The organism is Pseudomonas sp. 5Vm1k (genome assembly GCF_056161485.1).
The window spans coordinates 205,104-261,216 of the sequence record NZ_JBSPCZ010000008.1; the positions used below are offsets into that span (position 1 = coordinate 205,104).

The 56,113-nt window shown below is 59.4% G+C and carries 55 protein-coding genes, 1 tRNA gene, 1 pseudogene and 1 riboswitch; of the genes and pseudogenes, 33 read left to right on the plus strand and 24 right to left on the minus strand.

What is annotated here, in order from left to right; translation table 11 throughout:
* A partial coding sequence (locus ACWIKB_RS17820) for a calcium-binding protein (RefSeq protein ID WP_475268483.1) occupies positions 1–922 on the plus strand: 922 nt, incomplete at its 5' end.
* Between the two features lie 105 nt (positions 923–1,027).
* Here the strand turns inward: ACWIKB_RS17820 and ACWIKB_RS17825 are convergent.
* From ACWIKB_RS17825 to ACWIKB_RS17845, 5 genes are all read right to left on the minus strand, one after another.
* Entirely contained in the window at positions 1,028–3,766 is a 2,739-nt protein-coding gene (locus ACWIKB_RS17825; protein WP_475268486.1) for a winged helix-turn-helix domain-containing protein, read from the minus strand.
* 334 nt (positions 3,767–4,100) lie between these two features.
* On the minus strand, positions 4,101–5,465 hold the full coding sequence (locus tag ACWIKB_RS17830; RefSeq protein ID WP_475268489.1) for a DUF1329 domain-containing protein: 1,365 nt from the start codon (positions 5,463–5,465) through the stop codon (positions 4,101–4,103).
* 28 nt (positions 5,466–5,493) lie between these two features.
* Entirely contained in the window at positions 5,494–7,383 is a 1,890-nt protein-coding gene (locus ACWIKB_RS17835; protein ID WP_475268490.1) for a DUF1302 domain-containing protein, read from the minus strand.
* 346 nt (positions 7,384–7,729) lie between these two features.
* Positions 7,730–9,412 carry a fatty acid--CoA ligase gene (locus ACWIKB_RS17840; RefSeq protein WP_475268492.1) on the minus strand — a complete coding sequence of 561 codons (1,683 nt, stop codon included), beginning with the start codon at positions 9,410–9,412 and terminating at the stop codon, positions 7,730–7,732.
* A gap of 147 nt (positions 9,413–9,559) precedes the next feature.
* On the minus strand, positions 9,560–10,744 hold the full coding sequence (locus ACWIKB_RS17845) for an MFS transporter (protein ID WP_475268493.1): 1,185 nt from the start codon (positions 10,742–10,744) through the stop codon (positions 9,560–9,562).
* An 85-nt stretch (positions 10,745–10,829) separates the two neighbouring features.
* On the opposite strand from ACWIKB_RS17845, the gene ACWIKB_RS17850 reads away from it, so the two are divergent.
* Complete coding sequence (locus tag ACWIKB_RS17850; RefSeq protein ID WP_475268495.1) at positions 10,830–11,603, plus strand: AraC family transcriptional regulator; 774 nt, start codon at positions 10,830–10,832, stop codon at positions 11,601–11,603.
* A 76-nt stretch (positions 11,604–11,679) separates the two neighbouring features.
* Here ACWIKB_RS17850 and ACWIKB_RS17855 read toward each other — a convergent pair whose 3' ends face one another.
* Positions 11,680–12,309 (minus strand): LysE family translocator, encoded by a 630-nt coding sequence (locus ACWIKB_RS17855; protein ID WP_475268497.1) that lies wholly within the window; start codon positions 12,307–12,309, stop codon positions 11,680–11,682.
* Positions 12,310–12,552: 243 nt separating this feature from the next.
* On the opposite strand from ACWIKB_RS17855, the gene ACWIKB_RS17860 reads away from it, so the two are divergent.
* The 3 genes from ACWIKB_RS17860 (at position 12,553) to ACWIKB_RS17870 (ending at position 15,398) form a co-directional block, all read left to right on the plus strand.
* On the plus strand, positions 12,553–13,518 hold the full coding sequence (locus ACWIKB_RS17860) for a 2-hydroxyacid dehydrogenase (protein ID WP_475268498.1): 966 nt from the start codon (positions 12,553–12,555) through the stop codon (positions 13,516–13,518).
* Between the two features lie 33 nt (positions 13,519–13,551).
* Positions 13,552–14,550: a methyltransferase gene (locus ACWIKB_RS17865; RefSeq protein WP_475268499.1), complete on the plus strand. Its 999-nt coding sequence runs from the start codon at positions 13,552–13,554 to the stop codon at positions 14,548–14,550.
* A 50-nt stretch (positions 14,551–14,600) separates the two neighbouring features.
* A riboswitch (yybP-ykoY riboswitch) is annotated at positions 14,601–14,725 on the plus strand.
* A gap of 88 nt (positions 14,726–14,813) precedes the next feature.
* A complete protein-coding gene (locus ACWIKB_RS17870; RefSeq protein ID WP_054045620.1) occupies positions 14,814–15,398 on the plus strand; it encodes a TMEM165/GDT1 family protein in 585 nt (194 codons plus the stop codon).
* A 151-nt stretch (positions 15,399–15,549) separates the two neighbouring features.
* On the opposite strand, the gene ACWIKB_RS17875 is transcribed toward ACWIKB_RS17870, so the two are convergent.
* Entirely contained in the window at positions 15,550–16,368 is an 819-nt protein-coding gene (locus ACWIKB_RS17875) for a M48 family metallopeptidase (protein WP_475268500.1), read from the minus strand.
* A gap of 1,352 nt (positions 16,369–17,720) precedes the next feature.
* Here ACWIKB_RS17875 and ACWIKB_RS17880 point away from each other — a divergent pair.
* Positions 17,721–17,915, plus strand: a pseudogene (locus tag ACWIKB_RS17880) (HAMP domain-containing protein); the annotation flags it as partial.
* A 114-nt stretch (positions 17,916–18,029) separates the two neighbouring features.
* Positions 18,030–18,773 carry a methyl-accepting chemotaxis protein gene (locus tag ACWIKB_RS17885; protein WP_475268630.1) on the plus strand — a complete coding sequence of 248 codons (744 nt, stop codon included), beginning with the start codon at positions 18,030–18,032 and terminating at the stop codon, positions 18,771–18,773.
* Between the two features lie 100 nt (positions 18,774–18,873).
* Here ACWIKB_RS17885 and ACWIKB_RS17890 read toward each other — a convergent pair whose 3' ends face one another.
* From ACWIKB_RS17890 to ACWIKB_RS17900, 3 genes are read right to left on the minus strand one after another with little or no spacing between them, the layout of a single operon-like run.
* Entirely contained in the window at positions 18,874–19,497 is a 624-nt protein-coding gene (locus ACWIKB_RS17890; RefSeq protein ID WP_475268501.1) for an SOS response-associated peptidase, read from the minus strand.
* A 35-nt stretch (positions 19,498–19,532) separates the two neighbouring features.
* Positions 19,533–19,793 (minus strand): putative signal transducing protein, encoded by a 261-nt coding sequence (locus ACWIKB_RS17895; protein WP_123509219.1) that lies wholly within the window; start codon positions 19,791–19,793, stop codon positions 19,533–19,535.
* Positions 19,794–19,805: 12 nt separating this feature from the next.
* Positions 19,806–19,988, minus strand: coding sequence for a CPXCG motif-containing cysteine-rich protein (locus tag ACWIKB_RS17900; RefSeq protein ID WP_475268503.1), 183 nt, complete (start codon positions 19,986–19,988; stop codon positions 19,806–19,808).
* A 142-nt stretch (positions 19,989–20,130) separates the two neighbouring features.
* Between ACWIKB_RS17900 and ACWIKB_RS17905 the strand changes: the two genes are divergently transcribed.
* On the plus strand, positions 20,131–21,294 hold the full coding sequence (locus ACWIKB_RS17905; RefSeq protein WP_475268504.1) for a 1-acyl-sn-glycerol-3-phosphate acyltransferase: 1,164 nt from the start codon (positions 20,131–20,133) through the stop codon (positions 21,292–21,294).
* A gap of 109 nt (positions 21,295–21,403) precedes the next feature.
* Here ACWIKB_RS17905 and ACWIKB_RS17910 read toward each other — a convergent pair whose 3' ends face one another.
* Positions 21,404–21,688, minus strand: coding sequence for a hypothetical protein (locus ACWIKB_RS17910; protein WP_475268505.1), 285 nt, complete (start codon positions 21,686–21,688; stop codon positions 21,404–21,406).
* Between the two features lie 194 nt (positions 21,689–21,882).
* Between ACWIKB_RS17910 and ACWIKB_RS17915 the strand changes: the two genes are divergently transcribed.
* Positions 21,883–22,089, plus strand: coding sequence for a hypothetical protein (locus tag ACWIKB_RS17915; protein ID WP_054045634.1), 207 nt, complete (start codon positions 21,883–21,885; stop codon positions 22,087–22,089).
* 181 nt (positions 22,090–22,270) lie between these two features.
* On the opposite strand, the gene ACWIKB_RS17920 is transcribed toward ACWIKB_RS17915, so the two are convergent.
* Positions 22,271–22,855, minus strand: coding sequence for a YajG family lipoprotein (locus ACWIKB_RS17920; RefSeq protein WP_054045636.1), 585 nt, complete (start codon positions 22,853–22,855; stop codon positions 22,271–22,273).
* 205 nt (positions 22,856–23,060) lie between these two features.
* On the opposite strand from ACWIKB_RS17920, the gene ACWIKB_RS17925 reads away from it, so the two are divergent.
* Together ACWIKB_RS17925 and mqo are read left to right on the plus strand one after the other, a co-directional pair.
* Positions 23,061–23,294 carry a hypothetical protein gene (locus ACWIKB_RS17925; protein ID WP_475268506.1) on the plus strand — a complete coding sequence of 78 codons (234 nt, stop codon included), beginning with the start codon at positions 23,061–23,063 and terminating at the stop codon, positions 23,292–23,294.
* A gap of 737 nt (positions 23,295–24,031) precedes the next feature.
* Positions 24,032–25,540, plus strand: coding sequence for a malate dehydrogenase (quinone) (mqo, locus tag ACWIKB_RS17930; RefSeq protein ID WP_475268507.1), 1,509 nt, complete (start codon positions 24,032–24,034; stop codon positions 25,538–25,540).
* Between the two features lie 200 nt (positions 25,541–25,740).
* Here the strand turns inward: mqo and ACWIKB_RS17935 are convergent, their stop codons facing one another.
* The 3 genes from ACWIKB_RS17935 to ACWIKB_RS17945 form a co-directional block, all read right to left on the minus strand.
* Positions 25,741–26,028, minus strand: a complete 288-nt coding sequence (locus ACWIKB_RS17935; protein WP_429512428.1) for a PA4642 family protein — start codon at positions 26,026–26,028, stop codon at positions 25,741–25,743.
* 63 nt (positions 26,029–26,091) lie between these two features.
* Positions 26,092–26,577, minus strand: a complete 486-nt coding sequence (locus ACWIKB_RS17940) for a hypothetical protein (RefSeq protein ID WP_475268508.1) — start codon at positions 26,575–26,577, stop codon at positions 26,092–26,094.
* Positions 26,578–26,757: 180 nt separating this feature from the next.
* Positions 26,758–27,315, minus strand: a complete 558-nt coding sequence (locus ACWIKB_RS17945) for a hypoxanthine-guanine phosphoribosyltransferase (RefSeq protein WP_054045644.1) — start codon at positions 27,313–27,315, stop codon at positions 26,758–26,760.
* Positions 27,316–27,479: 164 nt separating this feature from the next.
* Here ACWIKB_RS17945 and upp point away from each other — a divergent pair, with 164 nt between their 5' ends.
* Together upp and ACWIKB_RS17955 are read left to right on the plus strand one after the other, a co-directional pair.
* Positions 27,480–28,118, plus strand: a complete 639-nt coding sequence (gene upp / locus ACWIKB_RS17950) for a uracil phosphoribosyltransferase (RefSeq protein ID WP_475268509.1) — start codon at positions 27,480–27,482, stop codon at positions 28,116–28,118.
* Between the two features lie 2 nt (positions 28,119–28,120).
* Positions 28,121–29,395 (plus strand): uracil-xanthine permease family protein, encoded by a 1,275-nt coding sequence (locus tag ACWIKB_RS17955; RefSeq protein ID WP_133840270.1) that lies wholly within the window; start codon positions 28,121–28,123, stop codon positions 29,393–29,395.
* Between the two features lie 210 nt (positions 29,396–29,605).
* On the opposite strand, the gene hemH is transcribed toward ACWIKB_RS17955, so the two are convergent.
* Together hemH and ACWIKB_RS17965 are read right to left on the minus strand one after the other, a co-directional pair.
* Positions 29,606–30,631 carry a ferrochelatase gene (gene hemH / locus ACWIKB_RS17960; RefSeq protein ID WP_475268510.1) on the minus strand — a complete coding sequence of 342 codons (1,026 nt, stop codon included), beginning with the start codon at positions 30,629–30,631 and terminating at the stop codon, positions 29,606–29,608.
* A 13-nt stretch (positions 30,632–30,644) separates the two neighbouring features.
* Positions 30,645–31,547 (minus strand): TIGR01777 family oxidoreductase, encoded by a 903-nt coding sequence (locus ACWIKB_RS17965; protein WP_475268511.1) that lies wholly within the window; start codon positions 31,545–31,547, stop codon positions 30,645–30,647.
* A gap of 196 nt (positions 31,548–31,743) precedes the next feature.
* On the opposite strand from ACWIKB_RS17965, the gene ACWIKB_RS17970 reads away from it, so the two are divergent.
* From ACWIKB_RS17970 to ACWIKB_RS18025, 12 genes are all read left to right on the plus strand, one after another.
* Positions 31,744–32,730 (plus strand): NAD(P)/FAD-dependent oxidoreductase, encoded by a 987-nt coding sequence (locus tag ACWIKB_RS17970; RefSeq protein ID WP_475268512.1) that lies wholly within the window; start codon positions 31,744–31,746, stop codon positions 32,728–32,730.
* Positions 32,727–32,942 carry a TIGR02450 family Trp-rich protein gene (locus ACWIKB_RS17975; RefSeq protein ID WP_475268513.1) on the plus strand — a complete coding sequence of 72 codons (216 nt, stop codon included), beginning with the start codon at positions 32,727–32,729 and terminating at the stop codon, positions 32,940–32,942. The genes ACWIKB_RS17970 and ACWIKB_RS17975 overlap by 4 nt, the downstream gene beginning before the upstream one ends.
* A gap of 208 nt (positions 32,943–33,150) precedes the next feature.
* A complete protein-coding gene (locus ACWIKB_RS17980) occupies positions 33,151–34,110 on the plus strand; it encodes a YbgA family protein (RefSeq protein WP_475268514.1) in 960 nt (319 codons plus the stop codon).
* Entirely contained in the window at positions 34,111–35,052 is a 942-nt protein-coding gene (locus ACWIKB_RS17985) for a MerR family transcriptional regulator (protein ID WP_475268515.1), read from the plus strand. It begins immediately after the preceding gene.
* 21 nt (positions 35,053–35,073) lie between these two features.
* On the plus strand, positions 35,074–36,519 hold the full coding sequence (gene phrB, locus ACWIKB_RS17990) for a deoxyribodipyrimidine photo-lyase (protein WP_475268516.1): 1,446 nt from the start codon (positions 35,074–35,076) through the stop codon (positions 36,517–36,519).
* Complete coding sequence (locus ACWIKB_RS17995; RefSeq protein ID WP_475268517.1) at positions 36,512–36,934, plus strand: nuclear transport factor 2 family protein; 423 nt, start codon at positions 36,512–36,514, stop codon at positions 36,932–36,934. Before phrB ends, ACWIKB_RS17995 begins: the two co-directional genes overlap by 8 nt.
* Entirely contained in the window at positions 36,931–37,713 is a 783-nt protein-coding gene (locus ACWIKB_RS18000) for an SDR family NAD(P)-dependent oxidoreductase (RefSeq protein WP_475268518.1), read from the plus strand. The genes ACWIKB_RS17995 and ACWIKB_RS18000 overlap by 4 nt, the downstream gene beginning before the upstream one ends.
* Positions 37,710–38,957: an NAD(P)/FAD-dependent oxidoreductase gene (locus ACWIKB_RS18005; RefSeq protein ID WP_475268520.1), complete on the plus strand. Its 1,248-nt coding sequence runs from the start codon at positions 37,710–37,712 to the stop codon at positions 38,955–38,957. The genes ACWIKB_RS18000 and ACWIKB_RS18005 overlap by 4 nt, the downstream gene beginning before the upstream one ends.
* Positions 38,954–39,769 (plus strand): DUF1365 domain-containing protein, encoded by an 816-nt coding sequence (locus tag ACWIKB_RS18010; RefSeq protein WP_475268521.1) that lies wholly within the window; start codon positions 38,954–38,956, stop codon positions 39,767–39,769. The genes ACWIKB_RS18005 and ACWIKB_RS18010 overlap by 4 nt, the downstream gene beginning before the upstream one ends.
* Entirely contained in the window at positions 39,756–41,027 is a 1,272-nt protein-coding gene (locus ACWIKB_RS18015; protein WP_475268522.1) for a class I SAM-dependent methyltransferase, read from the plus strand. Before ACWIKB_RS18010 ends, ACWIKB_RS18015 begins: the two co-directional genes overlap by 14 nt.
* Entirely contained in the window at positions 41,020–41,523 is a 504-nt protein-coding gene (locus ACWIKB_RS18020) for a DUF2878 domain-containing protein (RefSeq protein ID WP_475268524.1), read from the plus strand. Before ACWIKB_RS18015 ends, ACWIKB_RS18020 begins: the two co-directional genes overlap by 8 nt.
* Before the next feature lie 53 nt (positions 41,524–41,576).
* On the plus strand, positions 41,577–41,882 hold the full coding sequence (locus ACWIKB_RS18025; protein ID WP_475268525.1) for a YkgJ family cysteine cluster protein: 306 nt from the start codon (positions 41,577–41,579) through the stop codon (positions 41,880–41,882).
* A gap of 127 nt (positions 41,883–42,009) precedes the next feature.
* Here ACWIKB_RS18025 and ACWIKB_RS18030 read toward each other — a convergent pair whose 3' ends face one another.
* From ACWIKB_RS18030 to hemA, 6 genes are all read right to left on the minus strand, one after another.
* Positions 42,010–42,528 carry an acyloxyacyl hydrolase gene (locus ACWIKB_RS18030; RefSeq protein ID WP_475268527.1) on the minus strand — a complete coding sequence of 173 codons (519 nt, stop codon included), beginning with the start codon at positions 42,526–42,528 and terminating at the stop codon, positions 42,010–42,012.
* Between the two features lie 123 nt (positions 42,529–42,651).
* Complete coding sequence (murI, locus tag ACWIKB_RS18035; protein ID WP_475268529.1) at positions 42,652–43,443, minus strand: glutamate racemase; 792 nt, start codon at positions 43,441–43,443, stop codon at positions 42,652–42,654.
* Positions 43,436–44,191, minus strand: coding sequence for a molybdopterin-synthase adenylyltransferase MoeB (locus ACWIKB_RS18040; RefSeq protein WP_475268531.1), 756 nt, complete (start codon positions 44,189–44,191; stop codon positions 43,436–43,438). Before ACWIKB_RS18040 ends, murI begins: the two co-directional genes overlap by 8 nt.
* Positions 44,185–45,015 (minus strand): peptide chain release factor N(5)-glutamine methyltransferase, encoded by an 831-nt coding sequence (gene prmC / locus ACWIKB_RS18045; protein WP_475268533.1) that lies wholly within the window; start codon positions 45,013–45,015, stop codon positions 44,185–44,187. The genes ACWIKB_RS18040 and prmC overlap by 7 nt, the downstream gene beginning before the upstream one ends.
* Positions 45,016–46,098: a peptide chain release factor 1 gene (prfA, locus tag ACWIKB_RS18050; RefSeq protein WP_475268534.1), complete on the minus strand. Its 1,083-nt coding sequence runs from the start codon at positions 46,096–46,098 to the stop codon at positions 45,016–45,018.
* Positions 46,095–47,381 (minus strand): glutamyl-tRNA reductase, encoded by a 1,287-nt coding sequence (hemA, locus tag ACWIKB_RS18055; RefSeq protein WP_123410098.1) that lies wholly within the window; start codon positions 47,379–47,381, stop codon positions 46,095–46,097. The genes prfA and hemA overlap by 4 nt, the downstream gene beginning before the upstream one ends.
* 312 nt (positions 47,382–47,693) lie before the next feature.
* Between hemA and ACWIKB_RS18060 the strand changes: the two genes are divergently transcribed.
* From ACWIKB_RS18060 to ychF, 8 genes are all read left to right on the plus strand, one after another.
* Positions 47,694–49,418, plus strand: coding sequence for a tetratricopeptide repeat protein (locus ACWIKB_RS18060; protein ID WP_475268536.1), 1,725 nt, complete (start codon positions 47,694–47,696; stop codon positions 49,416–49,418).
* Positions 49,419–49,422: 4 nt separating this feature from the next.
* Positions 49,423–50,040, plus strand: a complete 618-nt coding sequence (gene lolB / locus ACWIKB_RS18065; protein WP_475268537.1) for a lipoprotein insertase outer membrane protein LolB — start codon at positions 49,423–49,425, stop codon at positions 50,038–50,040.
* 2 nt (positions 50,041–50,042) lie between these two features.
* Complete coding sequence (gene ispE / locus ACWIKB_RS18070) at positions 50,043–50,894, plus strand: 4-(cytidine 5'-diphospho)-2-C-methyl-D-erythritol kinase (RefSeq protein ID WP_475268632.1); 852 nt, start codon at positions 50,043–50,045, stop codon at positions 50,892–50,894.
* 36 nt (positions 50,895–50,930) lie between these two features.
* Positions 50,931–51,005: transfer RNA gene (locus ACWIKB_RS18075), tRNA-Gln, on the plus strand.
* 46 nt (positions 51,006–51,051) lie between these two features.
* The gene (locus ACWIKB_RS18080) at positions 51,052–51,993 is read left to right on the plus strand and encodes a ribose-phosphate pyrophosphokinase (protein ID WP_003208392.1); all 942 of its coding nucleotides are present in this window, start codon (positions 51,052–51,054) and stop codon (positions 51,991–51,993) included.
* Between the two features lie 141 nt (positions 51,994–52,134).
* Positions 52,135–52,737: a 50S ribosomal protein L25/general stress protein Ctc gene (locus tag ACWIKB_RS18085; protein WP_475268635.1), complete on the plus strand. Its 603-nt coding sequence runs from the start codon at positions 52,135–52,137 to the stop codon at positions 52,735–52,737.
* Between the two features lie 169 nt (positions 52,738–52,906).
* A complete protein-coding gene (gene pth / locus ACWIKB_RS18090) occupies positions 52,907–53,491 on the plus strand; it encodes an aminoacyl-tRNA hydrolase (protein ID WP_475268538.1) in 585 nt (194 codons plus the stop codon).
* A gap of 22 nt (positions 53,492–53,513) precedes the next feature.
* The gene (gene ychF, locus ACWIKB_RS18095; RefSeq protein ID WP_475268539.1) at positions 53,514–54,614 is read left to right on the plus strand and encodes a redox-regulated ATPase YchF; all 1,101 of its coding nucleotides are present in this window, start codon (positions 53,514–53,516) and stop codon (positions 54,612–54,614) included.
* A 187-nt stretch (positions 54,615–54,801) separates the two neighbouring features.
* Here ychF and ACWIKB_RS18100 read toward each other — a convergent pair whose 3' ends face one another.
* Positions 54,802–56,019, minus strand: a complete 1,218-nt coding sequence (locus ACWIKB_RS18100) for an MFS transporter (RefSeq protein WP_475268540.1) — start codon at positions 56,017–56,019, stop codon at positions 54,802–54,804.
* Positions 56,020–56,113 lie beyond the last annotated feature (94 nt).

Sequence of the window (56,113 nt, forward strand, 5' to 3'; positions counted from 1 at the left end):
TACGGTCCTGGGCAACGACCTGAACAACACCTTGCTTGGCAATGGCTTGGCCAACAACCTCCAGGGCGGTGCCGGCAACGACATTCTCAATGGCGGCGCCGGTGCAGACACCCTCAGCGGCGGCACTGGTGATGACACCTACATCGTCGACAACGCCAACGACATCATCGTCGAAGCGGCCAACGAAGGCGTCGATCTGGTCCAGACCACCGTCAGCTACGTCTTGTCTGCCAATGTCGAAGCGGGTCAGCTGCTGGGCTCCGACAGCCTCTATCTGGTCGGCAACGACCTGAGCAACACCCTGACCGGCAACAGCGCCGACAACATCCTGGATGGCAAGGCCGGGGCCGACACCATGTCCGGCGGCGCCGGCAACGATACCTATGTGGTCGACAACATCGGCGATACCGTCCTTGAGTTTGGTAACTCCCTGAGCGAAATCGATACCATTGTGTCCTCCGTGAGCTACACCCTGGGGAACAACGTCGAGATCCTGACATTGCGCGGCGGCGATAACCTCAACGGTACCGGCAACGCCCTCAACAACACCATTACCGGCAACACCGGCAACAACATCCTCGATGGTGGCGCCGGTATCGATACCCTGATCGGCGGAACAGGTGCTGATACCTTCGTGTTCGGTGCAGTCAATGAAATGGGGGTAGGTGCTAACCGCGACGTCATCACCGATTTCAACAGCCAGCAGGGCGATAAGATCGATCTGACGAAGTTCGACGCCAACCTCCTGACCGCCGGTTTCAATGGCTTCAGTTTCATTGGTGCGAATGACTTCACGGGCGCAGGCCAAGTGCGCTTCGTCGACCACGTGCTGTCGGGCAACGTCACTGGCAATACCGGTGCGGACTTCGAAATTCAGCTGGTCGGTGTGAATACATTCAGCGCCAACGATCTGGTGGCCTGACGGTCATCGCAACAACCGCTCCCGGCCTGTGACCCAGACCGGGGTCAAAAAAAAACGCCCTGACATGTTCGGGGCGTTTTTTTGTGCCGGCTGCCGATTTGCCGGCTAGGCCAACAAGCCCAATTCTTTCGCCCGCGCCACTGCTTGCGTGCGCCGCTCAACCCCAAGCTTGCTATTGATATGACTAGCATGGGTTTTCACCGTATGCAGCGAAATGAACAATTGATCGCTGATTTCCTGATTAGAACAACCTTGAGCAATCAGCCGCAGCACAGCCAGTTCACGAGTGCTGAGGGTTTCCGAGCCTGGGGATAACTCCAACGCCGGACGTGAGGCGGCGGCAGGCAGTTTTTCTACAAGATTTTGTGAAACAGAGGTTGGGGCACAGAGTTGCAGTTGTCCCCGCAACCAGTCCGAATGCTCGGCAAACAACCCGTCGAACGGTTGCAGCACACCACCGGCCGCCGCTTCCAGTGCCTGCGCCAATGCCTTGCGGGCTTCGGGTTCACGTCCACCCGCCAGCAGCAACGCAATTTTCTGCGTCAGCGCCATCACGCTGAGCATTTGTCGTCCCGTCTGTTGACCATGTTCCAACAGCGCATTCAACCGCCCTTCGGCCAGCATTGGTTGGCCCTGAATCACATCAAGTAGCGCTTGCTGCAATTCGATGTGCAGCGGCAGTTGTGGATGGAATTCCGGCGGTGCCGCAGCGCGTTCGCCGTTGTAGGTCTGGCCCAGTCGGGCGAGCCAGGCTTCGGCCAGGTCGGTACGGCCCTGGGCCAGCCAGAGCTCGCATTTGACCAGGGTGATCATCGCCAGGTAGTAGATCGGTGGAACGTCCCAGATGTGCATCAACCGTTCGGCTTCGGCCAGTTCGGCGAAGGCTTTGGCGAACTCGCCGCTGTTGCCCTCGAGCCTGGCGATGACGCAATGGCCGATCAAGACGCTAATGTCGCGGCAGGCCCGCGCCTCGCTCAAACCGGCCTGCAATCGTAATCGTGCGGCCTGTGGTTGCAAGCGCAGGGCCAGCAGAAAGCCCTCGTACAACGTCAGTCGAGCCCGCACGGCATAGAGCCGTTGCGGCGACAAGCCGTGCAGGCGTTGCAGGCCCTGGCGGACTTCATCCAGCGAGCGCAGAATTTCTCCGCGCGCCTGCAACACCCGGGCGCGGTCGTAATGGGCCAGGGCCTCGAACAAGGGATTGCCGACCCGCTGCGCCAATTCCAGGGATTCACGGTTCAAGCCCCGGGCACGCCACAAGTCGCCATCGGCAATCGCCAGGTTGGACAAGGTCGACAGGCACATCAGGCGCTGGCCGTAACGCTTGGCCGGCAGGCTCTCCAGCGCTTCGCTGCAATAGAGCAGCGTCAGTTCGCGATTACCGCGCCCCCGGGCGATGATGCCGCTCAGCGCCAGCCATTGGGCCAGCATGGATTTCTGTGCTGTGGCCGATGGCGCCGGCAGGAAGCGGCTCAAATGACTGGCCAGCTCCTCGGCAGCGTCCAGCTGACAGGCCAGCCCCAACGCCCAGCTGTAGAGCACGATCAGCCTTGGCGTGCTGATCAGCAAGCTGTCGGGCAAGTCCATTTTCCAGCGCAGCAGCATGCCGACGTTTTGCTCCGCCAGCAGTTGTTCTTCCGACAGGTTTTGCACCAGGTTCGCCGCGACATCCAGGTGGCCGGCGCGCAAGGCCTGCTCCACCGCCTCATCAAGCAATCCTTGGGCATTGAACCAGCGGCAGGCACGTAAATGCAGGCTGGCCGCCGGCACCAGAGCCTGGGTCTTGGGCCGGGTGCGCAGCAAGTCGGAAAACAGGTGGTGATAACGGTACCAGTGACCATGCTCGTCCAGCGGCACCAGGAAAACCTGATGGGCCAGCAGGAAGCGCAGGATTTCCGCGCTGTCGTGGGCCTCGCGCACGGCGTCACACAGCTCGCTGCAAAAACGCTCCTGAGGCGCAGTGTCATACAGGAATGCCTGCACTTCGGCAGGCAAACAATCGATGACTTCTTCCAGCAGGTAATCGCGGATCAGCCCTTCCCCGCCGTGCAACGACTGCGGCAACGCACCGTCGCTGCCGGCTTCGGAAGCCGCCAGCAGCCAGAAACGCAGGCCGGCCACCCAGCCTTCGCTGCGCTGGATCAGGTTTTCCAGCGCCTCGCCACGCAACGAGCTGCTATGGCGATCAAGCAGGGTCAGGGCTTCGTCATGGGTCAGGCGCAGGTCTTGCTCGTGCAGTTCGAGCAACTGCCGCGACAGTCGCAGGCGCGCCAGGTGCCAGTCAGGACGTTGCCGACTGGTGACCATAACCAACAGGCCATCGGGCAGATGATTGAGGAAGAATTGCAGGCAGCGATCGAGCACCGGGCCCTGGGCCAAATGGTAGTCATCCAGCACCAGCAACAGGGGCGTACTCGACGATAAGTGCACGGCCAGTTCATCGAGCAAACCGTCCAGCCATTCTTCGAAGGCAAACGGTTGATGGCGTTGGCGCATTTTCAGCAATCCGAGTGCCTTGCTGCCCAGTTGCGGAAAATAGTCCTGAAGGCCTTCGAGCAAACGCTCCAGGAAACGCCCCGGATCATTGTCCCGCGGGCTCAACCCCAGCCAGAGGCTTTGCCAGTGCGCCGGCAAGCTTTGGCAGAACTCCACCGCCAACGAACTCTTGCCGAACCCCGCCGGGGCGCTGACCAGCAGCAATCGCCCCCCCAGCCCCGCGCTCAGGCGTTCGCACAAGCGAGGCCGCAGCACATGGCCGTCAGGCAACGGAGGTCGGAAGAAACGCCCGTCCAGTGCCGCGACGGCAACGCTTGCAGGACCCGGAAGTGGGGACAGATCAGTCATGGCCGGCTCTTGTTTGAAATGCTGTTGGCGGCGTTGCAGATGTCCGCAGACTAGCGGTAAACGAAGAGGTATTGAAGGTTGTTGCTACAAATGGCTACAAAAAGACTACATGCAAAGATGTCAGCGGTTTTCCTGAGAGACCGTGTCGCGCCCTTCGCGAGCAAGCCCGCTTCCACAGGGAGCGCGTTCCTCCATGGGAATGCGATCAATTGTGGGAGCGGGCTTGCTCGCGAAGAGGCCATCAGCATCACCACACCTTTCGCAGCGCCCCAAAAAAAAACGCCCCGAACCAGTCGGGGCGTTTTTCGAGGATGCGGCCTCTGTCTACAGCGTGTTAGCGAACGCCATCCTGACGCAGTGCGGCCGGGGTGAAGTCGCTGGTGGTGGCGGTGAAGCCGAAGTCATACGCCTGTTTCTCTTCGTTCTTCATGCCCAGTGCCAGGTAGCGACCCGATTGCAGGTCATACAGGGTTTCCAGGGCGTACCACGGCACTTGCTTGTCGTAGTAGTTCTCGGCGTGAGCTTCTGCAACGCGCCACAGTTGATTACGACCGTCGTAGTGATCGATCACCGCAGCCTGCCAGGTGTCTTCGTCGATGTAGAAGTCACGTTTGGCGTAGATGTGGCGCTGACCTTCCTTCAGGGTTGCAACCACATGCCAGACCCGGCGCAACTCGTAACGAGCCAGGTCCTGGTTGATGTGGCCGGCCTTGATGATGTCGGTGTATTTCAACTTCGGATCATCGAGCTTGTAGCTGTCGGAGGCGATGTACATCTCTTTCTTGCCTTCGAGTTTCCAGTCGTAACGGTCTGGTGCACCGTTGTACATGTCCAGGTTGTCGGAGGTACGCAAGCCATCGGCGGCAGTACCCGGCCCGTCATAGGACACCTGCGGGGCACGACGCACACGGCGCTGACCGGCGTTGTAGACCCACGCCGAACGCGGCTCTTTCACTTGGTCGAGGGTTTCGTGCACCAGCAGCACGCCACCCGCCAGACGTGCCGGCGCGGTTACTTTCTGCTTGAAGTAGAACAGGATATTGCCCGGGTTTTTCGGGTCGTAGTCCTTCATCTTGTCGCGGAACACGAACTGATCCTGGAAATACACCAGGCTGAACGAGCCGTTCGGCTGTGGCGTGGCCTGGGTTACCAGACGGGTCACGCTGCCGCCGCGATAGCGGGTGATGTGGTTCCAGATGACTTCTACGCCGCTTTTTGGAATCGGGAACGGAACGGCGGTTTCGAAGTTTTCCAGACCGTTACCGCCGGACACCAGATTGGTGGCGGTGGCGTTTTTCTTGATGGCGGCAAACACGTCATCCGGCACGGTGGCACCGCGATGGGACGGGTAGACCGGCATCTTGAAGGTTTCCGGGTAACGCTTGAACATCGCGTACTGGCCCGGGGCAAGCTTCTCTTTGTACTGGTCAACGTTCTGCGCGGTGATAGTGAACAGCGGCTTTTCACTGGCGTACGGGTCGGACAGGAAGCCCTTGCTGTCGACGGAGCCGGCATTTTTGGCCAGTGGTTTCCAGGCCGGGATCGAACCGTCGGCATTGCCCGCCATCTCGGCGCCCATCGGCGTCAGGCTCTTGCCCAGCTTGTCCGCTTCAGCGGCAGGCACCGCTGCCATGACGCTTGTCGCCAACAGCGAAAGCCCCAGAACACCGGCGTGGAACAGACTCTTTGTTATTTTCATATGTGTGTTCGTCCTGAAAAAACAGTGCTTAGAAGTTCACGCCGACGCTGAGCGCAACAAAGTCGCGGTCATCCACGGTGGTGTACTTGCCATCAAAGAAGTTGGTGTAGGCCAGGCTCGCGGTGTAGGTGTTCTGGTATTCGGCATCGACGCCCAGGCTAACGGCTTTGCGACCTTCCTCGAAGTTACCGCCAGGGCCTGGCGAATAACCGCTGACGTCATGGGACCAAGCCACGTTCGGCTTGAGGTTCACACCGGCGAATACATCGTTGTATTCCCAGATGGCCCGACCGCGATAACCCCACGAGGTGGCTGTGGTGAAGCCATCGTTGTTGCAGTTGCGACTGCGGTTGTTCTGCGGAGAACCAGCACCGGCGCCATTGATGGTGCTGGCGTTGAGGATGTTGGCGCAGGTATCGATGCCGCCAGTGGCTGGCAACTCACCCGGGCCGTAGACCGGGTCACGGCCGTAACGCACGTCGGAAGTGCTTTCCAGGCCGCCGACGTGGGTCACGCCCACCTCACCCACCAGGGTCAGACGGCTGGCGCCCATGACCTGATCGAAGAAGTGCGTCAGGGTGGTCTGGAACTGGGTGACTTCCTTGCGGCGATAACCGTGCAGGTCCTGGCCTGGTGTGCCGGTCAGCAGCGAAGCGTTGGACAGCGCGCCACCGATAGGACGTACGCCGGCGAACAGGATGTCGGTGGAGTTCAGTTGCACCGGCGCGTTCGGACGGTAGCTGATCTCACCGCTCCACGCCGTACCGGTAGGCAGGGTGGTGGAGAAGCTCAAACCGTAGAGACGGATGTCTTCAGGGTACTCGACGAAGTACTCCGAGTTACCGGCCACCAGCAGGGGGGCAAGTGCAGCGAACGGCCCTGGCAGCGCCCGTGCGGTGTTGTAGACCGACTGCGGAGCACCGGTGGCGCTGAAGATCGGCGCGCGGCTGTGGTAGTTCATGAAGTAGGCGCCGAACTCGGTGTCCAGCGGGTCGAACATGTACTTGAGGGACGCGCCCCACTGGCCGCTGTCACGGGCGTCGCGATCGCCACCGCGCTTGACCAGCACACCTTCTTCGTTGACGTCGACGCCATTGGCGGCCAATGGGCCCAACGCAATGGCCGGGATCTGCGAACGCTTGTTCAGCACGCGCAGGTTGTTGTCGCAACCGTCGGCAATGATGTCTGGCTGAGAGAAGAATGTGCCGCAGTTATCGACGACAGTCTGGTCCCACTCAAGCTGGTAGAAGGCTTCGGCCGAGAGGCTTTCGGTCAGGCTTTGGGACACGTAGAACATGTTGACCGGGATCAGGCCTTCCTTGATCTCGGCACCCGGGCGACGGAACGCCGACACATCTATCGGGTTGATCGAGTTGATGCCGCCACCGATGAAGGTACTTTCACCCCAGCTCACAACCTGCTTGCCCAGACGTACGGAACCCGGCTCATCGGCAATGGAGTAGTTGTGGTAGATAAAGGCGTCGAGGATCTCCCCGCCGGAAGACTTGGCGCCTTCCTTGCGGTTGTCGTTGCTGACGTTCTTGAATTCCAGGTCTTCGTTTTGCAGCGCGAAGTCATACCAGTATTTACCGCGTACGAAGACGCCGGTATCGCCGTATTTCAACTCAAGGTCATGGATGCCCTTGAAGATCTTCGAAAAGGCCTGGCCGCTCTTGAAGTTCAAGTGACCATCATCGGAAGTCTGCGACAGGCCATGCCCGCCGTTGTTCACGCCGATCAGGTTCTTGTTGGGCTGCTGGGTTGAAACACTCATGCCCAGGGAGAGCGACGAGTCGAACTGACCTTCGATTTCACCGACATTGAAACTGACGCCGAATGCGGGCCCGGCGAGCGTAGAGGCAAGACTGACCGCCAGGGGTAATTTCGCCCGGCGCCAGAACTGGTTTACTGATGTCATCGACGCTACTCCATGTGCATTATTGTTATGGCAGTGAGTACTTTTAAAAACGTTGTGGAAGACCGGAAGCCAAGGCGTCCCGAATTCATTCCCAAGGTGCATCGCCCCGTTTGTGCGTTTGCTCCGTTCTTAAAAATCCTTGAGCGGACTATAGCCAGCAGGTAGTACTGCTTGATCCCTCTAAAGTGTGATTTGCAGCTGCCGGCCACTCTGGAACAGTCCTTTCGCCAGTCCGACACATGTCGGCACGGCAAGGATGGCTGAAAATTCGGATTTAACAAGCCAAGCGCTTGCTTGGTGGGGCTGGCGTGCCTTTTCGGGCACGCCAGCGAACAGCGGAAAACGCTTAAAGCGTCGAGAGGAAGGTGCTGTTGTTGGCCTGCCATTCAGTGATGTCGAGGCGGATACGCTTTTTGTCGAGCTTGCCGACGCTGGTCTTGGGAATTTCAGTAACAAGGGCGATCTGGCTCGGGATCGCCCACTTGCTCAGGTGCCCCAGCTCAACGAACGGCTTGAGGTGTTCCTTGAGTTCACGAGCCCCGATCTCATGCCCTTCGCGGATCACCAGCAGCGCAAACGGCCGCTCGCCCCACTGCGGATCGGCGATGCCCACCACTGCTACTTCGCGTACCGCTGCGTGACGACTGATCAGGTCTTCAAGGTCCAGGGAGGAGATCCATTCGCCACCGGTCTTGATCACGTCCTTGATCCGGTCGCGAATGTCGATCACGCCCATGCTGTCCAGGGTCGCCACGTCGCCAGTGTGCAGCCAGCCGCCGGCCCAGAGCTCGGCGCCCTTCTGCGGCTCGTTGAAATAACCCTCGGTGAGCCACGGCGCACGCAGCACCAGTTCGCCCTGGGTCTCGCCGTCGGCGGGCAGGAAGTTGCCCTCGGTGTCGACAATGGCTGCCTCCACCAATGGCCCCGGCACGCCGGCCTTGATTCGGTACGTGGTGCGTTCGTCTTCGGTGCCGGCCATCAACTCGTCATTGAGGTGGGCGCAGGAAACCAATGGCCCGGTTTCCGACATGCCGTACGCAGCCGTCAACTGAATGCCCTTGGCCTTGGCGGCTTCGTACAACGTACGGTTGAGCGCGCTGCCGCCGATGACGATTTTCCAGCCGCCGAAATCGGTGCCCTGGGCGCCTTTGGCATTGAGGACCATTTGCAGGATGGTCGGCACACAGTGAGAAAAGGTGACCTTCTCCTTGCGCCACAACTCCACCAGGTATTCCGGGTCGTAGCGACCGGGATAAACCTGCTTGAGCCCGAGCATTGTCGCCACGTACGGCAAGCCCCAGGCGTGCACGTGGAACATCGGCGTAATCGGCATATAGACGTCGTTGGTGCCTAACAGCCGCACGCTGTCGATGGCACCCATGATCGTCGACACACCCATGGTGTGCAGCACCAGTTGCCGATGGGTGAAGTACACGCCTTTAGGGTTGCCGGTGGTGCCGGTGGTGTAGAAGGTGGTCGCGACCGAGTTTTCGTCGAAATCCTGGAAGTCGTACTGCGTGCTCGCGGCGGCCAGCAATTGCTCGTACTCACCGACGAGGTTCGGCAAGTCGGCGGTTTTCTCTGGCAGGTCGGTCAGCAGCAGGGTTTTCTCGACCGTCGTCAGGCGCCCGGCGATGGCCTGGTACAAGCCCACGAACTCACTGTTGACCAGCACGAAGCGGTCCTCGGCATGGTTCATGGTGTAGAGGATCTGTTCCGGTGACAGGCGTACGTTGATGGTGTGGATCACCGCGCCGATCATCGGGATGGCGAACATGCATTCCAGGTAACGATGGCTGTCCCAGTCCATCACCGCCACGGTATCGCCGGCCTTGACCCCGGCCGCCGTCAGCACATTGGCCAACCGTGCGACCCGTTCGATCAGGGTCGGATAGCTGTAGCGCAACTGGTCGCGGTACACGATCTCGCGGGTTTTCTCGTAACGAGCGCCGGACATCAGCAGTCGTTTAATCAGCAACGGATACTGGTAGGCGCCTTCGGCTGGCGGGATAACGCGAGTCTGCAACATAAGAATCCCTTTTCTGACTGCACGGTCGTGGCTTTGAAGATAACTACTCTAGAGCCCTTATACGCCAACCAAATCAGCCAAAGGTATGATTTGCAAAGCCGTACAAATGCTAGCTTTGCGCCAGCATTTGCAGGATGTCGCCACCGGTTACGCCGTTTGTCCTACGGCAGCCTCAGACGGTGTGCGTGGGAAAACCAGTGCAGCCACGAAGGTCAACGCCGCAAAACCCGCCAATATCAGGTAAAGCCCTACAAATCCCTGGCGCGGTTCGACGAACGAAATCAGCGGAATCGCCGTCGCGCTGGCGCCGAAGGATAAACAGTAACGCAGCGCAAACACCCGAGATTGCCATTGCGGTGCGACGAAGTTGGCAACCATCGCGTCATTCACCGTGACCTGGCCAAACACCACGAACATAAACGCCGCGCCCAGCGCAATCACGGCCCAGCCGTCGACGTAGGCCAACCCGAACAACAGCGGCGCCTGGCACAGCGTCAACACCATGAACGGCCATTTCAGACTGAACCGATGCAAGATCCGGCCGATGCTCAGTTGCGCCACGGCGCCGAAGGCATACGCCAGGCTGACCACGACGCCCAGGGTTTGTGGCGACGCAAACAGATCATGCAGGCGTTCCTGGAACAGTTTTGGATACGTCATGGTCGTGGCGTTGAATACCACACCGCCAGTGGCCGTGGCCAAGGCAAGTACGCCGAACACCATGAGCATGGAAATCCGCTGGCCTGCCGCGCCTTTGAGCGGTGAGTGGGGACGCTTGGGGATCGGCTCCTCACGCACCTGCAAGGCAAAACCGATACCCAGGGCAATCGCCACCACACCCGGCAGAATGAATGCCGAACGCCAGCCAAACTGCGCCACCAGCAACCCGGTGATCAGCGCCGAAAACGCCACACCAAGGTTGCCCCACATGCCGTTGATGCCGATTTCCCGGCCACGGTTCTGCGCATACGCCACCAGCATCGCGGTGCCGACGGGGTGATAGATCGCGGCAAAAATCCCGATCAACGTCAGGCCAAGCACCAGCATCGGTGCGCTGCTGCTCAACCCGGTGAAGATCGCCGAAACGCCAATGCCGAAGAAAAACACCAACATCATTTGCCGCCGACTCCAGTGATCCCCCAGCCAACCGGCCGGTAGCGAACAGGCGCCGAACGCAATGAAGCCACCGAGTGACAAGCCGATCAGCGCGGCGTAGTCCAGCGCGAAGGCCTGGGTCATGCCAAGGATGGCGGCGGGAAAAATCAGCATGAACATGTGGTCGATCACATGGGCTGCGTTGATGTAGCGGATGACATTTCTGGACTGGTTCATCGCGGCACGCTTTACGTTGTAGTGAGCGGCTTATGCTAAGTTGGCGAAAAAGCGTATTCCTGACAACAAAGTCATCGGATCTGACATGTTAATCAGCCATTTCCTGCACGGCCCGGTCAGTGCCTATCCACGGGATTACGTGGACGGCGCTCATCAAGAGCTGCATCAACACCGCGAAGCGCAATTGCTCTACGCGGTTTGCGGCACCATGCGGGTGGTCACCGCGCACGGTGCGTGGGTCATTCCGCCGACCCGGGCGGTATGGATTCCGCCGTTGGTGGCGCATGAGATTTTCATGTCGGGTCAGGTGCGCATGCGCTCGCTGTTCATCGCCGCTGAATTGTCACCGTCCAGTCTGCAACAGTGCTGTGTGCTGGCGGTTACGCCGTTGCTGCGTGAACTGATCCTGCGCGCGGTTCAAGGTCCGCAATACGCGGAAAATCCGTTGATTCAGAGCCTGATGCTCGAAGAAATCGCCGGCCTGGAAAACCTTCCCCTGCACATCCCGATGCCCGAAGACCGGCGCCTGCAAGGCATCTGCCTGGCACTGCTGCGCGCACCCGACCACCCCAACACCCTGGAAGACTGGGCACAGCAAGTCGGCGCCAGTTCACGAACCCTGGCGCGGTTGTTCCAGCAACAACTGAAAATGAATTTCAATGCCTGGCGCCAGCAACTACGCCTGATGGAAGCCCTGCCCCGCCTGCTCGCCGGAGAAAGCGTGCAGAGCGTGGCGCGGGATCTGGGTTACGGCAGCGCTCGGGCGTTCAGCGCGATGTTTCGCCGTTTGCTTGGGGAGAATCCCCGGGAGTACTTGAACACGTTGAACAAATTGAGCGAACTCAATCCGGTTCTGTAGGAGCACGGCTTGCCGGCGATGGCGATCTCAAGGACGCCTTCGCCGGCAAGCCGTGCTCCTACGGGAGCGCGTTCTATCAATGCATCTCGGTGAACGCGAGTTTCACGCCGATGCCGATCAGCACCGCGCCCATGGTTCGGTCGAACCAGTGGCCCATGCGGGCGAAACCGGCGCGTACCCGTTGTTGGCTGAACAGCCTGGCTACCAGGCAAAACCACAGCGCCGTCGCAAAGGCGAGGTAAATCCCATAACCGGCCTGCACGGCGAGCGGTGTGTGCGGGTTGATCACCACGGTGAACAGCGACAGGAAAAACAGCGTGGCTTTCGGGTTCAGGCCATTGGTCACAAAGCCGGATGTGAAGGCGCCACGGGCAGTGCGCTCCCCGACTTCCTTGTGCAGGTCGTCCGTCACCGGTTTGGCCGGTTGCGCGCGCAGGGCCTTGAAGCCGATGTACAGCAGGTACGCGGCGGCGGCCCATTTCAAGGCGTTGAACAGCACGATCGACTGGGACACGATCAGGCCGATGCCGAGCAGCGAATAACCGACGTGCAGGAAAATCGCCGTGCCCACACCCAGCGCAGTCCAGGTCCCGGCACGCCGACCGTGGGTCACGCTTTCGCGCACCACCACGGCAAAGTCCGGGCCGGGGCTGGCGACGGCCAGCAGGTGAATCAGGGCAACGGTCAAGAATTCTGTCCAGTACATGGGAGCTCCTCTGGGGGCAGATCGGTCGAAATGAAACTCACAGGCTTGCCATCATCCCTGTGGGAGCGGGCTTGCTCGCGAAGGCGGTGTATCAGTCAACATTTGCATCGACTGATACGACCTCTTCGCGAGCAAGCCCGCTCCCACAGGATTCAGCATCCGGCCGGGTAGGCGTAACCATTTGTTTCATCTGTTAGGCTCGGCAGATTACGCCTTCAGTTCATTGCACAAAAGGTACAGTTGATGACGAACTCTCGCCGCGCCGTTTTCCTCGACCACCCGTCCCTGGATCTGGGTGACCTCGATCTGACGCCTTTGCGCGACTGTTTCAGCGACTTGCAATTGTTCGCCCAGACCACGCCGGACCAAGTGATCGAGCGTCTCAAGGGCGCCACTGTTGCCATCAGCAACAAGATCCTGATCGATGCCGCCGCCATCGCCGCCAGCCCTGACCTCAAGCTGATCCTGATCACCGCCACCGGCACCAACAACGTCGATCTGGCCGCCGCCCGCGCCCACGGGATTACCGTGTGCAACTGCCAGGGCTACGGCACGCCGTCGGTGGCCCAGCACACGATCATGCTGTTGCTGAACCTGGCGACACGCCTGGCGGATTATCAAAAAGCCGTCGGCGAAGGTCGCTGGCAGCAAGCCAAACAGTTCTGCCTGCTGGATTACCCGATCGTCGAACTTGAAGGCAAAACCCTCGGCCTGCTGGGCCACGGCGAGCTGGGTGGTGCCGTCGCGAGACTGGCCGAAGCCTTCGGCATGCGTGTGTTGCTGGGGCAGATTCCCGGCCGCCCTGCCCGCCCGGATCGCTTGCCACTGAATGAACTGCTGCCACAAATCGACGCCTTGACCCTGCATTGCCCGCTCAACGAACACACCCGTCACTTTATCGGCGCCCCTGAACTGGCCTCGATGAAACCCGGTGCCTTCGTGGTCAACACTGCTCGCGGTGGCTTGATCGACGAACAGGCGCTGGCCGATGCGCTGCGCAACGGTCACCTCGGTGGCGCGGCCACCGATGTGCTGAGCGTCGAGCCACCGACCGCCGGCAATCCGCTGCTGGCCCATGACATTCCACGGCTGATTGTCACCCCGCACAACGCTTGGGGCAGTCGCGAAGCGCGGCAGCGGATCGTTGGCCAATTGACTGAAAACGCCCAGGCGTTCTTCAGCGGTACAGCGCTGCGGGTCGTCAGTTGATAAACTGCCGCACTTTTTTTCAAGGAGCAGAGTATGGATCCGCGCAGTGAAGTACTGCTTCGTCAGGCCGAGTTATTTCAGGGTTCGGTGTTGCTGGCCGGTTTGCCCGCCGACGATTTGCTCGGTCGCCTGCCCGATGCCCACGGCTGGTGCTGGCATGCCGGCGATCAAGCGGCGCTGGACGCACGCTTTGCCGAGCGCAGCCAGTTTGGCGTGAATGCGCCCGAGCGCGAGTTCGAAACCGCCGTGGTGTTCCTGCCCAAGTCCAAGGACCTGACCGACTACATCCTCAACGCCCTCGCCTCACGGCTGGCCGGTCGCGAGTTGTACCTGGTGGGTGAAAAACGCAGCGGCATCGAAGGCGCGGCCAAGCAACTGAACCCGTTTGGCAAATCACGCAAACTCGACAGCGCACGGCATTGCCAGTTGTGGCTGGTCACCGTGGCCAACGCGCCAGAAGCCAAGTCGCTGGAAAGCCTGGCCCAGGAATACGAGCTGCCATTGGCCGAAGGGCCACTGAAAGTTATCAGCCTGCCCGGCGTCTTCAGCCATGGTCGCCTGGACCGTGGCAGCGCCCTGTTGCTGGAACATCTGGACAAATTGCCAAGTGGCCACTTGCTGGACTTCGGTTGTGGTGCCGGTGTGCTGGGCGCGGCGGTCAAGCGTCGTTATCCACACAATCAGGTGACGTTGCTCGACGTGGATGCGTTTGCTGCCGCCAGCAGTCGCCTGACATTGGCTGCCAATGGTCTGGAAGCCGAGGTGATTACCGGTGACGGTATCGATGCGGCGCCGATGGGTTTGAGTGCGATTTTGAGCAACCCACCGTTCCATGTCGGCGTGCACACCGACTATTTCGCTACCGAGAACTTGCTGCGAAAAGCGGCCAAACATCTGAAAAACGGCGGCGAACTGCGCCTGGTCGCCAACAGCTTCCTGAAGTATCAGCCGCTGATCGAAGAGCACCTTGGGGTGTGCGCGATCAAGGCCGAAGGACAGGGTTTCAGAATCTACCGGGCTAAACGCGGCTGAAACTTCTTTTAAAAAAGAGGCTTGCCCAATCGGTTTTGCCTAGGCAGAATCCGCTCCGTCCTAGGGGAGTAGTCTCCCACGAGCGCCATGCTCGTCCGGCATACGTCAACATACTTGGTCAACAGACCATGGCGTATGCGACCTAAGCGTCCGCACAGACGGATCGCCAGGGTTTGACAAGACCTATGACACGAACACCTTACCCGGGGCGGGAAGGCTGTACGTGTCATAGCCGTGTCGACCCGCCCCTTAGGAAAACCCTGATGCTGGATTCACTTCTCGTTCCCACCGCAATCGTTGCCTTGGCCGAAATCGGCGACAAGACGCAACTGCTCGCGCTCATTCTCGCCGCTCGCTTTCGCAAACCCTGGCCGATCATCGCCGGTATCGTTGCCGCGACCCTGGCCAATCACGCGGCAGCCGGTGCGGTAGGCGCCTGGTTTGGCAGTTTCTTCTCGAATGCGACGCTGCACTGGATCCTTGCCGCGAGCTTTACCGCGACCGCGCTCTGGACTCTGGTGCCGGACAAGATGGACGACGACGAAGCCAGCACCGCCCGCAAGTTCGGACCGTTCCTGACCACGCTGATTGCGTTCTTCCTCGCCGAGATGGGCGACAAGACCCAAGTCGCCACGGTGATGCTCGCCGCGCAATACCCGGACCTGTGGCTGGTGATCATCGGCACCACCGCCGGGATGTTGATTGCCAACGTGCCGGTGGTACTGGCGGGTAACTTTGCGGCGGACAAACTGCCACTGACGTTGATCCGTCGACTGGCCGCGTCGGCGTTCTTCGTATTGGCGATTGTTGCGGTGTACAAGGCGATGCAGAGCAGTGGGTGGGTTTGACGGCATAGGTCGGTAGACCGCGTAATCGTTCTTCGCGAGCAAGCCCGCTCCCACATTGGATCTCCAGTGTTCACAAATAGTGTGGTCACAAAAAATCCCCTGTGGGAGCGGGCTTGCTCGCGAAGGCGTCAGCAGCCTCGCTACATCTCTATCAGGATTTCGCGGCTTTCTCGTACAACGGCATCACTTTAGGAATCGCCGCCTGCAACGAGGAAATACGACTGGCCGACGCCGGGTGAGTGCTCATGAACTCCGGCGGCGAACCTTCCGAAGCCTTGCTCATCTTGTTCCACAAAGTGATTGCGGCGTTCGGGTTGTAGCCGGCGCGAGCCGCCAGTTCCAGGCCAATCAGGTCGGCCTCGTTTTCATTGGCGCGGCTGTTGGGCAAGGTCATGCCGTAGTTGGCCACGGTGTCGGCCAGGGCCAGGCTGTCCTGACCCAGACCGAACAAGGCACCGGCGCCCTGCTTGGCCATCTCGATGCCATAGGCCTTGGACATCGCTTCACGACCATGCTCGCGCAGGGCGTGGGCGATTTCATGACCCATGACCGCAGCGATTTCATCGTCGGTAAGTTTCAGACTGTCGATCAATCCGGTGTAGAAAATGATCTTGCCGCCAGGACCGCAATTGGCGTTGAGCTCATCGCTCTTGATCAAATTGACTTCCCACTTCCACTGGGCCGAATCCGGACGGAAGTTCGGTGCCTGGGCAATCAGCCGGTTGGCAATCGCCTGGATACGCTTGGCGTCGGTGCTGGTCTTGTCCAGCACGCCTTGGGTGGTCGCCTCTCCTACTGTCTTCTGATAGGACTGGGCATACATCTGGTTGACCTCATCCGAGGACAACATGCTGAACATGTACTGTTTACGCTCAACGCCAACGGCTCCGCCGCTGGTGGTGTTGACCGACTGACAACCGGCCAGCAGTAACGCTGCGCTCAGTGCACTTACAACCAATGTCTTGTTCATCAAAAAGCTCCCTGAAAACATGCCGCGTATCCTAGGCGGCGAATTGTATCGGCGCCAGATACAACAGACGTGTAACACGCACTTTTTGAACAAGATTGTTGTTGATGCAGGAAAAAATTCACATAAGCCCACACGCCACGCCCGCAACGCTCTGATTGCGACATCCAGCACTCCAAAACAGCCATTTCGCCATCACCCGCTCATGCTCCCCGATTGACCTGCCGATACAACAGCGCAGACGTCCTCTTGCGTGCGGAGCACCCATGAAATTCAAGTCGATCCAGTTTTCCGTTGCGGCCCTTGCCGGCGCCATCGTCCTCAGTGTCGTGGCGGCCCTGGTGCTGTATGCGCTGTTTTCCGGTGCGCGCACGCAAGACATGGTCCAGGAACGGACCCAGGCACAGTTCGAGCAAGTCATCGAACAACGCCTGACCTCTCTGGCACAAACCCAGGTCAGCCAGATTCAGCGCGAACTCGAAGCGCCGCTGCTGATTGCCGGCGGACTGGTTCGGGTCAACGAACTGATCGGCACACCGGGGGCCGACGGTCAGCCGCAACTGAACCTCAGCCGTGAGCAGTTGATCAGCCTGATCAAGGAAAACGTCACCAAGAACCCGAAAATTCTCGGCACCTACATCGGCTGGGAAAAAAACGCACTGGACCACAACGATGCGGCCTACGTTGACACCAAGGTGGTCGGCATCGACGCGGCCAACGGGCGCTTCCTGCCATGGTGGTTCCGCAACGAAGACGGCAGCCTCGGCCTGGACAAACTGGTGGACGTCGACGACCAGAAAACCCTGTCCACCGGCGTACGCGCCAGCGAGTACTACCTGTGCTCGAAAGAAACCAAGAAATCCTGCGTGATCGATCCGGCGCCCTACAAGGTCGGCGACAAAATCGTCATGCTCGCCTCCTTTATTGAACCGATCATGCTCAACGGCGCCTTCCAGGGCATCGTCGGCGCTGACCTGTCGGTGAACTTCATCCAGGAAATGCTCCTGGGCGCCAACCAGAAACTCTACGGCGGCTCCGGCGTGATGGCGCTGATTGGCGGCAATGGGCGGATCGTCGCCTACACCAAGGACCCGAGCAAATTCGGTGAAAAGGTCAGCGACATCCTCGATAGCCAGCAGATTGCCAATATGTCCAATCTCAAGCGCGGCGAAGTGACCTACACCGTTGACAAGGCCCAGGGCCGGATCGAGTTGTACCTGCCGTTCGGCATCGGCCAGACCGACGCCCGCTGGACGCTGATGCTGCAACTGCCGCTGAACGCGGTCATGGCGGACCTGCAAAAACTACAGGGCGACCTGGATAAACAGCGCAAATCCGACACCTTCGGCATGGCCATGGTTGGCCTGTTGATCGCCGGTATCGGCTTACTGGTGATCTGGCTGGTAGGCCACGGGATTGCCCGTCCGCTCAAGCAAATGGTGGCCATGCTCGACGACATCGCCCAGGGCGAAGGCGACCTCACGCGCCGCCTGACCAGTGATCGCGCCGACGAATTGGGCTCGATCGCCAAAGGCTTCAACACGTTCCTGGCCAAGTTGCAGGTAATGATCACGCAGGTGGTGACGTCGGTGCAGAGCGTCAGTGATTCGTCGGAACACACGGCCGACATCGCTATCCGCACCAACATTGGCGTGCATAAACAGATGGCCGAGATCGATCAAGTGGCCACGGCGGTGCATGAAATGACTGCTACTGCCCAGGACGTGGCACGCAACGCGACGTCGGCGGCGCAAGCTGCCAGCCATGCGGATAAAGCCGCGGCGCAAGGCATGCAGATCGTGCGCGATACGTCGAATTCGATTGGCGTGCTGGCCGTGGAAATCGGCAAGGCCGTCAGCGTGGTGCAAACCCTGGCCAAGGACAGCGAGAACATCAACGCGATCCTTACCGCGATTCGCGGGATCGCCGAGCAAACTAACTTGCTGGCCTTGAACGCGGCGATTGAAGCGGCGCGCGCTGGTGAACAGGGCCGTGGGTTTGCCGTAGTGGCCGACGAAGTGCGCAACCTGGCGCAGAAAACCCAGAAGGCCACTGAAGAAATTCAGACCATGATCCAGCAACTGCAACAAGGCACCCGCGATGTGGTGCGGGTCATGGAAGACAGCCAGAACCGCACCGACGAAAGCGTGCAACATGCGGCGAAAGCGGCCGAAGCGCTGGAGACGATTACTCAGGCAGTGTCGGTGATCAACGACATGAATACGCAAATTGCCAGTGCGGCCGAGGAACAGAGCGCGGTGGCGGATGACATCAACCGTAACGTGATCAACATCGGGCAAGTAGCCAATGAAGTGGCCGGTGGCGCGGATGAATCGAGCGCAGCCAGTGCGGATCTGACCAAATTGGCGGAACAGCAGCGGCGGTTGATCAATCAGTTCAAGGTTTGATTCGAGGGCCTCTTCGCGGGCAAGCCTCGCTCCTACAGGAGATCACCGTCCCCCTGTAGGAGCGAGGCTTGCCCGCGAAGGCGTCAGCCCAGGCACCGAATCAACCCGGGGTCAAACACTCCGGCCCATTCAACTTCGGATCATTCACCAGATTGGCCAACACCCGCTCGCGCAACGCCGCGGGCTCACTGGCCAGCAACCCCTGCAATACATGCAACGGCGTCTCGGGATCAAGCCACGCTTCTTGCCCCGCCGCATCCAGAATCAATGGCCGACGCTGACTCGCTGCCGGTTGGGTGATCACCGCAGTACTCAGCCACACCTGCTCCTGCACCGGATACGCTTCCCATATCGCCGCGAAAAACAGCGCCGAGCCCTCGCCCGGCGTCAGCCAATACGGACGCTTGCGCGTGGTGCCGCGCCATTCGTAGAAACCATTGGCCGGCAGCAGGCAGCGGCGCTCGCGCAGGGCCTGGCGAAACATTGGTTGTTCGGCCACGGTTTCGGCCCGGGCATGGGCCGGCGTGCGCGACAGATCGGTCAACCACGGCGGCGTCAGGCCCCAGCGGGCACGGGCCAACTCGCGCTGACCGTCCGTGCCGGCACGCAGCATCAACACCGAATCGTTGGGGGAAATATTCCACTGGGCCTGCTGATCGGCAGGAAAGCCAGGCAGGGCCGCGAAGGCGGGGTTCCAGCGAAACAGGGCATAACGTCCACACATGGGGCAACACGACTCTTGATAAAACGAACGTCAGCCTAACAGACCAGGGTGCCGGGGAAACTTTCCGGTTCATCGCCGGGCATCGGCAGCGCGGCATTGTAGGCAGTGATCAGCTCCCGGGCGTATTCGGCCTGGTCGTTATCCACCGACAATCCCAGCAAACCGTAGATCGGCAACTCACCGGTGCCGCCGAGCAAATCGCGCCCCACCAGATGCGCCTCGATGCCCTCGCTGGCCAGCATTCCTTGCAGCAACTCGCCTTCCATCAGGTTTTCCGGTTCGTAGATTCGCTGCATCGGATGCCCCTTTCAGTCGTTCTCGCTGTGAACTTCGAGCAACCATTCCTGACCATCGGTTTGCAGGACAAAGGTAATAGGACGACAACACACCGGACAATCCTCGATATAGGTCTGATCGCCGCCAGACAAATCCAGCACGGCCTCGGCCTCTTCACCACAATACGGACATTCGTAGCGCTCGGTTTCCAGCATCGCGGTCTCCCAGGTGACTTGTGCGTATAATCGCCGGTCTATTTGCAGGGCTATTTTTGTCTGGCTACCTTTTCAGACCGTGCCCCGTTGGTTTTTGATCAAAACCTTTACTTACCCTAGCCGTTTCTAACAAGAGAGCATGATGGGCGAATTCGATGCCATCCGACCTTACGACGACAGCGAAGTCCCTGCAGTGCTGGACCGGCTGCTCGGCGACAAGGCATTTCTAGACATCCTCATCCACTTCCGCTTCCCGCGTTATGCCGGTGCCTTCGGCTGGATGCTCAAACCTCTTATAGCTCATCGGCTGCGCCGTGAGTTCGCCGGCGTCAATTCGGTGGCCACATTGCAGGACAAAGTCGAGGTTTACGTCGACCACACCATCGAGCGTGCCACCGACGGCGTGACCTACACCGGCGTCGAGCAGTTCAAATCCGGCAGCGCCTACCTGTTCATCGCCAACCACCGCGACATCGTGATGGACCCGGCCTTCGTCAACTACGCCGTGTACCACGCCGGCCTGCCGACCCCGCGCATCGCCATTGGCGACAACCTGCTGCAAAAGCCGTTTGTCAGCGATTTGATGCGCCTGAACAAGAGCTTCATCGTGCACCGTTCGATCACCGGTCGCCGCGAGAAGATGGCGGCTTATCAGCTGCTGTCGGCCTACATCAACCACTCGATCCGCAACGATTGCGCCTCGATCTGGATCGCCCAGGCTGAAGGCCGGGCCAAGGACGGCGACGACCGTACCGAGTCGGCGATCCTCAAGATGTTCCACATGAGCCGCAAGGACGAGCCGTTCGGCGAAGTCATTCAGTCGCTGAACGTGACCCCGGTGTCGATCAGCTACGAATATGACCCGTGCGACCAGGCCAAGGCCCGCGAACTGTTCATCCGCGCCACCACCGGCAGCTACACCAAAGTGCCGGGCGAAGACGATGTGAGCATTGCCAAGGGCATCACTGGCTACAAGGGCCGGGTCCACGTGAACTTCGCCAAGCCGATCACCGAGCTGTTCGACGACACCAAGCAATTGGCGATCGAGATGGACAAGCAGATTCTCGGCGGTTACCGGTTGTTCCCGGTGCACTACCTGGCTTATGCGCAGTGGAAGGACGCGGATCCGCAACTGCAGGTGCCGACAGCCGCCGAGGTATTTGCGGCGGATGAACTGGCCAAGGCTCAGGAAGAGTGGCAGCGCCGGCTGGAGGCTTGCCCTGAGGAACATCGCCCGTTCATGGTGTTGCAATATGCGACGCCGGTACGCAATCAGTATCGGGTGAAGGCTGGGTTGCCGCTTTAAGATTTTTTAAAGCAAGATCAAAAGATCGCAGCCTTCGGCAGCTCCTACAGGGTGAACACAAATCCCATGTAGGAGCTGCCGAAGGCTGCGATCTTTTGCGTTTAAAGACTCAAAACTGGGTGCTGATCCACGACACGATCAACGCCACGCCCAGGCAAGCAAAACCGAATCGATAGAAAAACCGGTTCATGCGCATCGTCGCACCGTCCAGCATCAACATCGGGTCATCAACACGACGGTTCTGGGTGGCAGCCTCAAGAATCGCCAGCGCGCGCTGTTCGCGGCGGCGTGTGGCATGCAGCAGCCAACTGCCCGGGAATGCCAGCAGCAAGGCCAGCAGGTTGATCAACTTGGCGGGATGGTTGGTAAACAACGAAATCAAATGCAACGACATCACGGACCTCGGGCAAAACTAAGGTGACAGGCGCCAGACCGACGACCGCGGCGCGGATTCTACCGAAAGCCTGTCCGCCTGCCCTCCCCTTTGCGACAAATAACGAACCACTTGGCCGATTCCTGTCCGGCGTCACGGCATCGTCATCTGAATGCGCCAGTCTGTCGCCCCTCGAAACCGACACAGAGCACACCATGCTGCACGCCGAAAACCAGGACCGCCTCTACCTCATCGCTCAAAGCGACGAACAGCAGAATCTCGTCGGCAGCCTTGCCTTCAACGTCCAGGACCGCCACTGGCTGGTGTATTGCGCGCTGGGCGGGCATCAACATGCGGACTTGCCAGAGACGGATTTGCTGACGGGCGTGAGCGTGCTGGACTTCTATTCCGAAGCCGCCTGACCCACCGCCCCCTGTAGGAGCGAGGCTTGCCCGCGAAGGCGGTATGTCAGTTGCCGGGATGTTGGCTGACACTCCGTCTTCGCGGGCAAGCCTCGCTCCTACAGGGATGGTGCAAAACCGGTGGGCATGAAAAAGCCCGGGGCCATCACTGGCGCCGGGCTTTTTTACATCTCGCGAACGCTTATTCGCCGAGAATCTGACCCACTGTCGGGTCCTTGAACAGACGCGTCAGGGCGTCGCTCAACACGTCGCTGACCAGTTTGGTGTTGGTTTCCTGGTTCGGCGCCATACCAAAACGCTGATCCAGGGAAGCACCGTAACGGCCGCTGTAACGGCGATTGGCGTTCTGCACGTCGGAGCGGAAGGTCGCGCCGATGGTCGCTTCAGTCACGTACATGCCTTCTTTAGGCGACTGATACTTCAGTTCGGCCAGGGTCACGGTCAACTGCGGCGCGTTCATGCCGTTGGACACCGGGGTGAAACCCAGCAAACGCACGGCGGCTTCGGCCTGGGCCTGCAACTTCGGCAGGATCTGCGCGCCCTGCACGGTGATTGCGCTGGTCTCAGGGTACAGACCGCCACGGGTCCCCAGGGTTGGCGATGGACGACCGTCCACCACACGCACCACCACTTGCTGGCCATGGCCAACCGGCGCCAGCTGAGTGGTCAGCTTCGGTTCCGGGTTCAGTTGTTGCGGGCTGTGGGCGCAGCCGGCCAGGGTCAAACCGGTCACAGTGATCAAACCGAACAACAGGCGTTGCAACATGCTCTTCTCTCCAGAATCAGGCACAAACAGGCCCGCAGTATAGCGGTGGGCCACTGCAGCGAACTAGGGGACTTCAACGATTACTGAAATCTCTGACAAACCCTGCAGACCGCGGTTCCTGTCACACAGCTGTAACCGCTCATACACGTTCACGTCACGGCCTGCTGGCAACCTTCACAGCAGTCACCCCACAAGGTACTTCGCCATGCGTTATCTGATCTCGTTGTTCGCGCCACGCCCGCTGCACCGCAGTTTTGCCTTGCTCGATTGCAACGGGCATTGCCAGGCATTCAAGCAGTGCAGCCTGCAGCCCATGGGCGATGGCTGGGTCGAAATCGAAGAAATCCGCCTCAACTGGCTCCACCATCCACTGCCCCCCAGCGCCCGCGTGCGGCAGCATCCGCGTCGCTCACGGGTACAGGCGCTGTTGTCCATCTGACCAGACGCCTAATAAAAGTCATTATTGACGACCATTTCCCTGCGTTTCTTAGATACAATCTCCCCCCGATTATAAGGACGTCTCCTGATCGGGCCTCGCAGCATCGTCAATGCCTCGGTATTGGCACCCCGCACCGCCCACAGAGAGCCGCCCACACAGATCGAGTGAAGCTGGCGCGCTTGCTGTTCCTTGAGCAAAAACCCCACTTTTCGCGAATCTGCAGAGCTGTCATTACGCTCGGTTACTGAGCTGTTTGCCCGTTTTGCCTGTCATGTATCCCATGCCGGCAATCCATCCGGGCACAGTGCCAGGCTGGGACAGCCCTTTTTTGAGGTTCACGTCTTCAAAAGAGCGTGAAAAAAACGGGTTTTCACAACTTCACAAGAGTGTGGCGAGCAAATGAATAGTTTTGCGTCTGAACATGCACCATTAGCGTCTGAAACAGCCCAACGACACAGGACCGAGTATTCCTCGAACACCGGAGCCTGAAGCCTGTCCGCTACGGATTTGGTTGCACAAACGGATGTCTCGACCATAAGTCGAATTGCCAGTTGCGCGTTGAAGTGAGTTCATAGGGCTCATTAACCCAACCGGTAGCGTCCGTCGAAGTTGCGAAAAATTGCGAAGATTCGGACATGGCGATACTGCCATGGGTACGTGGGGCATCACTGACACGCCCCGGAACGCCTGGCAGCCATGCCGACAATTTGGTGCTGCAGATTTTGGAGACGCGTTAAATGGCGCATAACGAAGCAGTCGACGTAGTACTCGTTGGGGCCGGCATCATGAGTGCCACCCTCGCTGTACTGCTCAAAGAGCTCGACCCCGCGATCAAGCTGGAAGTCGTCGAGCTGATGGATTCCGGTGCCGCGGAGAGTTCCAACCCGTGGAACAACGCCGGTACCGGTCACGCCGGGCTGTGTGAGCTCAATTACACGCCACAGGCCGCCGACGGCACCGTCGACATCAAGAAAGCCGTGCACATCAACACCCAGTTCGAAGTGTCGAAGCAGTTCTGGTCGTACCTGACCAAGAAAGGCACCTTCGGCTCGTGCAAATCCTTCATCAGCCCGGTGCCGCACCTGAGCTTCGTGCAAGGCGACAGCGGCGTGTCCTTCCTCAAGTCACGCTTCAACGTGCTGAGCAAGCACCACGCCTTCGCCGACATGGAATACACCGAAGACAAGGCCAAGATGGCCGAGTGGATGCCGCTGATGATGCCGGGCCGCTCGCCTGACGAAGTCCTCGCCGCCACCCGCGTGATGAACGGCACTGACGTCAACTTCGGCGCCCTGACCAATCAATTGCTCAAGCACCTGACCAGCGCACCCGATGCCCAGGTCAAGTACTGCAAGCGCGTCACCGGCCTGAAGCGTAACGGCAGCGGCTGGACCGTCAGCATCAAGGACGTCAACAGCGGCAACACCCGTGAAGTCGACGCCAAGTTCGTCTTCCTCGGCGCTGGCGGCGCGGCATTGCCGCTGTTGCAGGCGTCGGGCATCGAAGAAAGCAAAGGCTTCGGCGGCTTCCCGATCAGTGGCCAGTGGCTGCGTTGCGACAACCCGGAAGTGGTCAAACACCACCAGGCCAAGGTCTACAGCCAGGCAGCCGTGGGTTCGCCACCGATGTCCGTGCCGCACTTGGACACCCGCGTGGTCGATGGCAACAAGTCCCTGCTGTTCGGGCCATACGCCGGCTTCACTACCAAGTTCCTCAAGCACGGCTCCTTCATGGACCTGCCGCTGTCGGTTCGCGCCGGCAACATTGGCCCGATGCTGGCTGTAGCCAAAAACAACATGGACCTGACCAAGTACCTGGTCAGCGAAGTGATGCAGTCGATGGAACAGCGTCTGGAATCCCTGCGTCGCTTCTATCCGGAGGCGAAAGCCGAAGACTGGCGCCTGGAAGTGGCCGGCCAACGAGTGCAGATCATCAAGAAAGACCCGAAAAAGGGCGGCGTTCTGCAGTTCGGTACCGAACTGGTCGCGGCCAAGGACGGTTCGCTTGCCGCCCTGCTCGGCGCTTCGCCAGGTGCTTCGGTGACCGTTTCGATCATGCTTGAGCTGATCGAAAAATGTTTCCCGAACAAAGCGTCCGGTGAGTGGGCTGCCAAACTGGCGGAAATCTTCCCGGCTCGGGAAAAAGTTCTGGAAACCGACGCGGCGCTGTATCGCAAGATCAACGCGCACAACAACGTCGCCCTGGAACTGGTTGAAGCCAGTAACGAGACCGAAAGCTACGCTTGATTCGGCCTCACAAAAAACGCCCCGTTCTCAGTGAGAGCGGGGCGTTTTTTTTATGGCCGGTGAAACAGTGACCTTAAGATCTGCGGTGGCAGTTACACCGCTTTCGCGAGCAAGCCCGCTCCCACAGGGAAATGCATTCCAAAATGTGGGAGCGGGCTTGCTCGCGAAAGGGCCAGCACCAACAACCGGTATCTGTGGGATTAACCGCGAGCCTTGGCAATCAACTCGATGTATTCGGCCGCGTTGCGCTGATCCTTGATCACTGCGACGAAATCATTGCCGTGCTCATCCTTGCCATCCAGATCAAACCCGGCCGCGACAAAAAACGTTAGGAAGCGCTCGAAGTCGTCGATACGCAGACCGCGATAGGCCTTGATCAGTTTATGCAGGGACGGCGAAGTGGCGTCGACCGGTTCAAAATCGAGAAACAGTTTGATCTGCTCATCGCCGATCTCGTCACCAATCACTTGCTTCTTATCTTTACGCATTGCCGACTCCAGCTCGCAGACATTTCACGGGGCAGGCAGTTTACCCCCCTCTGGCCGCCGGGCTCAACGCGCGCGAACGCTGCCGGTGTGCAGATCGGCCCAGACATGGCCGTTGGCGTAGCTGAGGAACTGGCAATACACGGTGTCATTGCGCAGTAGATCGATCACCACCCGGTATTGCGCCAACGGGTAGAAGAGCGTCAGGGTTTTGCTTTTTTCGTCGTAGATCGGCTTTTTCAGGCTTTTGCTTTCGCCATCGAAGTTGACCAGCACCTGGCTGATGGTCGCGCCCTTGTTCAAGGATTTGCCCTTGAGGCGGATCAGCAGCGGCGACGTCACGGGGATCGGTTGCTGTGTGGACTGGCGCTGGCTACCCACCACCACCGAATAGTCGGTGACCTGCAACAGCTGCTGCTGCTCCGGTTCGGCGTCACGCAGGGTCAGGTCGTCCGGCGGCAGGAACTGCGCGTGCATCGGCGCTGGCGCGGCGGCCAGGGGCAGGCTGAGGGTCAGCAACAGGGCGGCGCAGCTGCGGATCAAAAGGCTCATGACAGGCTCCGGAGGGCGGGGCCGAGCACTCTAGCATGGGGTCTACGAAAGTGAATCTGCGAACACCGATCCCTGTGGGAGCGGGCTTGCTCGCGAAGGCGACGTGTCAGCCAACATTAATGCAGCTGACACACTGCTTTCGCGAGCAAGCCCGCTCCCACAGGGAATTTGCAGCGGGGTTTACATGCCTTTAACGGCAAAGATCCCGTTGGCGTTACGCCAGTAGCCTTTGTAGTCCATGCCATAACCGAAGATGTAACGGTCGATGCACGGCAAACCGACGAAATCGGCTTTCAGGTCCGGGCGAGCCTTGCGGTCGTGGTCCTTGTCGATCAATACGGCGGTATGCACAGCACGAGCGCCGGCGTGTTTGCAGTAGTCGATGATCGCGCCCAGGGTGTGACCTTCATCGAGGATGTCGTCGATGATCAGTACGTCGCGGTCGAGGAAAGAAACTTCCGGCTTGGCTTTCCAGAACAGGTCGCCGCCGCTGGTTTCGTTGCGATAACGGGTAGCGTGCAGGTAGGACGCTTCCAGCGGGAAGTGCAAATGGGTGAGCAGCTTGCCGGCGAAAATCAGGCCGCCGTTCATCACACAGAACACCACCGGGTTAGTGTCGGCCAGTTGTTCGTTGATGTGTGCACCGACACGGGCGATGGCCGCCTCGACTTCAGCTTCGGTGTACAGGCAGTCAGCCTCTCGCATGATTTGACGGATATGCTCGAGATCAGCGGACATGGCGCTCTCCAGGGGGGACGGATTCGGGAAAAGCGGGCAAAGGTACGCATCCCGCACGTCCGAATCAAGCGTTTGTGGACTAACGTACCTTATGTCTATAGGACAACACCCTCGGATAGATTAATCTAGGCCGGTTTTTTTGCCCGCCGCCGGAGCCTTTCCCCATGCCCATCCAAGAGATCCGCCATCCGCTGATCCGTCATAAACTTGGCCTTATGCGCCGCGCAGACATTAGCACGAAGAATTTCCGTGAGCTCGCTCAGGAAGTCGGTGCCCTGCTGACCTATGAAGCCACCAAAGACCTGCCGCTGGAAACCTACGATATCGAAGGTTGGTGCGGCACTGTGTCGGTGGAGAAAATCGCCGGCAAGAAGATTACCGTGGTGCCGATCCTGCGCGCCGGTATCGGCATGCTTGAAGGTGTGCTGAGCCTGATCCCGGGCGCCAAAGTCAGCGCCGTGGGCGTGGCCCGCAATGAGCAGACCCTGCAGGCTCACACCTACCTGGAGAAACTGGTTCCGGAAATCAACGAACGCCTGGCCATGATCATCGACCCGATGCTCGCCACCGGCAGCTCCATGGTTGCGACCATCGACCTGCTGAAAAAGGCCGGTTGCCGAGACATCCGCGCCATGGTGCTGGTCGCTGCCCCTGAAGGCATCGCCGCCGTCGGGAAAGCTCACCCGGACGTGATGATCTACACCGCCTCCATCGACGAAAGACTCAACGAACACGGTTACATCATCCCGGGCCTGGGCGATGCCGGTGACAAGATCTTCGGCACCAAGCAGAAGGACGCTTGAGCATGCAGGAAGAGTTCAACGATCCGCTCTGGCGCACAGTGCTGTCGGGTGCACAGATGCTGTTCGTGGCGTTCGGCGCCCTGGTGTTGATGCCGCTGATTACCGGCCTCGACCCGAACGTGGCGCTGTTCACCGCAGGTCTGGGGACGATTTTGTTCCAGATCGTCACCGGGCGTCAGGTGCCGGTGTTTCTGGCGTCGAGCTTTGCCTTCATCACCCCGATCATTCTCGCCAAGGGCCAGTTCGGCCTCGCGGCGACCATGGGCGGCGTGATGGCGGCGGGTTTCGTCTACACCTTCCTCGGCCTGGCCGTGAAGATCAAAGGCACCGGGTTTATTGACCGTTTGCTGCCACCGGTAGTGATTGGCCCAGTGATCATCTCCATCGGCCTGGCCATGGCGCCGATCGCCGCCAACATGGCGATGGGCAAGGCCGGCGACGGTTCCGAGCTGATTCACTACCAGACCGCGATGCTGATCTCGATGCCAGCGCTGCTGACCACGCTGATCGTCGCGGTGTTCGGTAAGGGGATTTTCCGCCTGGTGCCAATCATCTCCGGCGTGCTCGTCGGGTTTGGCATGGCGTTCTATTTCGGCGTGGTCGATACCGCGAAGATTGCCGCCGCCCCGTGGTTTGCGATTCCGCACTTCACGGCGCCGGAGTTCAACTGGCAGGCGATTCTGTTCATCGTTCCGGTGGCGCTGGCCCCGGCCATTGAGCACATTGGCGGCGTGATTGCCGTGGGTAGCGTGACCGGTCGCGATTACCTGAAGAAACCCGGCCTGCACCGCACCCTGCTCGGCGATGGCATTGCCACCACGGCAGCCGGTCTGTTCGGCGGCCCACCCAACACCACCTACGCCGAAGTCACGGGCGCGGTGATGCTGACCAAGAACTACAACCCGAAGATCATGACCTGGGCGGCGATCTTTGCCATCAGCCTGGCGTTCGTCGGCAAGTTCGGCGCGCTGCTGCAAAGCATTCCGGTGCCGGTGATGGGCGGGATTCTGTGCCTGTTGTTCGGCTCGATTGCGGCGGTGGGCATGAACACGCTGATTCGCCACAAGATCGATCTGGGCGAAGCGCGCAATCTGGTGATTGTGTCGGTGACCCTAGTGTTCGGGATTGGCGGTGTGCTGGTCGGCACCGGCACCGGTCCGGACGACTTCGGCCTCAAAGGCATCGCGCTGTGCGCGGTGGTGGCGATTGCGCTGAACCTGTTGCTGCCGGGCAATGACAGCTGGAAGCACAAGAAGGCGGATGAGCCTTTGCTGTAATCAGGCTGAATCTTTATCGCCTGAAAGATTGTCTTCGCGGGCAAGCCTCGCTCCTACAGGACTGCGTCGTGATCGTTCCCACGCTCTGCGTGGGAATGCCTCAAGGGACGCTCCGCGTTCCAATGGGACGCAGAGCGTCCCGGGCTGCATTCCCACGCAGAGCGTGGGAACGATCTTCACCTGTAGGAGCGAGGCTTGCCCGCGAAGCTTTTAAAGCGCCAACGGCGCTCGCTCGCACAACGCATTCAACGCCTTCGCCCATTGCGGATCATCGTTAAGGCACGGCACCAGCACCAACTCCTCCCCTCCCGCTTCGCGGAACTGTTCCAGCCCACGATCACCGATTTCTTCAAGGGTCTCGATGCAATCGGCAACGAACGCCGGGCACATCACCAGAATCTTCTTCGCGCCACTTTTCCCCAACTCATCGAGGCGTGCTTCGGTGTAGGGTTCGATCCACTTCGCCCGGCCCAATCGCGACTGGAACGACACCGACCACTTACCCTCCGCCAGGCCCATGCGCTTGGCAAACTCGGAAGCCGTGCGCAGGCATTGGGCGCGGTAGCAGGTCGCCAATACGGCCGGCGAGGCGTTCTTGCAGCAGTCTTCGTTTTTGAAGCAATGCTGGCCGGTCGGATCAAGCTTGGTCAGGTGCCGTTCCGGCAAACCATGGAAGCTCAACAGCAGGTGATCGTGATCCTGCTCAAGGTAAGGCTTGGCACTGGCCACCAGCGCATCGAGGTATTCCGGCTGGTCGTAGAACGGCTGGAGAATCGAGAGCTGCACATTGAGCTTCTTCTCGCGAATCACGCGCCGGGCTTCTTCGACGACCGTGGTCACGGTGCTGTCGGCGAACTGTGGATAAAGCGGCGCGAGGGTAATGCGCTTGTGGCCCTGGGCGACCAACTCCATCAGTTTCGTTTCAATCGACGGCTCGCCATAACGCATCGCCAATTCCACCGGACCATGGCTCCACTGGGCGGTCATCGCCTGTTGCAAGCGACGGCTGAGCACCACCAGCGGTGAGCCCTCCTCCCACCAGATCGAAGCGTAGGCGTGGGCCGACTGTTCCGGACGCTTGATCAGTATCAGCGACACCAGCAAACGTCGCACCGGCCATGGCAGGTCGATCACATACGGGTCCATCAGAAATTGATTGAGGTAGCTGCGCACATCCGCCACCGAAGTGGAGGCCGGTGAGCCCAGGTTGACCAGAAGCAACGCGTGATCGGTCATGCAACGTCCTATTTCAGAGGCGGCTGGACACGTCGTCCAACGCCGCGCGTAAATCAGTGAACTGGAAAGTGAAACCCGCCGCCAGCAAACGCGCCGGTACGGCTTTTTGGCCGCCCAGCAATAGCAGCGACATTTCGCCCAGGCCTACCTTCAGCGCCAGGGCAGGCATGGGCATGAACGCCGGGCGGTGCAACACGCTGCCCAACGTCTTGGCAAATTCTCGATTGCGCACCGGTTTGGGCGCGCAGGCATTATATGGACCGCTGGCGTCAATGCGATGCAGAAGAAAATCAATCAGGGCGATTTGATCCTTGATATGAATCCACGGCATCCACTGCCGGCCGTTGCCGATCGGCCCGCCCAGCCCCAATTTGAAGGGCAGCAACAGCCGCGACAAAAAGCCGCCCTCGGCGGACACGACCAACCCGGTGCGCACCAGAATCACCCGAATGCCCAAGGCCTCGGCACGCTGGGCGGTTTCCTCCCAGGCGATGCACAACTGGCTGGCGAAATCATCAATCACCGGCGGCGAGTCCTCGGTCAACTCACGCTCGCCACCGTCGCCATACCAGCCGACTGCTGAACCGGAAATCAGCAATTGAGGTTTTTGCTCACGGGTTTCGAGCCAGGCCAGCAGGGTTTCGGTCAGGGTGATTCGACTGCTCCACAACAACGCTTTTCGCCGAGTCGTCCACAAACGATCACCAATTGGCGCGCCCGCCAGATTGATCACGGCATCGACCGACTCCTGGCCGAGGTCTTCAAGTCGGGCGATGCCTCGGACCTGAGCGCCACAGATTTTCGCGACTTTTGCAGGTGAGCGACTCCAGACCGTGAGGCGATGTCCCTGACTCAACCAGTAATGGCAGAGCTGACGTCCTATCAAACCAGTACCGCCGGTCAGCAATATGTGCATGACTACTTCCTCGCGTGGCGTTTTACCTTGATCACTAGTCTATTTTTATAAGCAGGGATCTTTGGTATCGGGCAGGGTCTGTGTTTAACAATAGGCCAAGCTGTCAGAACGAGAACGCTAAAAGTTATACCAAAAAACAATATTGTACAGGTTTAAACCACGGCGTAGTCTGTACAGAAAGGTAAACGAGGCCCCTATGACTGTACCTATCGCAATCATCGGCACCGGCATCGCCGGGTTATCAGCCGCCCAGGCCCTGACGGAGGCCGGGCACGTCGTTCAACTTTTCGATAAAAGCCGTGGCAGCGGCGGACGCATGTCGAGCAAGCGCAGTGACGCCGGTGCTCTGGACATGGGCGCGCAGTATTTCACGGCACGTGATCGGCGCTTCGTCACCGAAGTGCAGCGCTGGCAAGCCAATGGCTGGGTCGCCGAATGGACACCGCAGCTCTATACGTTCCAGGGCGGCCAACTCAACCTGTCGCCGGATGAGCAAACCCGTTGGGTCGGCACGCCACGCATGAGCGCTATCACCCGCGCGCTGCTCGGGGATCTGGAAGTGCATTTCGCCTGCCGGATCACTGAGGTCTATCGCGGTGAAGAACACTGGCATCTGCAGGACGCCGAAGGCTTCACTCATGGTCCGTTCAGTCATGTGGTCATTGCCACGCCTGCGCCTCAAGCGACTGCGTTGCTGGCCTCCGCACCGAAACTCGCAGGGGCCGCTGCCGGGGTCAAAATGGACCCGACCTGGGCGATCGCCCTGGCCTTCGACACACCGCTGGATACGCCCATGGAAGGCTGCTTCGTGCAGGACAGTCCACTCGACTGGCTGGCCCGTAACCGCAGCAAACCCGGGCGCGACAACACGATGGACACTTGGGTGCTGCACGCGACCAGCACCTGGAGCCGGCAACACATCGACCTGTCCAAGGAAGCCGTGATCGAGCAACTGCACGGTGCTTTCGCCGAACTGCTGCACAGCGCGATGCCCGCACCGACCTTCAGCCTCGCCCACCGCTGGCTCTATGCCCGCCCTGCCAGCAGTCATGAATGGGGCGTGTTGGCGGATGCCGACCTGGGCCTGTACGTGTGTGGCGACTGGTGCCTGTCCGGTCGTGTCGAAGGGGCCTGGCTCAGCGGCCAGGAAGCCGCCCGCCGCTTGCATGCACACCTGCAGTGAACCGCATCAATCCGGGTAAATTGCTGCTGTCGAAATGGACAGCAGCCCAGCCGAAAAACCGCGAAAAACATTTTCTGGTCACCGAGTTGTTCCGCGATGAGGACGGCACGGTGCTGGCGGTTGAGTTGCAGGCGGTGTTGACTCAGCGCAGTGAGCGCATTGACTGGCAAACCCTGAAAAACAAAACCCTTTGGCGAATGGGCTGGGCGTAGGAGTTGCCGAAGGCTGCGATCTTTTGATTTTCCCGAGCCGCTAAAGAGCAAGATCAAAAGATCGCAGCCTTCGGCAGCTCCTACAGGGTTCTGTGCACACCTGAAAAACCTATACAAATAATTTGACTTGTACAGCTTCGAATCTATGATGAAGATTATGTTGTACAGATCCAACACTCTGTACAGGTATTAGATTCGAGGTGCTGCAATGCCCATCGTCCCCGCCAAACCGAAAATCGCGATCAGCGCCTGCCTGATGGGAGCCGAGGTGCGTTTCAACGGCGGGCACAAGGAATCGCGGCTGTGCAGTCGCACCCTCACTGACTATTTCGATTTTGTCCCGGTGTGCCCGGAGGTCGCGATCGGCCTCGGTATTCCTCGCGAACCGATTCGCTTGGTGGGAAATCCCGAACGTCCCGAAGCCGTCGGCACGGTAAACCACGAAATCAACGTCACCCAACCGCTCGCCGAGTACGCTCAGAAAATGGCATCTGAGCTGGGCGACATCTGCGGCTACATCTTTATGCAGAAATCGCCGTCCTGCGGATTGTTGCGGGTCAAGGTCTACCACGCCAACGGAGCGCCGGTGGATGGCGGCGGTCGCGGCATCTACGCCCAGGCCTTCTGTGAACAACACCCGGACTTGCCGGTGGAAGAAGACGGCCGGCTCAACGACCCGGTGCTGCGGGAAAACTTCCTGACCCGAGTCTTTGCCTATAGCGACTGGCAGCAATTGCTCCAGGAAGGCCTAAGCCGTCGCGGACTCATGGATTTTCACTCGCGCTACAAATACCTGCTGATGGCCCACAACCCGGTGCAATACAAAACCCTGGGCAACCTGCTGGGCAACATGGGCCAGACCGACCCGAAAGAACTCGGCCCGCGCTATTTCAGCGAGCTGATGGAGGCGCTGAAAAAATGCGCCACGCGCCGCACCCACACCAATGTCCTGCAACACATCAGTGGTTACCTCAAGCAGGCCATCAGCGCTGAAGACAAACAGGAAATGCAACACCTCATCGGCCAATACCGCCACGGCATCGTGCCGTTGGTGGTGCCGCTGACGCTGCTCAAGCATTACTTGCGCCAGCACCCCGATCCGTACATTGCGCAACAGGTTTACCTGCAACCGCACCCGGAAAACCTCAGCCTGCGAAATGCGATCTAAATGAACAACACACCCGACACCAGCGCCCGCGAAGACCTCGGCGCCGACTTCAAGAAAGCCCTGGACGAAGGCTGGCTGCCGATTCGTGAAGTGGCGCGCCAGACCGGGGTCAACGCCATCACCCTACGTGCCTGGGAACGACGCTACGGTCTGATCGTGCCGCAACGCACGCCCAAGGGGCATCGGTTGTTCTCGGCCGAACACGTGCAACGGATTCTGACGATTCTCACCTGGCTCAATCGCGGCGTTGCCGTCAGCCAGGTCAAGCAATTGCTCGACACGCCGCAAGCCTTTACCGAGTCCGTCGAAAATGACTGGCAATTGCTGCGTAACACGCTGCAGCAAGCGGTCACTCAACTGAACGAACGCACCCTCGATGACACCGTCAACCAAGCCATGGCGCTGTACCCGCCACGGACGTTGTGCGAACAACTGCTGATGCCGTTATTGACCGAGCTGGAACAGCGCTGGCAAGGTCAGTTCGGCGCACAAATGGAACGGGTGTTCTTTTATTCCTGGTTGCGCAGCAAATTTGGCGCGCGCATCTACCATAACAACCGTCAGTTACGGGCCGCGCCGATGCTGTTGATCAATCACTCGGATGTGCCCCTGGAACCTTACCTTTGGCTCACCGCGTGGCTGATCAGCAGCGCTGATTGCCCGGTGGAAGTTTTCGATTGGCCCCTCCCGGCCGGAGAACTCGCGCTGGCCGTCGAACACCTGCAAGCCCGTGGCGTACTGTTGTATTCCAGCAAAGCCATGAACCTTGCGCAGTTGCCGAAACTTTTGAATGGCGCCAGTTGCCCAAAAATGATTGTCGGACCAACGGTATGCATCCACCACGCCGAGTTGTCCGTAAGAACCACTGAAATCGCTGATTTGTCCCTGGCCGAAGATCCCTTGTCGGCCTATCAGGACCTCGTTCAGCGTGGGCTGATTTAAATGTTGAGTACGGACACCACCATGCAATTGATCTGGCTGCGCAGCGATTTGCGCCTACACGACAACACCGCCCTCTCGGCCGCCGCAGCTCGTGGCCCGAGCGTAGCGGTGTACCTGTTGAGCCCGGAGCAATGGCTGGCGCATGACGATGCGCCGTGCAAAGTCGATTTCTGGCTACGCAACCTGAGCGAATTAAGCCTGGCACTGGGCAAGCTCAACATTCCCCTGCTGATCCGCACAGCGTCTCGCTGGGACGCGGCGCCGACACTGCTGCTCGATCTGTGCCGGCAGTTGAAGATCGCCTCGGTGCACGTCAACGAGGAATACGGCATCCATGAAAGCCGCCGTGACCAGGCGGTGGCTCATGCGCTGAAGGCCGAAGGCATCGACTTTCACAGCTACCTTGATCAACTGCTGTTCACACCGGGCACCGTGCTGACCAAGACCGGCACGTATTTCCAGGTGTTCAGTCAGTTCCGCAAAGTCTGTTACGACCGACTGCGTCGTTCACTGCCAAGCCTGGTGGCAGCACCCGGGATTCAAACGCCGCTGAACATCGCCAGCGATGAAATCCCTGCCCGTGTCGACGGTTTCGAAACGCCCAAAGACAGCCTGATCGCACTCTGGCCCGCCGGTGAAGCCGAGGCCCGGCGGCGCCTCGACACGTTTGCCGACGCACAAATCGACTATTACCAGAGCGAGCGCGACTTCCCGGCCAAACCTGGCACAAGTCAGCTTTCGGCCTATCTGGCGGCCGGGGTGATTTCCCCGCGCCAGTGTTTGCACACCGCACTGCAAAGCAATCAGGGCGAGTTCGAAAGCGGCAAGGTCGGCGCGGTTACCTGGATCAACGAACTGCTATGGCGCGAGTTCTACAAACATATTCTGGTGGGCTACCCACGAGTATCGCGGCACCGCGCCTTCCGCCCGGAAACCGAAGCCCTGGCCTGGCGTGACGCGCCGGATGAACTCGCCGCGTGGCAAGAAGCCCGCACCGGCCTGCCGATCATCGATGCCGCGATGCGCCAACTGCTGGAAACCGGCTGGATGCACAATCGCCTGCGCATGGTAGTGGCGATGTTCCTGACCAAGAACCTGCTGATCGACTGGCGTGAAGGCGAGCGCTTTTTCATGCGTCACCTGATCGACGGCGACCTGGCGGCGAATAACGGCGGCTGGCAGTGGAGTTCGTCCACCGGCACCGATTCGGCGCCCTACTTCCGTATCTTCAACCCGCTGAGCCAATCGGAGAAATTCGACGCCGAGGGCGTGTTCATCAAGCACTGGTTGCCGGAACTGGCCGGGCTGAACAAAAAGGAAGTGCATAACCCCGCTAACCTCAGCGGCCTGTTCGGCGTTACAGACTATCCATCGCCCATCGTCAATCTCAGTACATCTCGTGAGCGGGCCCTGGCCGCGTTCAAGAACCTGCCATCGCGACAGAATGCCGGAGGTGGCTATGAGTGAGTTCCTGCGACGCTTCGCCCGGCAGTTCGGCGACTTGAACAAAGACAATCTGCAACGTCTTGGCGATCTGTACACCGACGACGTGCAGTTCACCGATCCGCTGCATGAAGTTCAAGGCCTGAAGCAATTGCGCGGTTATTTCGCCGAGCTCTATGCCAACGTCAGCGAGTTGCGTTTCGACTTTCACGGCTTCGACCAGATTAGCGAAGGCGAAGGATACCTGCGCTGGGTCATGAGCTACCGACATCCGCGCCTGGCCGGTGGCCAGTTGATTCGGGTCGAGGGCTGTTCGCACCTGCTGTGGCACGACAAAGTTTATCGCCACCGGGATTATTTCGATGCCGGGGCGCTGCTGTATGAACATTTACCCGTATTGGGCCGGGCGATTGCCTGGTTGAAAAGGAGAATGGGATGAGTCTTACACCTCCACGACGATACTGGTTAACGGGTGCGAGCAGCGGCATTGGCGCCGCGCTGGCCGAAGAAATCTTGAAAACCGGCGCTCATCTGGCGGTCAGCTCCCGCTCGGTAGTGCCACTCAAAATTCTGTCCCAGCGTTATCCGGGACAGGTGATGGTGGTGGCCGGCGACCTGACCGATAGTCAAACAGTGCGTGAAATCGGCGAGCGGATCACCGAGGACTGGGGTTCCCTGGACACGGTGATCCTCAACGCCGGAACCTGCGAGTATGTCGATGCCAAGCAGTTCGATGCATCGATCATCGAGCACGTGGTGCGCACCAACCTGCTTGCCAGCAGTTATTGCATCGAAGCAGCCTTGCCTTTGCTTCGGGCTGGCACCGCACCGCATCTGGTGGGTGTCGCCAGTTCTGTGACTTACCTGCCACTGCCCCGGGCCGAAGCCTACGGCGCCTCGAAAGCAGGGCTGCGTTACCTGTTCGAATCCTTGCGCATCGACCTGGCGCCCGAAGGCATTGAAGTCACCGTGGTCAGCCCCGGTTTTGTCGACACCCCGTTGACCGCAAAAAACGATTTCCCGATGCCGCTCAGTTGGCCTGTGGATAAAGCCGCGCGGCATATCTTCAACAAACTCAAGAACCGACCGCTGGAAATCGCCTTTCCGGCATTGTTCATGGCAGCTCTTTGGCCGCTGTCGAAACTCCCCAACCGAGTGAAGCTGGCAATTGGCAAACGCATGGTTCGCGGCAGTCCGCCGATCAAGGACCAGCCGTGAACATCGCCATTATCGGCAGCGGTATCTCGGGGCTGACCAGCGCCTACCTGCTTAATCGCAGCCACGAGATCACCCTGTTCGAGGCCGGCGACTGGGTCGGCGGTCACACCCATACAGTGGACGTAACGGTCGATGGCCAGTCCTATGCCGTGGACACCGGTTTCATTGTGTTCAACGACTGGACCTACCCGAATTTCATGCGCCTGCTGGGCCAGCTCGGCGTGGGCTTCAAACCCACCGAAATGAGCTTCTCGGTCACCGACCCGGATTCAGGTCTTGAGTACAACGGCAACAACCTCAACAGCCTGTTCGCCCAGCGTCGCAACCTGCTGTCGCCGGGGTTCTGGGGGATGTTGCGAGACATTCTGCGCTTTAACAAACAGGCCCTGCGCGATCTTGAGGAACAACGGATCGGCGCCGACACCACCCTCGATCACTACCTAAAGGCTGGCGGCTACGGCGAGCGCTTCATCCTGCATTACATCGTGCCGATGGGCGCAGCGATCTGGTCGATGCCCATGGCCGAGATGCTCGGTTTTCCGCTGCAGTTCTTCGTGCGCTTTTTCAAGAATCACGGCTTGCTCTCCGTCAGCAATCGTCCGCAGTGGTGTGTGATCAAAGGAGGGTCGAGCGCTTACATCGCGCCCCTGATTGCATCGTTTAAAGAGAAGATTCGTCTCAACTGCCCGGTCACCCGCGTCGAACGCGATACCGACGGCATAGTTATCCACAGCGCCAACGGCAGCGAACGCTTCGACAAAGTGGTGTTTGCTTGCCACAGCGATCAGGCCCTGGAACTGCTGGCCAAGCCGAGCGATGCCGAACAGTCGATCCTCGGCGCCCTGCCCTACGCCGATAACGAAGTCGTTTTGCACACCGATACGCGCCTGCTGCCCGAGCGCAAACTCGCCTGGGCGAGCTGGAATTTTCGCCTCGGTGGCGCCGGGCACACGCGGGCCGCCGTCACTTATGACATGAACATCCTGCAAGGCATCCAGAGCGACACCACGTTCTGTGTCAGCCTCAACCAGAGCGCCGGGATCAGTCCGTTCAAGGTGCTCGCGAAATACACCTATGCCCATCCGCAATACAGCTTGAAAGCGGTGGCGGCGCAGCAGCGTTGGGAGGAATTGAACGGCGCGCAGCACACCTATTATTGCGGCGCCTATTGGGCCAGCGGCTTTCATGAAGACGGGGTGGTCAGTGCCTTGCGCGTGGCCCGATCGTTCGGTGAAGTGCTGTGAACAGCGCCCTCTACAGCGGCTGGATCGCCCATCGGCGATTTGCGCCCAGGCGCCATGAATTCCGTTATCGGATCGGTCTGCTGTACTTGGACCTTGATGAGCAGGACGCCGTGCTGGGTTTGTCGCCGCTGTCGGGGCGCAGCCGTTTTGCCGCGTTCTCGTTTCGCGAGGGCGATTACCTGAAAGCATTTACTGGCGCCGGCATGCGCTTGATCGACGCGGTGCGCCAACAGGTTGGCCAAGCCATCGGCCACGAACCCCAGGGCTCAATTTGCCTGCTGACCCAGGCCCGCAGTTGGGGGCTGTCATTCAATCCGGTGAGCTTTTTCTATTGTCACGAGGCGGACGGCCAACTGGCGGCGATTCTCTGCGAAGTCAGCAACACGCCGTGGGGCGAACACTATCACTACGTGTTGCCGGCCAGGGCGCCGGAACACTTGGGCGACTTCCATCAGCATTTCGCCATGGCCAAGGCGTTTCATGTGTCGCCGTTTCTGCCACGGGATATTGAGTACCGCATGAGCTTCAGCCCAGCCGCGCAAAAGCTTGGCGTGCACATGGCGGACTGGCAGGGCGAGCTGAAGCTGTTCGACGCCACGCTCAACCTGCAACGTGAAACGCTCAATCGCGACAGCCTGCACCATTACTTGCGGCGCTTCCCGTGGATGACGGCGAAAACCTGCCTGGCGATCTATTGGCAGGCTCTGCGTCTGCTGCTCAAGCGCACACCGATTTTTGCCCATCAGGCTGCCGATGGCAGCTCTCAAACCGCCATCGTCCCTCCACAGGATCGCCGCCATGAAATCCTCTAGCGCTTCGGCCAAAGCCAACCTGCTCAGCACCAACAGCTTGTCCGGCTCGCTGCTGCGCCGGGGAGTGCTGCGCCAACTGGCGCACCTCAAGCACGGGCAACTGGTGGTGGTTGAAGACGGCGAACGGCATGTCTTCGGCACCGCTGGCGATCATCTGCTGGGGGAGATCCATGTCCTGGATGCGGCGGTCTGGGGACTGGTGGCGAGCAACGGTTCGATCGGCGCGGGCGAAGCGTTCATCCACGGTTATTGGACCTCGCCAGACCTGACGGCGGTCGTGCGAGTGTTCGTCAGTAACCTTGACGTGCTGGACGCGCTGGAGGGTGGACTGGCCAAACTCGGTCGGCCGTTCGTGCAAGGGCTGCATTGGCTCAATCGCAATACGCGCAAGGGCTCACAGAAAAACATCGCCGCGCATTACGACCTGGGCAACGATCTGTTCGAACAGTTTCTCGACCCGACAATGATGTATTCGGCGGCGCAGTTCCTCAGCCCCGAAGACACTCTGGAACAGGCTCAACTGAACAAACTGGAACGGATCTGCCAGAAGCTCGACCTGAAGCCCAGCGATCATCTGCTGGAAATCGGCACCGGTTGGGGCAGCATGGCGCTCTACGCAGCCCAGAACTATGGCTGCAAAGTCACCACCACTACCTTGTCCAAAGAGCAGTACGCCTACACCGCACAGCGGATCGAAGCCCTGGGTTTGCAAGATCAGGTGACCTTGCTGCTCAAGGACTACCGTGACCTCACCGGGCAGTACGACAAACTGGTATCGATCGAAATGATCGAAGCGGTCGGCCATCGCTTTCTGCCGACCTACTTCAAGCAATGCGCACACTTGCTCAAGAGCAACGGCTTGATGCTGTTGCAGGCGATCACCATCCGCGAGCAGCGCTACGAACAAGCCAAGACCAATGTCGACTTCATCCAGCGCTACATCTTCCCCGGCGGCGCCTTGCCCTGTGTGCAGAAGATGCTGGAGATCGTCAGCCGCGACACCGACATGAACCTGCTGCACATGGAAGATTTCGGCCTGCACTACGCCCGAACCCTGCGCCTGTGGCATGAGAATTTTCGCCGCGCCCACGGTCGCTTGAGCGAATTGGGCTACGACGAGTATTTCCTGCGGTTGTGGGAGTTTTACCTGTGCTACTGCGAGGGAGGTTTCCTGGAACGCACCATCGGCACCGCGCAATTGCTGCTGGCCAAACCGGCGGCGATGCCGGCGCCACTGCTCGGCCGTTTCGATGCTTGAACGTCTGGCCAATGCCGCGTTGTTTCAGGTCGGTTGGTTTGCCTGCGTGGTGGGCGGCAACAGTCTGTGGTTGTTAGTGGCACTGGCGGCGCTGGTGATTCATCTGCTGTGGATAAGTCGCTGGGTCGATGAAGGCCGATTGATCCTCAGCGTGGTGTTGCTGGGCACCACCGTCGACAGCTCATTACGCTGGCTGGGAGTGTTCGACTTCACCGATGTCGCGCCCCTGATTCCGCTTTGGCTGATGCTGTTGTGGGCGCTGCTGGCGACCACCTTGCGCCACTGCCTGATGTGGAGCGCCAACCCCTGGTGGCTGGCCAGTTTGCTCGGCGCGGTCGGTGGTCCACTGTCGTATTACGCGGGCAGCCAACTGGCGGGGGTGCAATTTCCCTATGGTCAACTGCCGACGCTGATCGGCATCGGACTGCTCTGGGCGATGCTGTTTCCTACACTGCATTTCATGGCGCAGCGGTTGGCGGCGGATAACCGCGACTGAGCGTCCGTCAGGCCTTTCACACAGCAACGGTCCACTGCCTTACACTGCGCCCCATGAAAACCATCCCCCACACGCAAATCGCCGAGCCGGCGATCACTTGCTCGACCTGCTCAGCCTGCTGCTGTCAGCTCGAAGTCATGCTGATCACCGAAACGGGCGTGCCCGAACGTTTTATTGATACCGATGACTGGGGCGGGGAAGTGATGCTACGGCTGGATGACGGCTGGTGTGCGGCATTGGATCGCAACACGATGATGTGCACCATCTACGAAAAACGCCCGCTGATCTGCCGGGAATTCGAGACGGGTTCGCCGGAATGCATCGAAGAGCGGCAGGGGATTGTGTCGGTGTATCGCTGAAAGAACGGTGTTGTCAGACAGGACGCCTTCGCGGGCAAGCCTCGCTCCTACAGGATTCGGGCGTGACACGAATTGGGTCACAACACAAAACCTGTAGGAGCGAGGCTTGCCCGCGAAGCTTTTGACCTTACAACGGCATCGTGTAATGCAACGAGTAGCTTTCCACACCGTCGTTGCTACTGCTCAAACCGGCATTGGAATAGTGCGTCGCACGAATCCCGACTTCATGCCCACCGGCAAAGCGCAGCCCGAAACCGAAGCGGTCTTCGAACTGAAAGGCTTGGCCAATGTGGTTGTCTTCCAGCTGGGTATTGGAGAACAACGCGACACCAATCCCCGCCTCGAGATACGGTTTGACGTTTTGCCCGGCAAACTCGTAGACGAACACTGGAGAGAACGAAAGGCTGCTGGTGCCGGAAGTCTTGTCGCCGCTCCAATAGGTATAGGCGCCGCTCCAGTAACCGGTCACTCGACCGACGTCACTTTGCAGCCAGCTTTTGTCCCAATCGAATTGCATACCCAGCCGGTAGGTCATGGTCGAATCGCTGGTCTGACCGACCCCGAACTCCACGCCAGCCGCCTGAGCGGTCAAACTTTGCCCCATCAACGCGGTCGCAATCGCGGCCAAACAGAATAGTCGCTTCATTAGAAACATCCTTTTCCGAACGATTTCGTGTGGTTTCTTTTTGTTGCTCTCAGACACAGCTATAGAAATCGACGATTAATCAGAAGTTCACCCCAATTACTCGTTTGCCCCAGCGTTTTTTTTCTAGTACTTGAAGCTTTGCACAACCCCAGCCGTATTCCACAGTATCGGCAAGATATTTCTGAAATGTTCCGGGTCGGCGCTCGTCCAGAATTGCGCGGCACGAACAGGCCCTTCAGCCAATAACTCACGCTCGGCCAACAGACGCTGCAGTTGCCGCGCCACTGCGGCCCCTGTGTCGATCAGGCTGATGTCCTCTGGGATCATCTGCCTAAGCAATGGCTTTAGAAAGGGATAATGCGTGCAGCCAAGAATTATCGTGTCACAGCCAGCGGCCAGCAGTGGCTCGACATAGCCCTGAAGTAACTGACGCAGTTTTTCACTGTGCAGATCGCCGCCTTCAATCAGCTCCACCAACCCGGGGCAAGGCTGGGTGATCACCCGCACATCCGTGGCAAAGCGGTCGAGCAGCGCGGCGAACTTGGCGCTCTGCAAGGTGCCGGTGGTGGCGAGGACACCGACCACACCACTGCGCGTGGCAGCAGCGGCTGGCTTGACCGCCGGCTCCATGCCGACGATGGGCCATTCGGGATAATCGCGACGCAGATTGGCAACGCCGGCCACGGTGGCCGTGTTGCAGGCCAGCACCAGCGCCTTGGCGCCCTGCTGCTGAAAAAATTCAGCAATGGTGCTGCAGCGTTGCTGGATGAATTCCGGGGTTTTCTCGCCGTAGGGAATATTCCCGCAGTCGGCGACATACAACAGAGACTCGTTGGGTAACAAACGCTGGATCTCGGCCAGCACCGATAGCCCACCGACGCCGGAGTCGAACACGCCGATCGGCGCCTCACGCATGGGCAGTACCACAGACGCTACAACCCGGATCTCGCTTGACCCGCAACTCACGGAAGCGCGTGCCCAAGGCATCGATCAACAACAAACGGCCTACCAACGGTTCACCGAAACCGGCCAGCAACTTCAGTGCTTCGAGAGCTTGCAGGCTACCGACCAAACCCACCAGCGGGCCAATGACCCCGGCTTCGCTGCAGGTCAGTTCGGCTTCGCTGCCGTGCCCGTATAAACAGTGGTAGCACGGACTTTCCGGCAGACGCGGATCGAACACCGATAACTGCCCTTCCAGGCGAATCGCCGCGCCGCTAACCAGAGGTTTGCGCGCAGCAACACACGCAGCGTTGACCGCCTCGCGGGTGGAGAAATTGTCGGAACAGTCCAGCACCAGATCCACCGCAGCGACTGCTGCAGCCAGAGAGTCTTCATCCAGCGCGGCGCGATGGGCGACCAGTTGAATCTCGGGGTTGATCGCACTCAAGCGGCGGATTGCCGATTCGACCTTACTCACGCCGATGCTGTCGGTGTCGTGAATGATCTGGCGTTGTAGGTTGGTCAGGTCGACGGTGTCGAAGTCTGCCAGATGCAGCTCGCCGACTCCGGCCGCTGCCAGGTAAAGCGCGACCGGCGAGCCAAGACCGCCGAGCCCGACGATCAGCACACGGCTTGCTTTGAGCCGCAATTGACCGTCGATGTCGACGTGTTGCAACAGAATCTGTCGGCTGTAGCGCAACAATTCCTGATCATTCAGCACGGCAGGCGCCCCAGGCTGATACGTTCGTGACCGCCCAGATCGGTGCGGCTATGGACTTCTTCAAAACCACGGGTCAGCAGCAGATCGCGCACCGCGTCGGCTTGATCATAGCCGTGTTCCAGCATCAGCCAGCCGCCGGCTTCGAGGTGATCCGGCGCCTGGGCGACGATCAAACGCAGGTCGTCGAGCCCGTCGACACCGGCGACCAAGGCACTGGCCGGCTCGAAACGCACGTCACCTTCCACCAGATGCGGATCGGCGGATGCGATGTAAGGCGGGTTGCTGATGATCAATTGAAAACGCTGGCCTTGCAGGGCGCTGAACCAGTGACTGCTCAGCACTGTGGCGTTGTTCAGATGCAGACGCTGGCGATTGCGTTCGGCCAGGGCCACGGCTTCGAGCACGCGGTCCACGGCGGTGACTTTCCAGGCCGGCCGCTCGCTGGCCAGGGCCAAGGCAATGGCGCCGCTGCCAGTGCCGAGATCAAGGACCGTGGCCGGTGTCGCAGGCAACAACTCCAGCGCAGCTTCCACCAGCAGCTCGGTGTCCGGGCGCGGGATCAGTGTGTGCGGTGCAACTTCCAGATCCAGCTTCCAGAAACCTTGCTGGCCGAGGATGTAGGCCACCGGCTCTCCGCCGCGACGGCGCTGCAAGTAACTGGCAAAAGTCAGCGCCGCTTCGCTCGGCACAATGCGCTCAGGCCAGGTGTGCAGGAAACTGCGGGACTTGCCCAACGCAGCGGCCAGCAACAGTTCGGCATCCAGGCGCGCCGTTGGCGAGTCGGGTAGATCGGCAGCACGCAACAAACTGGCAATGATCGTCATTTACTCACCTATCGCCGCCAATTGGTCCGCCTGGAACTCGGCCAACAAAGGCTCGATCACTGCTTCGACGCCACCGGCGAGGATTTCGTCGAGGGAATACAGCGTCAGGTTGACCCGGTGGTCGGTGACCCGGCCCTGGGCAAAGTTGTAGGTGCGGATCCGCTCGGAGCGATCACCCGAACCCACCAGCAGTTTACGCTCGCTGGCGATAGCATTGGCCGCAGCGCTGGTCTGTTGGTCATTGAGCTTGGCCGACAGCCAGGACATCGCCCGGGCGCGGTTCTTGTGCTGGGAACGTTCTTCCTGGCACTCCACGACAATACCGGACGGTATATGCGTGATGCGGATCGCCGAGTCGGTCTTGTTGACGTGCTGGCCACCGGCGCCGGAGGATTTGTAGGTGTCGACCCGTATATCCGCCGGATTGATCTCAATCGCTTCCTGCTCGTCCGGCTCGGGCAACACGGCCACGGTGCATGCCGAGGTGTGGATGCGCCCCTGGGATTCAGTCGCTGGAACCCGCTGCACACGGTGTGCGCCGGATTCGAATTTCAGCTTGCCGTAGACATTCTCACCTTCGACCCGGGCGATGACTTCTTTATAGCCGCCGTGCTCGCCGATGTTCTCCGAGAGAATCTCGACCCGCCAGCCACGCCGCTCGGCGTACCGCGAATACATGCGAAACAGGTCACCGGAGAAAATCGCCGCCTCGTCACCGCCGGTGCCGGCACGGATTTCGAGGAACACGTTGCGCCCGTCGTTCGGGTCCTTGGGCAGCAGCATGCGTTGCAGCCGGGCTTCGATTTCGATCAGTTGCTCTTTGGCTTCGCGAACTTCTTCCACGGCCATTTCGCGCATGTCCGGGTCGCTGTCCTTGAGCAGTGCCTGGGCACCTTCGAGGTCGCCTTGCACTTTGAGCAACTGTTTATAGGTGTCGACAATCGGTTCGACTTCCGCGTATTCCTTGGAATAGGCGCGGAATTTGGCCTGATCGGAAATGACCTCGCCATCGCCAAGCAGAGCGGTCAATTCCTCGAAACGGTCCTGGAGGATGTCCAGCTTATTGAGCAGTGACGCTTTCATTGCGGTTTTTTATCCGAGCTATCCGACGAGCCCTCACCGAGGGCAAAGAGTTCCTGGGCCATGGCCAGCGCATCGAGGCGGCCTTCGGCAGTCAACTTTTTCAACTGTACGCTAGGTGCGTGCAGCAACTTGTTGGTCAAGCCACGGGCCAGTTGCACCAGCACGTCTTCGGCGCTGCTGCCGTTGGCTAGCATGCGCTGGGCCTTTTGCAATTCTTCATCACGCATGCGCTCGCTTTGCTGGCGGTAAGCCTTGAGCACATCCACCGCCGCCAATTCGCGCAGGCGCACCATGAAGTCGTCGGCGCCGATCGACACCATCTCTTCCGCAGCCTGGGCAGCGCCTTGGCGACTCTTGAGGTTTTCGGCGACCACTTCGTGGAGATCGTCGACGCTGTAGAGGTAAACGTCGTCGAGTTCGCCGACTTCAGGCTCGATATCCCGTGGGACGGCGATGTCGACCATAAAAATCGGTTTGTGCTTGCGTAGCTTCAGGGCACTTTCCACCGCGCCTTTACCGAGGATCGGCAGTTGGCTGGCGGTGGAGCTGATGACGATATCGCTGCGCACCAGTTCGGCCGGGATGTCCGAGAGCAATACCGCGTGGGCGCCGAACTGTTCGGCCAGAATGCTCGCGCGTTCCAGCGTCCGGTTAGCGACAACGATGCGTTTCACTCCCAGCTCATGCAGATGGCGGGCGACCAGGGTGATGGTCTCGCCGGCGCCGATCAACAAGGCCTGGCTGCGTTGCAAGTCGCTGAAAATCTGTTTTGCCAGACTGACTGCGGCAAACGCCACGGACACCGGGTTTTCGCCGATGGCGGTGTCGGTGCGTACCTGTTTGGCCGCATTGAACGTCGCCTGAAACAGCCGCCCCAGCAGCGGACCGATGGTGCCAGCCTCTCGGGCCACGGCGTAGGCCGACTTCATCTGACCGAGTATCTGCGGTTCGCCCAACACCAGCGAATCGAGCCCGGAGGCGACCCGCATCATGTGACGAACTGCCGCATCATCTTCGTGCACATAAGCACTCGCGCGCAGCTCATCGAGGCTCAAATGATGATAATCGGCCAGCCAGCGCAGGATGATGTCCGCCGAAAGGTGATCCTGTTCTATATACAGTTCACTGCGATTGCAGGTGGAAAGGATCGCAGCTTCGCGGCTGTCAGTGAGTCGGCAGAGCTGTTGCAAGGCCTCCACCAGCTGCTCTGGGGTAAAAGCCACGCGCTCGCGGACGTCTACTGAAGCAGTCTTGTGGTTAATACCGAGTGCAAGAAAGGCCATTCAAGGTCGCTGATAGTGACGTGAAGCCGGCAATTGTCCTACTTCGTCAGATTCAGAACAACCACTCGATATCTATCGTGTCGGTAGACGCCACATAAGTTTGCGAGCGGTTCTCGTTTACGAGGCTACCGGGCTTTTGTAGGAGCTGCCGCAGGCTGCGATCTTTTGCCTTTAAAAGAGCCAGATCAAAAGATCGCAGCCTGCGGCAGCTCCTACAGGGGAACGCGCGCGGGTAAATTGGCCGCGCGGTTATGTTTGGCCGAAGGCTTGTGTCATGATGATCCGACCGCAGGTTAGTCGTCCTTCTCCTATATGAATAGATCTTCCGCGTTGCTCCTCGCTTTTGTCTTCCTCAGCGGCTGCCAGGCTATGGCACCCGTTTCGCCGGACGGTACGCCGCCGGTTGAAGACAGCACTCCGGCCCCTGAAAAGCCCAAGGTCTACAGCTCATTCAGTGAAGAAACCGTCTTCAGTCTGTTGAGCGCCGAGCTGGCTGGCCAACGCAATCGTTTCGACATTGCGTTGGACAACTACGTGACCCAGGCCATCAACACCCAGGATCCGGGCATCTCCGAGCGGGCATTCCGCATCGCCGAGTACCTTGGCGCCGATCAGGCCGCCCTCGATACCGCGCTGATCTGGGCAAAAAATGCCCCGAATGATCTCGAGGCGCAACGGGCAGCCGCCGTGCAACTGGCGCGCGCCGGGCGCTATGACGACTCCATGGTCTACATGGAGAAAGTTCTGCAGGGCAAAGGCGATACGCATTTCGACTTTCTCGCCCTGTCCGCGGCAGATACCGATCAGGACACCCGCAACGGTCTGATGAAAAGTTTTGACCGTTTGTTGCAGCGCCATCCAAAGAACGGCCAGCTGATTTTCGGCAAAGCCTTGCTGATGCAACAGGACGGCGACGCCAAAGGCGCACTGACCCTGCTGGAAGACAATCCGCCTGAAGCAGGCGAAATCGCCCCGATCCTGCTGCGCGCACGTCTGCTGCAAACACTTAACCGTGGTGGCGAAGCACTGCCGCTGCTGCAAAAAAGCATCAAGAAATACCCGGACGACAAACGCCTGCGCCTGACTTACGCACGCATGCTGGTCGAACAGGACCGCATGAGTGACGCCAAGGTCGAGTTCTCCAGCCTGGTTCAGCAGTACCCGGAAGATGACGAACTGCGTTATTCCCTGGCGCTGGTGTGCCTGGAAGCCAAGGCCTGGGATGAGGCCAAGGGTTACCTGGAAGACCTGATCGCCCGGGAAAGCCATGTGGATTCAGCTCACCTGAACCTTGGCCGTATCGCTGAAGAGCGTAACGACCCGCAAGGCGCATTGATCGAATACGCCCAGGTCGGCCCCGGCAACGATTACCTGCCGGCGCAATTGCGCCAGGCCGATATTCTGATGAACAACGGCAAGACCGCCGAGGCCCAAAGCAAACTGGCGGCCGAACGCGACGCGCAACCCGATTACGCGATTCAGTTGTACCTGATCGAAGCCGAAACCCTGTCCGCCAACAATCAGGGCGACAAGGCCTGGGGCGTCTTGCAGAAAGCGTTGCTGCAATACCCGGACGACCTGAACCTGCTCTACACCCGGGCCATGCTGGCGGAAAAACGCAATGACCTGGCGCAGATGGAAAAAGACCTGCGCCTGATCATCAAGCGCGACCCGGACAACGCGATGGCGTTGAACGCTCTCGGCTACACCCTGTCCGACCGCACGACACGCTACGAAGAAGCCAAGGCCCTGATCGAACACGCTCACCAGCTCAATCCGGAAGACCCGGCGGTACTCGACAGCCTCGGCTGGGTGAATTTCCGCATGGGCAATCTCGATGAAGCCGAACGCTTGCTGCGTCAGGCGCTGGAGCGATTCCCCGATCAGGAAGTCGCCGCTCACCTGGGCGAAGTCCTGTGGGCCAACGGCAAACAGCGCGAAGCCAAGCAAATCTGGGGCAAGTTCCTCAAGGATCAACCCGACAGCCCTACCCTGCGCGGCACCATCAAGCGCCTGACCGGATCAGAGACTCTTTAAGATTATGTTTTTGCGCCACGTTATTGTTTTCAGCTTCATCGCCCTGCTCGCCGGTTGCGCGGGTTTCGGCGCCCGCGAATCGGTCCAGGGTCAAGGTAATCCGGCCCAATGGCGCGTGTACAAAGAGCAAATGACCAGCCTCGACGGCTGGCAGATCAACGGCAAGATCGGCATTCGCGCGCCCAAGGATTCGGGCAGCGGCACGCTGTTCTGGCTGCAGCGACAGGATTACTACGACATCCGCCTCTCCGGCCCACTGGGTCGCGGTGCCGCACGCCTGACCGGGCGTCCTGGCAAAGTCGCGCTGGAAGTCGCCAACCAGGGTCGCTTCGAGGCGCCGACGCCGGAAGCCTTGCTCGAAGAGCAACTGGGCTGGAAGTTGCCGGTGTCCAACCTGGCCTGGTGGGTTCGCGGGCTCCCGGCCCCGGACAGCAAAAGTCGCCTGACCCTGGACGCCGACAGCCGTCTGGCCAACCTTGAGCAGGATGGCTGGCAGGTCGAATACCTGAGCTACGCCGAGCAAAACGGCTATTGGCTGCCCGAGCGGATCAAACTGCACGGCACCGACCTTGATGTCACGCTGGTGATCAAGGAATGGCAACCACGCAAACTGGGGCAGTGAACATGACTGCTCCGCGTTTGACGCTGCCCTCGCCGGCCAAACTCAATCTGATGCTGCACATTCTTGGTCGCCGTGAAGACGGTTACCACGAGCTGCAGACGATTTTTCAGTTTCTCGATTACGGTGACGAGATCACCTTCGCCGTTCGCGATGACGGTGTGATTCGTTTGCACACTGAATTCGAAGGTGTTCCTCACGACAGCAATCTGATTGTTCGAGCCGCAAAAAAGCTTCAGGAGCAATCCGGTTGTTCGCTCGGCATCGATATCTGGATCGAAAAAATCCTGCCCATGGGCGGTGGAATCGGCGGCGGCAGTTCAAATGCCGCAACGACATTGCTCGGCCTCAATCATCTCTGGCAACTGGGTTGGGATGAGGATCGACTGGCCGTACTGGGCCTGACACTGGGGGCTGACGTCCCGGTTTTCGTGCGTGGTCACGCCGCTTTTGCCGAAGGTGTCGGGGAGAAACTCACCCCTGTAGACCCCGAAGAACCGTGGTATCTCGTGCTGGTGCCGCAAGTATCTGTAAGTACAGCAGAAATTTTTTCAGATCCGTTGTTGACACGTAACTCTTCTCCCATTAAAGTGCGCCCCGTTCCCAAGGGAAACAGTCGAAATGACTGCTTACCGGTAGTAGCAAGGCGTTATCCAGAGGTACGTAACGCTTTGAATTTGTTAGGTAAATTTACCGAAGCAAAACTCACCGGAACTGGAAGTTGTGTGTTTGGGGGCTTCCCAAGCAAAGCTGAAGCTGATAAAGTCTCGGCCCTTCTTACAGAGACCCTTACAGGGTTTGTAGCAAAGGGAAGCAACGTTTCGATGTTGCATCGCAAGCTGCAAAGTCTGCTCTAAAGGAACCGATTACTGGGTAATCGTTGCAACAGATACAGGGGCGTCGCCAAGCGGTAAGGCAGCAGGTTTTGATCCTGCCATGCGTTGGTTCGAATCCAGCCGCCCCTGCCATTTTCCTATACTCATCCAGGTTACCCTCAGCCTTCAGGTACTGCGCGTGTCCAAGATGATGGTCTTTACGGGGAACGCTAACCCCGATCTGGCTCGGCGTGTTGTACGTCAGCTGCATATCCCTCTCGGTGACATCTCTGTCGGTAAGTTTTCCGACGGCGAAATTACTGCCGAGATCAATGAAAACGTCCGCGGTAAAGATGTCTTCATTATTCAGCCGACTTGCGCTCCGACCAACGATAACCTGATGGAACTGGTAGTGATGGCTGATGCCTTCCGCCGCTCCTCGGCTACTCGTATCACTGCTGTTATTCCTTACTTTGGTTATGCCCGTCAGGATCGCCGTCCGCGTTCCGCACGTGTGGCTATCAGCGCGAAAGTCGTCGCTGACATGCTTACCGTAGTCGGCATCGATCGTGTTCTCACGGTTGATCTGCATGCTGACCAAATCCAGGGTTTCTTCGATATTCCGGTAGATAACATCTACGGCTCCCCAGTATTGGTGGATGACATTGAAGATCAGCGCTTCGAAAACCTGATGATCGTGTCCCCGGACATTGGTGGCGTCGTGCGTGCACGTGCTGTTGCCAAATCCCTGGGCGTGGATCTCGGGATCATCGACAAACGCCGTGAGAAAGCCAATCACTCTGAAGTGATGCATATCATCGGTGATGTCGAAGGGCGTACCTGTATTCTGGTCGATGACATGGTCGATACCGCCGGCACTCTGTGCCACGCGGCCAAGGCCCTGAAAGAGCATGGCGCTGCCAAGGTTTTCGCCTACTGCACACACCCTGTGCTGTCCGGTCGGGCGATCGAAAACATTGAAAATTCCATGCTGGACGAACTGGTGGTGACCAACACCATCCCGTTGTCCGCTGCTGCTCAAGCCTGCTCGCGTATCCGTCAACTGGATATCGCGCCGGTAGTTGCCGAGGCGGTCCGCCGCATCAGCAATGAAGAATCGATCAGCGCGATGTTCCGCTAAGGGCCCTGCCCTTCTCGAATGTCTCGTTGACGAAAAGCGCCCCGCCCCGGCATTCCTGTCGGGGCGGGGCTTTTTTGCCCATATCGCCTTTAGCGCTGGTCGCAACCGCTGGGGCGAATGTGGTTATTTTGGAGATACAACATGAACGATTTTACTCTGAATGCTGAAGTGCGTTCCGACCTGGGGAAAGGTGCGAGCCGCCGCCTGCGTCGTCTCGCAAGCCTGGTTCCAGCTGTAGTTTACGGTGGCGAAAAAGCCCCTGAATCCATCAGCATGCTGGCTAAAGAAGTTGCCAAACTGCTCGAAAACGAAGCGGCTTACAGCCACATCATCGAGCTGAACGTTGGCGGCACCAAGCAAAACGTAATCATCAAAGCTCTGCAGCGTCACCCGGCCAAAGGCCACGTGATGCACGCTGACTTCGTACGCGTAGTAGCTGGCCAGAAACTGACCGCTGTTGTGCCTGTACACTTTGTTGGTGAAGAAGCTCCGATCAAGAAAGGCGGCGAAGTTTCGCACGTTGTTTCGGAAATCGAAGTGACCTGCCTGCCGAAAGACCTGCCTGAATTCATCGAAGTCGACCTGGCTAACGCCGAAATCGGCTCGATCATTCACCTGTCTGACCTCAAAGCCCCTAAAGGCGTTGAGTTTGTTGCTCTGGCACACGGTGATGACAAGGCTGTTGCCAACGTCCACGCTCCACGTGTTGCTCCAGAAGCTACCGAAGAAGGCGCAGCAGAGTAATTTCACTCTGTTCGCCGGAGTGACCGGAAACATCGCGGACTAGAGCGTAGCGAGAAAGCGGGCGAGAACGCGGAGTTTACATAATGGTAAATGAGCACTTGTCGTCCACTTTTGCCGCACTCCCTGATTGCGGCGATGTTATCCACCACTCCAAGGAAGGGCCCCTATCGTGACTGCCATCAAACTGATCGTTGGCCTGGGAAATCCAGGCGCTGAATACGAACAGACCCGGCATAACGCAGGGGCCCTTTTTGTTGAGCGCATCGCGAACGCACAAGGCGTAAACCTTGTAGCGGATCGCAAATATTTCTGCCTGACCGGGCGCTATTCGCATCAGGGTCAGGATGTTCGTCTGCTGATTCCCACCACGTACATGAACCGCAGCGGCCAGGCCGTCGCGGCACTCGCTGGTTTCTTCCGCATCAAGCCTGAAGAAATCCTCGTGGCGCATGATGAACTCGACCTGCCTCCGGGCGTTGCCAAACTCAAACAGGGCGGCGGCCATGGCGGTCACAACGGGTTGCGCGACATCATCGCGCAACTGGGCAATCAGAATACCTTTCATCGCTTGCGGCTTGGCATTGGCCACCCAGGCGTAGCCAGTATGGTTTCAAATTTCGTCCTGGGTCGTGCGCCACGCGCCGAACAGGAAAAACTCGATGCCAGCATCGACTTTGCCCTCGGCGTGCTGCCGGATATCCTCGCCGGGGAATGGAACCGCGCGATGAAAAACCTGCACAGCCAGAAGGCCTGACTCACTCCTCGGGGAAAACACCATGGGATTCAATTGCGGCATCGTCGGCCTGCCTAACGTCGGCAAGTCCACCCTATTCAACGCCCTGACCAAATCCGGGATCGCGGCCGAGAACTTCCCCTTCTGCACCATCGAGCCGAACACCGGTATCGTGCCGATGCCGGATCCGCGTCTGGAAGCCCTGGCGGCCATCGTCAATCCAAAGCGCATCCTGCCGACCACCATGGAATTCGTCGACATCGCAGGCCTGGTAGCCGGCGCCTCGAAAGGTGAAGGCCTGGGCAACAAGTTCCTCGCCAACATCCGCGAGACCGATGCCATCGCCCACGTGGTCCGCTGCTTCGAAGACGAGAACGTGATTCACGTCTCCAACAGCGTCGACCCGAAACGCGACATCGAAATCATCGATCTCGAATTGATCTTCGCCGACCTCGACAGCTGCGAGAAGCAACTGCAGAAAGTCGCCCGCAACGCCAAGGGTGGTGACAAGGATGCAGTGGTCCAGAAAGGCCTACTGGAGCAATTGATCGCTCACTTCACCCTCGGCAAGCCAGCGCGCACCCTGATGAAGAACATGGGCGCCGATGATAAAGCAGTGGTTCGTGGCTTCCACCTGCTGACCACCAAGCCGGTCATGTACATCGCCAACGTCGCTGAAGACGGTTTCGAGAACAACCCGCTGCTGGACATCGTCAAGGCCATCGCCGAAGAAGAAGGCGCCATGGTGGTTCCGGTCTGCAACAAGATCGAAGCCGAAATCGCCGAACTGGAAGACGGCGAAGAGAAAGACATGTTCCTCGAAGCCCTGGGCCTGGAAGAACCTGGCCTGAACCGCGTGATCCGCGCCGGCTACGAGATGCTGCACCTGCAGACCTACTTCACCGCCGGTGTCGAAGAAGTCCGCGCCTGGACCGTCCGTGTTGGTGCCACCGCACCACAAGCCGCTGGCGTGATCCACACCGACTTCGAAAAAGGCTTCATCCGCGCCGAAGTCATCGCCTACGACGACTTCATCCAGTACAAGGGCGAAGCCGGCACCAAAGAAGCCGGTAAATGGCGTCTGGAAGGCAAGGACTACATCGTCAAAGACGGCGACGTGATGCACTTCCGTTTCAACGTGTAAAACATCTGCGCAAGAAAAAGCCGCGTCTAGACGCGGCTTTTTTGTGCCTGAAAGATTTATCCGCCACACCACAGAACCTATGTGGGAGCGGGCTTGCTCGCGAATGCGGTGTGTCAGTCGACATCTCTGTTGAATGACATACCGCATTCGCGAGCAAGCCCGCTCCCACAGGGGGAATGGTGTTGGGTCAGGCCTTTTTGGTTCTCGGCAGGAAGATCGCCAACACCCCAAACAGCGGCAAAAACGAGCACAGGAAGTACACGTATTCAATCCCGTGAACATCCGCCAGATGCCCCAGCAGCGCCGCGCCAATCCCGCCGAAACCAAACATCAAGCCGAAGAACACCCCGGCAATCATCCCGACGTTGCCCGGCACCAATTCCTGCGCGTACACCACGATGGCGGAAAACGCCGAGGCCAGGATGAAGCCGATCACCACGCTCAGAATGCTGGTCCAGAACAGGTCGACATGGGGCAGGATCAAGGTGAACGGCGCAACGCCAAGGATCGAGAACCAGATCACCGCCTTACGCCCGATCTTGTCGCCAATCGGCCCGCCGAAGAACGTCCCCGCCGCCACCGCCCCCAGGAACAGGAACAAATGCAGCTGCGAACTGGCCACCGACAGGTCGAACTTCTCGATCAGGTAGAAGGTGAAGTAACTGGTGAAACTGGCCATGTAAAAATACTTGGAGAACACCAGTAGACCGAGGACCACCAGCGCACTGATTACCCGCTGTTTCGACAAGCCGTGAGTCGCCGCCTGACCTTGCTTGAGCTTGAACAGGCTCAAGTGGTTGGCGTACCAACGACTGATGCGATAAAGCACGAACAGCGCAAACACCGCGAACAACCCGAACCACGCGACGTGGCCCTGGCCGTAGGGAATGATGATCGCCGCGGCCAGCAATGGACCGAAGGCCGATCCGGCGTTACCACCGACCTGGAAGGTCGATTGCGCCAGGCCGAAACGCCCGCCCGAAGCCAGTCGCGCTACGCGAGAAGCTTCCGGGTGAAAGGTCGAGGAACCGATGCCGATCAATCCCGCCGCCAGGAGGATCAACGGGAAACTCCCGACCTGAGACATCATCAAAATGCCGATCAATGTGCACACCGTTCCGGCCGGCAACAACCACGGTTTTGGATGGCGATCAGTGTAGTAACCAACCCACGGCTGCAGCAGCGACGCCGTCAGCTGGAAGGTCAGGGTAATCAGACCGACCTGGGTGAATGTCAGGCCATAGTTGGCCTTGAGCATCGGATAAATCGACGGCAGCACTGACTGAATCAAGTCGTTGATCAAGTGCGCCAGCGCCACGGCGCCAATGATGCGCATGACCAAAGGGCTGCTTTGTGGAGTCGCGGACGCCGGCGTAGCGCCGGTCTGGGCATTGCTGATAGCCATGAGAATTTCCGTACAACAGAGGGGTGCACACGGGCAGGTGCGTCAATGTGCCATTTTTCAGTGCAGCAGCGCCATCCCCTTAGCCTGCTAACGA

What these genes read in the sequence shown, in the direction of transcription:
- ACWIKB_RS17825 (WP_475268486.1), bottom strand. Translation starts at nt 3,766, where the DNA reads ATGACTGATCTGTCCCCACTTCCGGGTCCTGCAAGCGTTGCCGTCGCG.
- ACWIKB_RS17830 (WP_475268489.1), bottom strand. Translation starts at nt 5,465, where the DNA reads ATGAAAATAACAAAGAGTCTGTTCCACGCCGGTGTTCTGGGGCTTTCG.
- ACWIKB_RS17835 (WP_475268490.1), bottom strand. Translation starts at nt 7,383, where the DNA reads ATGACATCAGTAAACCAGTTCTGGCGCCGGGCGAAATTACCCCTGGCG.
- ACWIKB_RS17840 (WP_475268492.1), bottom strand. Translation starts at nt 9,412, where the DNA reads ATGTTGCAGACTCGCGTTATCCCGCCAGCCGAAGGCGCCTACCAGTAT.
- ACWIKB_RS17845 (WP_475268493.1), bottom strand. Translation starts at nt 10,744, where the DNA reads ATGAACCAGTCCAGAAATGTCATCCGCTACATCAACGCAGCCCATGTG.
- ACWIKB_RS17850 (WP_475268495.1), top strand. Translation starts at nt 10,830, where the DNA reads ATGTTAATCAGCCATTTCCTGCACGGCCCGGTCAGTGCCTATCCACGG.
- ACWIKB_RS17855 (WP_475268497.1), bottom strand. Translation starts at nt 12,309, where the DNA reads ATGTACTGGACAGAATTCTTGACCGTTGCCCTGATTCACCTGCTGGCC.
- ACWIKB_RS17860 (WP_475268498.1), top strand. Translation starts at nt 12,553, where the DNA reads ATGACGAACTCTCGCCGCGCCGTTTTCCTCGACCACCCGTCCCTGGAT.
- ACWIKB_RS17865 (WP_475268499.1), top strand. Translation starts at nt 13,552, where the DNA reads ATGGATCCGCGCAGTGAAGTACTGCTTCGTCAGGCCGAGTTATTTCAG.
- ACWIKB_RS17870 (WP_054045620.1), top strand. Translation starts at nt 14,814, where the DNA reads ATGCTGGATTCACTTCTCGTTCCCACCGCAATCGTTGCCTTGGCCGAA.
- ACWIKB_RS17875 (WP_475268500.1), bottom strand. Translation starts at nt 16,368, where the DNA reads ATGAACAAGACATTGGTTGTAAGTGCACTGAGCGCAGCGTTACTGCTG.
- ACWIKB_RS17885 (WP_475268630.1), top strand. Translation starts at nt 18,030, where the DNA reads ATGGCCGAGATCGATCAAGTGGCCACGGCGGTGCATGAAATGACTGCT.
- ACWIKB_RS17890 (WP_475268501.1), bottom strand. Translation starts at nt 19,497, where the DNA reads ATGTGTGGACGTTATGCCCTGTTTCGCTGGAACCCCGCCTTCGCGGCC.
- ACWIKB_RS17895 (WP_123509219.1), bottom strand. Translation starts at nt 19,793, where the DNA reads ATGCAGCGAATCTACGAACCGGAAAACCTGATGGAAGGCGAGTTGCTG.
- ACWIKB_RS17900 (WP_475268503.1), bottom strand. Translation starts at nt 19,988, where the DNA reads ATGCTGGAAACCGAGCGCTACGAATGTCCGTATTGTGGTGAAGAGGCC.
- ACWIKB_RS17905 (WP_475268504.1), top strand. Translation starts at nt 20,131, where the DNA reads ATGGGCGAATTCGATGCCATCCGACCTTACGACGACAGCGAAGTCCCT.
- ACWIKB_RS17910 (WP_475268505.1), bottom strand. Translation starts at nt 21,688, where the DNA reads ATGTCGTTGCATTTGATTTCGTTGTTTACCAACCATCCCGCCAAGTTG.
- ACWIKB_RS17915 (WP_054045634.1), top strand. Translation starts at nt 21,883, where the DNA reads ATGCTGCACGCCGAAAACCAGGACCGCCTCTACCTCATCGCTCAAAGC.
- ACWIKB_RS17920 (WP_054045636.1), bottom strand. Translation starts at nt 22,855, where the DNA reads ATGTTGCAACGCCTGTTGTTCGGTTTGATCACTGTGACCGGTTTGACC.
- ACWIKB_RS17925 (WP_475268506.1), top strand. Translation starts at nt 23,061, where the DNA reads ATGCGTTATCTGATCTCGTTGTTCGCGCCACGCCCGCTGCACCGCAGT.
- mqo (WP_475268507.1), top strand. Translation starts at nt 24,032, where the DNA reads ATGGCGCATAACGAAGCAGTCGACGTAGTACTCGTTGGGGCCGGCATC.
- ACWIKB_RS17935 (WP_429512428.1), bottom strand. Translation starts at nt 26,028, where the DNA reads ATGCGTAAAGATAAGAAGCAAGTGATTGGTGACGAGATCGGCGATGAG.
- ACWIKB_RS17940 (WP_475268508.1), bottom strand. Translation starts at nt 26,577, where the DNA reads ATGAGCCTTTTGATCCGCAGCTGCGCCGCCCTGTTGCTGACCCTCAGC.
- ACWIKB_RS17945 (WP_054045644.1), bottom strand. Translation starts at nt 27,315, where the DNA reads ATGTCCGCTGATCTCGAGCATATCCGTCAAATCATGCGAGAGGCTGAC.
- upp (WP_475268509.1), top strand. Translation starts at nt 27,480, where the DNA reads ATGCCCATCCAAGAGATCCGCCATCCGCTGATCCGTCATAAACTTGGC.
- ACWIKB_RS17955 (WP_133840270.1), top strand. Translation starts at nt 28,121, where the DNA reads ATGCAGGAAGAGTTCAACGATCCGCTCTGGCGCACAGTGCTGTCGGGT.
- hemH (WP_475268510.1), bottom strand. Translation starts at nt 30,631, where the DNA reads ATGACCGATCACGCGTTGCTTCTGGTCAACCTGGGCTCACCGGCCTCC.
- ACWIKB_RS17965 (WP_475268511.1), bottom strand. Translation starts at nt 31,547, where the DNA reads ATGCACATATTGCTGACCGGCGGTACTGGTTTGATAGGACGTCAGCTC.
- ACWIKB_RS17970 (WP_475268512.1), top strand. Translation starts at nt 31,744, where the DNA reads ATGACTGTACCTATCGCAATCATCGGCACCGGCATCGCCGGGTTATCA.
- ACWIKB_RS17980 (WP_475268514.1), top strand. Translation starts at nt 33,151, where the DNA reads ATGCCCATCGTCCCCGCCAAACCGAAAATCGCGATCAGCGCCTGCCTG.
- ACWIKB_RS17985 (WP_475268515.1), top strand. Translation starts at nt 34,111, where the DNA reads ATGAACAACACACCCGACACCAGCGCCCGCGAAGACCTCGGCGCCGAC.
- phrB (WP_475268516.1), top strand. Translation starts at nt 35,074, where the DNA reads ATGCAATTGATCTGGCTGCGCAGCGATTTGCGCCTACACGACAACACC.
- ACWIKB_RS17995 (WP_475268517.1), top strand. Translation starts at nt 36,512, where the DNA reads ATGAGTGAGTTCCTGCGACGCTTCGCCCGGCAGTTCGGCGACTTGAAC.
- ACWIKB_RS18000 (WP_475268518.1), top strand. Translation starts at nt 36,931, where the DNA reads ATGAGTCTTACACCTCCACGACGATACTGGTTAACGGGTGCGAGCAGC.
- ACWIKB_RS18015 (WP_475268522.1), top strand. Translation starts at nt 39,756, where the DNA reads ATGAAATCCTCTAGCGCTTCGGCCAAAGCCAACCTGCTCAGCACCAAC.
- ACWIKB_RS18020 (WP_475268524.1), top strand. Translation starts at nt 41,020, where the DNA reads ATGCTTGAACGTCTGGCCAATGCCGCGTTGTTTCAGGTCGGTTGGTTT.
- ACWIKB_RS18025 (WP_475268525.1), top strand. Translation starts at nt 41,577, where the DNA reads ATGAAAACCATCCCCCACACGCAAATCGCCGAGCCGGCGATCACTTGC.
- ACWIKB_RS18030 (WP_475268527.1), bottom strand. Translation starts at nt 42,528, where the DNA reads ATGAAGCGACTATTCTGTTTGGCCGCGATTGCGACCGCGTTGATGGGG.
- murI (WP_475268529.1), bottom strand. Translation starts at nt 43,443, where the DNA reads ATGCGTGAGGCGCCGATCGGCGTGTTCGACTCCGGCGTCGGTGGGCTA.
- prmC (WP_475268533.1), bottom strand. Translation starts at nt 45,015, where the DNA reads ATGACGATCATTGCCAGTTTGTTGCGTGCTGCCGATCTACCCGACTCG.
- prfA (WP_475268534.1), bottom strand. Translation starts at nt 46,098, where the DNA reads ATGAAAGCGTCACTGCTCAATAAGCTGGACATCCTCCAGGACCGTTTC.
- hemA (WP_123410098.1), bottom strand. Translation starts at nt 47,381, where the DNA reads ATGGCCTTTCTTGCACTCGGTATTAACCACAAGACTGCTTCAGTAGAC.
- ACWIKB_RS18060 (WP_475268536.1), top strand. Translation starts at nt 47,694, where the DNA reads ATGAATAGATCTTCCGCGTTGCTCCTCGCTTTTGTCTTCCTCAGCGGC.
- lolB (WP_475268537.1), top strand. Translation starts at nt 49,423, where the DNA reads ATGTTTTTGCGCCACGTTATTGTTTTCAGCTTCATCGCCCTGCTCGCC.
- ispE (WP_475268632.1), top strand. Translation starts at nt 50,043, where the DNA reads ATGACTGCTCCGCGTTTGACGCTGCCCTCGCCGGCCAAACTCAATCTG.
- ACWIKB_RS18085 (WP_475268635.1), top strand. Translation starts at nt 52,135, where the DNA reads ATGAACGATTTTACTCTGAATGCTGAAGTGCGTTCCGACCTGGGGAAA.
- ychF (WP_475268539.1), top strand. Translation starts at nt 53,514, where the DNA reads ATGGGATTCAATTGCGGCATCGTCGGCCTGCCTAACGTCGGCAAGTCC.
- ACWIKB_RS18100 (WP_475268540.1), bottom strand. Translation starts at nt 56,019, where the DNA reads ATGGCTATCAGCAATGCCCAGACCGGCGCTACGCCGGCGTCCGCGACT.